This is a genomic window from Streptomyces canus (genome assembly GCF_030815415.1).
In the GTDB taxonomy this organism is placed as follows: Bacteria; Actinomycetota; Actinomycetes; order Streptomycetales; family Streptomycetaceae; genus Streptomyces; species Streptomyces canus_F.
Window position 1 is genome coordinate 10348969 of record NZ_JAUSWW010000001.1, and the last position, 55579, is coordinate 10404547.

General features: G+C 69.1%; 53 protein-coding genes and 4 pseudogenes (2 of these 57 running past the window's edge). 28 read left to right on the top strand and 29 right to left on the bottom strand.

Translation table 11 applies throughout. The annotated features are described in order from the left end of the window. On the bottom strand, nt 1-258 hold the 5' portion of the coding sequence (aceE, locus tag QF037_RS48475) for a pyruvate dehydrogenase (acetyl-transferring), homodimeric type (protein ID WP_307036688.1). It extends 2430 nt beyond the left edge of the window; the window shows 258 of its 2688 coding nt (coding positions 1-258); the start codon lies at nt 256-258; its stop codon lies beyond the left edge, outside the window. Nucleotides 259-344: 86 nt separating this feature from the next. After that, the gene (locus tag QF037_RS48480) at nt 345-530 is read right to left on the bottom strand and encodes a hypothetical protein (protein WP_307037853.1); all 186 of its coding nucleotides are present in this window, start codon (nt 528-530) and stop codon (nt 345-347) included. On the opposite strand from QF037_RS48480, the pseudogene QF037_RS48485 reads away from it, so the two are divergent. Next, a pseudogene (locus QF037_RS48485) lies at nt 477-608 on the top strand (RNA-guided endonuclease TnpB family protein); the annotation flags it as partial. The gene QF037_RS48480 and the pseudogene QF037_RS48485 overlap by 54 nt on opposite strands. A gap of 228 nt (nt 609-836) precedes the next feature. On the opposite strand, the gene QF037_RS48490 reads toward QF037_RS48485, so the two are convergent. Both QF037_RS48490 and QF037_RS48495 read right to left on the bottom strand, forming a co-directional pair. Continuing rightward, on the bottom strand, nt 837-1319 hold the full coding sequence (locus tag QF037_RS48490) for a cupin domain-containing protein (RefSeq protein ID WP_307036689.1): 483 nt from the start codon (nt 1317-1319) through the stop codon (nt 837-839). 122 nt (nt 1320-1441) lie between these two features. Further along, the gene (locus tag QF037_RS48495; RefSeq protein ID WP_307036691.1) at nt 1442-2389 is read right to left on the bottom strand and encodes an alpha/beta fold hydrolase; all 948 of its coding nucleotides are present in this window, start codon (nt 2387-2389) and stop codon (nt 1442-1444) included. Between the two features lie 424 nt (nt 2390-2813). On the opposite strand from QF037_RS48495, the gene QF037_RS48500 reads away from it, so the two are divergent. The 3 genes from QF037_RS48500 to QF037_RS48510 all read left to right on the top strand — a co-directional run bounded on the left by QF037_RS48500 (nt 2814) and on the right by QF037_RS48510 (nt 5429). Continuing rightward, the gene (locus QF037_RS48500) at nt 2814-3590 is read left to right on the top strand and encodes a DUF427 domain-containing protein (RefSeq protein ID WP_307036693.1); all 777 of its coding nucleotides are present in this window, start codon (nt 2814-2816) and stop codon (nt 3588-3590) included. 120 nt (nt 3591-3710) lie between these two features. After that, complete coding sequence (locus QF037_RS48505; protein WP_307036695.1) at nt 3711-4661, top strand: alpha/beta hydrolase; 951 nt, start codon at nt 3711-3713, stop codon at nt 4659-4661. A gap of 48 nt (nt 4662-4709) precedes the next feature. Next, entirely contained in the window at nt 4710-5429 is a 720-nt protein-coding gene (locus tag QF037_RS48510) for an alpha/beta fold hydrolase (protein WP_307036697.1), read from the top strand. 91 nt (nt 5430-5520) lie between these two features. On the opposite strand, the gene QF037_RS48515 is transcribed toward QF037_RS48510, so the two are convergent. Both QF037_RS48515 and QF037_RS48520 read right to left on the bottom strand, forming a co-directional pair. Beyond that, nucleotides 5521-5853 carry an OsmC family protein gene (locus QF037_RS48515; RefSeq protein ID WP_307037791.1) on the bottom strand — a complete coding sequence of 111 codons (333 nt, stop codon included), beginning with the start codon at nt 5851-5853 and terminating at the stop codon, nt 5521-5523. A 220-nt stretch (nt 5854-6073) separates the two neighbouring features. Beyond that, entirely contained in the window at nt 6074-6811 is a 738-nt protein-coding gene (locus tag QF037_RS48520; protein ID WP_307036699.1) for an SDR family NAD(P)-dependent oxidoreductase, read from the bottom strand. A 171-nt stretch (nt 6812-6982) separates the two neighbouring features. Here QF037_RS48520 and QF037_RS48525 point away from each other — a divergent pair, with 171 nt between their 5' ends. Both QF037_RS48525 and QF037_RS48530 read left to right on the top strand, forming a co-directional pair. Then, nucleotides 6983-7639, top strand: coding sequence for a TetR/AcrR family transcriptional regulator (locus QF037_RS48525; RefSeq protein WP_307036702.1), 657 nt, complete (start codon nt 6983-6985; stop codon nt 7637-7639). 160 nt (nt 7640-7799) lie between these two features. Next, nucleotides 7800-8522 (top strand): RNA polymerase subunit sigma, encoded by a 723-nt coding sequence (locus tag QF037_RS48530; RefSeq protein ID WP_307036704.1) that lies wholly within the window; start codon nt 7800-7802, stop codon nt 8520-8522. Here the strand turns inward: QF037_RS48530 and QF037_RS48535 are convergent. The 3 genes from QF037_RS48535 to QF037_RS48545 all read right to left on the bottom strand — a co-directional run bounded on the left by QF037_RS48535 (nt 8476) and on the right by QF037_RS48545 (nt 12320). Then, on the bottom strand, nt 8476-9480 hold the full coding sequence (locus tag QF037_RS48535; RefSeq protein WP_307036706.1) for an RNA polymerase sigma-70 factor: 1005 nt from the start codon (nt 9478-9480) through the stop codon (nt 8476-8478). The two genes, QF037_RS48530 and QF037_RS48535, sit on opposite strands and share 47 nt — an antisense overlap. Before the next feature lie 244 nt (nt 9481-9724). Further along, nucleotides 9725-10471 (bottom strand): SDR family oxidoreductase, encoded by a 747-nt coding sequence (locus tag QF037_RS48540; protein ID WP_307036708.1) that lies wholly within the window; start codon nt 10469-10471, stop codon nt 9725-9727. A gap of 118 nt (nt 10472-10589) precedes the next feature. Then, nucleotides 10590-12320 (bottom strand): L-aspartate oxidase, encoded by a 1731-nt coding sequence (locus QF037_RS48545; protein ID WP_307036710.1) that lies wholly within the window; start codon nt 12318-12320, stop codon nt 10590-10592. 191 nt (nt 12321-12511) lie between these two features. On the opposite strand from QF037_RS48545, the pseudogene fdxA reads away from it, so the two are divergent. Next, a pseudogene (gene fdxA, locus QF037_RS48550) lies at nt 12512-12805 on the top strand (ferredoxin); the annotation flags it as partial. Between the two features lie 117 nt (nt 12806-12922). On the opposite strand, the gene QF037_RS48555 reads toward fdxA, so the two are convergent. Further along, complete coding sequence (locus QF037_RS48555) at nt 12923-13819, bottom strand: RNA polymerase sigma-70 factor (RefSeq protein WP_307036714.1); 897 nt, start codon at nt 13817-13819, stop codon at nt 12923-12925. 370 nt (nt 13820-14189) lie between these two features. Between QF037_RS48555 and QF037_RS48560 the strand changes: the two genes are divergently transcribed. Then, a complete protein-coding gene (locus tag QF037_RS48560; RefSeq protein WP_307037793.1) occupies nt 14190-14576 on the top strand; it encodes a cupin domain-containing protein in 387 nt (128 codons plus the stop codon). 17 nt (nt 14577-14593) lie between these two features. Further along, on the top strand, nt 14594-15211 hold the full coding sequence (locus QF037_RS48565) for a DUF5134 domain-containing protein (RefSeq protein ID WP_307036716.1): 618 nt from the start codon (nt 14594-14596) through the stop codon (nt 15209-15211). 7 nt (nt 15212-15218) lie between these two features. Here the strand turns inward: QF037_RS48565 and QF037_RS48570 are convergent, their stop codons facing one another. Further along, nucleotides 15219-15962, bottom strand: coding sequence for a transposase family protein (locus tag QF037_RS48570; protein WP_373463928.1), 744 nt, complete (start codon nt 15960-15962; stop codon nt 15219-15221). A gap of 162 nt (nt 15963-16124) precedes the next feature. On the opposite strand from QF037_RS48570, the gene QF037_RS48575 reads away from it, so the two are divergent. Beyond that, on the top strand, nt 16125-17057 hold the full coding sequence (locus QF037_RS48575; RefSeq protein ID WP_307036719.1) for a methylenetetrahydrofolate reductase: 933 nt from the start codon (nt 16125-16127) through the stop codon (nt 17055-17057). Nucleotides 17058-17311: 254 nt separating this feature from the next. Here QF037_RS48575 and QF037_RS48580 read toward each other — a convergent pair whose 3' ends face one another. Both QF037_RS48580 and QF037_RS48585 read right to left on the bottom strand, forming a co-directional pair. After that, nucleotides 17312-18706: an aldehyde dehydrogenase family protein gene (locus QF037_RS48580; RefSeq protein ID WP_307036721.1), complete on the bottom strand. Its 1395-nt coding sequence runs from the start codon at nt 18704-18706 to the stop codon at nt 17312-17314. Then, nucleotides 18706-19806: a phenazine antibiotic biosynthesis protein gene (locus QF037_RS48585; RefSeq protein ID WP_307036723.1), complete on the bottom strand. Its 1101-nt coding sequence runs from the start codon at nt 19804-19806 to the stop codon at nt 18706-18708. The genes QF037_RS48580 and QF037_RS48585 overlap by 1 nt, the downstream gene beginning before the upstream one ends. A 224-nt stretch (nt 19807-20030) precedes the next feature. On the opposite strand from QF037_RS48585, the gene QF037_RS48590 reads away from it, so the two are divergent. From QF037_RS48590 to QF037_RS48600, 3 genes are all read left to right on the top strand, one after another. After that, the gene (locus QF037_RS48590; RefSeq protein WP_307036725.1) at nt 20031-20654 is read left to right on the top strand and encodes a GNAT family N-acetyltransferase; all 624 of its coding nucleotides are present in this window, start codon (nt 20031-20033) and stop codon (nt 20652-20654) included. Between the two features lie 117 nt (nt 20655-20771). After that, nucleotides 20772-21776 (top strand): ketol-acid reductoisomerase, encoded by a 1005-nt coding sequence (gene ilvC, locus QF037_RS48595; protein WP_307036727.1) that lies wholly within the window; start codon nt 20772-20774, stop codon nt 21774-21776. 409 nt (nt 21777-22185) lie between these two features. Then, nucleotides 22186-22620: a VOC family protein gene (locus tag QF037_RS48600; RefSeq protein WP_307037795.1), complete on the top strand. Its 435-nt coding sequence runs from the start codon at nt 22186-22188 to the stop codon at nt 22618-22620. 16 nt (nt 22621-22636) lie between these two features. Here the strand turns inward: QF037_RS48600 and QF037_RS48605 are convergent, their stop codons facing one another. After that, the gene (locus QF037_RS48605) at nt 22637-22870 is read right to left on the bottom strand and encodes a hypothetical protein (RefSeq protein ID WP_307036729.1); all 234 of its coding nucleotides are present in this window, start codon (nt 22868-22870) and stop codon (nt 22637-22639) included. A 135-nt stretch (nt 22871-23005) separates the two neighbouring features. After that, entirely contained in the window at nt 23006-23263 is a 258-nt protein-coding gene (locus QF037_RS48610) for a hypothetical protein (RefSeq protein WP_307036731.1), read from the bottom strand. Nucleotides 23264-23687: 424 nt separating this feature from the next. Between QF037_RS48610 and QF037_RS48615 the strand changes: the two genes are divergently transcribed. After that, nucleotides 23688-24815 (top strand): PP2C family protein-serine/threonine phosphatase, encoded by a 1128-nt coding sequence (locus tag QF037_RS48615; RefSeq protein ID WP_307036734.1) that lies wholly within the window; start codon nt 23688-23690, stop codon nt 24813-24815. Between the two features lie 116 nt (nt 24816-24931). Here the strand turns inward: QF037_RS48615 and QF037_RS48620 are convergent, their stop codons facing one another. The 5 genes and pseudogenes from QF037_RS48620 to QF037_RS51320 form a co-directional block, all read right to left on the bottom strand. Beyond that, on the bottom strand, nt 24932-26464 hold the full coding sequence (locus QF037_RS48620) for an MFS transporter (protein ID WP_307036737.1): 1533 nt from the start codon (nt 26462-26464) through the stop codon (nt 24932-24934). 333 nt (nt 26465-26797) lie between these two features. Next, nucleotides 26798-27268, bottom strand: coding sequence for a carboxymuconolactone decarboxylase family protein (locus QF037_RS48625; protein ID WP_307036739.1), 471 nt, complete (start codon nt 27266-27268; stop codon nt 26798-26800). A gap of 75 nt (nt 27269-27343) precedes the next feature. Then, nucleotides 27344-28087: an SDR family oxidoreductase gene (locus tag QF037_RS48630; RefSeq protein WP_307037797.1), complete on the bottom strand. Its 744-nt coding sequence runs from the start codon at nt 28085-28087 to the stop codon at nt 27344-27346. A gap of 315 nt (nt 28088-28402) precedes the next feature. Next, nucleotides 28403-28687 (bottom strand): annotated as a pseudogene (locus QF037_RS48635) (succinate dehydrogenase); the annotation flags it as partial. Further along, nucleotides 28644-28823: pseudogene (locus tag QF037_RS51320) on the bottom strand (succinate dehydrogenase); the annotation flags it as partial. The pseudogenes QF037_RS51320 and QF037_RS48635, both read right to left, overlap by 44 nt. A gap of 217 nt (nt 28824-29040) precedes the next feature. Between QF037_RS51320 and QF037_RS48640 the strand changes: the two are divergent. Next, nucleotides 29041-31821 (top strand): helix-turn-helix transcriptional regulator, encoded by a 2781-nt coding sequence (locus QF037_RS48640; RefSeq protein WP_307036740.1) that lies wholly within the window; start codon nt 29041-29043, stop codon nt 31819-31821. Nucleotides 31822-32484: 663 nt separating this feature from the next. Next, nucleotides 32485-34692, top strand: a complete 2208-nt coding sequence (locus tag QF037_RS48645) for an FtsX-like permease family protein (protein ID WP_307036742.1) — start codon at nt 32485-32487, stop codon at nt 34690-34692. A gap of 283 nt (nt 34693-34975) precedes the next feature. Here the strand turns inward: QF037_RS48645 and QF037_RS48650 are convergent, their stop codons facing one another. Beyond that, nucleotides 34976-35845 (bottom strand): esterase/lipase family protein, encoded by an 870-nt coding sequence (locus tag QF037_RS48650; protein ID WP_307036744.1) that lies wholly within the window; start codon nt 35843-35845, stop codon nt 34976-34978. A gap of 235 nt (nt 35846-36080) precedes the next feature. On the opposite strand from QF037_RS48650, the gene QF037_RS48655 reads away from it, so the two are divergent. Genes QF037_RS48655 through QF037_RS48665 form a run of 3 tightly spaced genes read left to right on the top strand, consistent with a single transcriptional unit; the run spans nt 36081 to nt 37028 of the window. Next, nucleotides 36081-36416, top strand: coding sequence for a type II toxin-antitoxin system RelE/ParE family toxin (locus tag QF037_RS48655; protein WP_307036746.1), 336 nt, complete (start codon nt 36081-36083; stop codon nt 36414-36416). Beyond that, complete coding sequence (locus tag QF037_RS48660) at nt 36413-36736, top strand: helix-turn-helix domain-containing protein (RefSeq protein WP_307036748.1); 324 nt, start codon at nt 36413-36415, stop codon at nt 36734-36736. Before QF037_RS48655 ends, QF037_RS48660 begins: the two co-directional genes overlap by 4 nt. Beyond that, nucleotides 36699-37028 (top strand): transposase, encoded by a 330-nt coding sequence (locus QF037_RS48665; protein ID WP_373463929.1) that lies wholly within the window; start codon nt 36699-36701, stop codon nt 37026-37028. Before QF037_RS48660 ends, QF037_RS48665 begins: the two co-directional genes overlap by 38 nt. Nucleotides 37029-37061: 33 nt before the next feature. Here the strand turns inward: QF037_RS48665 and QF037_RS48670 are convergent, their stop codons facing one another. The 3 genes from QF037_RS48670 to QF037_RS48680 all read right to left on the bottom strand — a co-directional run bounded on the left by QF037_RS48670 (nt 37062) and on the right by QF037_RS48680 (nt 40852). Continuing rightward, nucleotides 37062-38258 (bottom strand): IS110 family transposase, encoded by a 1197-nt coding sequence (locus QF037_RS48670; protein WP_307037799.1) that lies wholly within the window; start codon nt 38256-38258, stop codon nt 37062-37064. Nucleotides 38259-38695: 437 nt separating this feature from the next. Continuing rightward, complete coding sequence (locus QF037_RS48675) at nt 38696-40240, bottom strand: MDR family MFS transporter (RefSeq protein ID WP_307036749.1); 1545 nt, start codon at nt 40238-40240, stop codon at nt 38696-38698. 15 nt (nt 40241-40255) lie between these two features. Continuing rightward, nucleotides 40256-40852 (bottom strand): NADPH-dependent FMN reductase, encoded by a 597-nt coding sequence (locus QF037_RS48680; RefSeq protein ID WP_307036751.1) that lies wholly within the window; start codon nt 40850-40852, stop codon nt 40256-40258. Between the two features lie 114 nt (nt 40853-40966). Here QF037_RS48680 and QF037_RS48685 point away from each other — a divergent pair, with 114 nt between their 5' ends. After that, nucleotides 40967-41698: a TetR/AcrR family transcriptional regulator gene (locus tag QF037_RS48685; RefSeq protein WP_307036753.1), complete on the top strand. Its 732-nt coding sequence runs from the start codon at nt 40967-40969 to the stop codon at nt 41696-41698. Between the two features lie 359 nt (nt 41699-42057). Here the strand turns inward: QF037_RS48685 and QF037_RS48690 are convergent, their stop codons facing one another. Further along, on the bottom strand, nt 42058-42711 hold the full coding sequence (locus QF037_RS48690) for a TetR/AcrR family transcriptional regulator (protein WP_307036755.1): 654 nt from the start codon (nt 42709-42711) through the stop codon (nt 42058-42060). Between the two features lie 73 nt (nt 42712-42784). Between QF037_RS48690 and QF037_RS48695 the strand changes: the two genes are divergently transcribed. The 3 genes from QF037_RS48695 (at nt 42785) to QF037_RS48705 (ending at nt 45143) form a co-directional block, all read left to right on the top strand. Further along, entirely contained in the window at nt 42785-43207 is a 423-nt protein-coding gene (locus QF037_RS48695; protein ID WP_307036757.1) for a Dabb family protein, read from the top strand. Between the two features lie 938 nt (nt 43208-44145). Further along, the gene (locus tag QF037_RS48700) at nt 44146-44355 is read left to right on the top strand and encodes a DUF6243 family protein (RefSeq protein WP_307036759.1); all 210 of its coding nucleotides are present in this window, start codon (nt 44146-44148) and stop codon (nt 44353-44355) included. Between the two features lie 299 nt (nt 44356-44654). Next, on the top strand, nt 44655-45143 hold the full coding sequence (locus QF037_RS48705) for a GNAT family N-acetyltransferase (RefSeq protein ID WP_307036761.1): 489 nt from the start codon (nt 44655-44657) through the stop codon (nt 45141-45143). On the opposite strand, the gene QF037_RS51325 is transcribed toward QF037_RS48705, so the two are convergent. Beyond that, nucleotides 45041-45286 (bottom strand): glycosyltransferase, encoded by a 246-nt coding sequence (locus QF037_RS51325; protein WP_373463930.1) that lies wholly within the window; start codon nt 45284-45286, stop codon nt 45041-45043. The genes QF037_RS48705 and QF037_RS51325 overlap by 103 nt on opposite strands. Nucleotides 45287-45472: 186 nt before the next feature. Between QF037_RS51325 and QF037_RS48715 the strand changes: the two genes are divergently transcribed. From QF037_RS48715 to QF037_RS51335, 3 genes are read left to right on the top strand one after another with little or no spacing between them, the layout of a single operon-like run. Next, a complete protein-coding gene (locus QF037_RS48715) occupies nt 45473-47095 on the top strand; it encodes an IS1182 family transposase (protein WP_307036763.1) in 1623 nt (540 codons plus the stop codon). 37 nt (nt 47096-47132) lie between these two features. Continuing rightward, nucleotides 47133-47423: a polymorphic toxin type 33 domain-containing protein gene (locus QF037_RS51330; protein ID WP_373463931.1), complete on the top strand. Its 291-nt coding sequence runs from the start codon at nt 47133-47135 to the stop codon at nt 47421-47423. Nucleotides 47424-47443: 20 nt separating this feature from the next. Beyond that, nucleotides 47444-47842 (top strand): DUF4279 domain-containing protein, encoded by a 399-nt coding sequence (locus QF037_RS51335; RefSeq protein WP_373464002.1) that lies wholly within the window; start codon nt 47444-47446, stop codon nt 47840-47842. Nucleotides 47843-48198: 356 nt separating this feature from the next. Here QF037_RS51335 and QF037_RS48720 read toward each other — a convergent pair whose 3' ends face one another. The 3 genes from QF037_RS48720 to QF037_RS48730 are packed head-to-tail and all read right to left on the bottom strand — an operon-like array spanning nt 48199 to nt 53536. Continuing rightward, a complete protein-coding gene (locus tag QF037_RS48720; protein WP_307036765.1) occupies nt 48199-49467 on the bottom strand; it encodes a hypothetical protein in 1269 nt (422 codons plus the stop codon). After that, nucleotides 49467-50954: a hypothetical protein gene (locus QF037_RS48725; RefSeq protein ID WP_307036767.1), complete on the bottom strand. Its 1488-nt coding sequence runs from the start codon at nt 50952-50954 to the stop codon at nt 49467-49469. Before QF037_RS48725 ends, QF037_RS48720 begins: the two co-directional genes overlap by 1 nt. Beyond that, the gene (locus QF037_RS48730) at nt 50951-53536 is read right to left on the bottom strand and encodes a hypothetical protein (protein WP_307036769.1); all 2586 of its coding nucleotides are present in this window, start codon (nt 53534-53536) and stop codon (nt 50951-50953) included. Before QF037_RS48730 ends, QF037_RS48725 begins: the two co-directional genes overlap by 4 nt. A gap of 711 nt (nt 53537-54247) precedes the next feature. Between QF037_RS48730 and QF037_RS48735 the strand changes: the two genes are divergently transcribed. After that, nucleotides 54248-54382: a hypothetical protein gene (locus QF037_RS48735; protein ID WP_307036771.1), complete on the top strand. Its 135-nt coding sequence runs from the start codon at nt 54248-54250 to the stop codon at nt 54380-54382. A 289-nt stretch (nt 54383-54671) separates the two neighbouring features. Then, nucleotides 54672-55579: the start of an FxSxx-COOH system tetratricopeptide repeat protein gene (gene fxsT, locus QF037_RS48740; RefSeq protein ID WP_307036773.1), read on the top strand. The gene runs 1549 nt beyond the window's last position; the window shows 908 of its 2457 coding nt (coding positions 1-908); the start codon lies at nt 54672-54674; its stop codon lies beyond the right edge, outside the window.

The following is a 55579-nucleotide window of genomic DNA, read 5'->3' on the forward strand; positions in this document are numbered from 1 at the left end:
GCCGTCGAACCCCGGCTGCGCGGCCGCCGGGACGGTGTTGACGTAGTCCGTGGTGAGCAGCCCCGGCACGGACAGGCCGGCGCGGGCCGCGTACTCGTGCACGCGACGGATCAGGTACACCGCTCGATCGGGTCCGGCGTTGCGTATGACGGCGTCGAGGGAGGCCTGCCATTCGGCGGTCTCCTCGCGGTCGCGGTCGGGAAGCTGGTCGAGCTCACTGCTCGACGGGGAGGCGGTGGGCCGGGACGGGTCACTCATGGGCGGCCTTCCTCAAGGCATGGGCGGGGGAGACGGGAGAGCGGTGGTGGATGCCGCGGGCCGTCGGACGGTGTGGCGCGGGTGGATCAGCGGTCTTTGAGCCACTGGGCCATCGTGTGACGGCCCAGATGGGCGTCCGGTCCGGGCAGGAGGGTCCGCTCCTCGATCAGGGCACCGAAGAACGGCGTCTGTGCGTCGCCGATCACGGGAGTCATGCGGTCCTGGCCGCCGGGCTGGCGGCGTCTGCCTATGGAGACGGTGTAAGACCTCAACGGGAGTCCTCCCGGACGGGGCAGTCGTCGGTGAAGCAGGAACCCCAGCGGGCGACCGCTGGAATCCCCCGCCTTTAGGCGGGGAAGAAGTCAAGCGGTCTCCTTGGCGGGGGCGGGAAGACCGGGCGTGCTGAGAGGTCGGCGGCGAGGTCGGATGCGCCCGCGCGCCCTGCCTTGTTGACCGGGCGAAAGATGTTGTTGTGACAAGCTGCCCGGTACCTGAACCTGGGTCGTCCCGGCGGCGGGTGTCCCGCGACCACGACCGCGGGGAGGACGCGGGCGCCGCGGGACACCGGAGGGGCGGGCCTACTCCACGAAGTAGGAGTCGTGCCGGTCGAAGAACGCGGAGCGCTCTTCCTCCGAGGCGTGCGCCAGCGTCGACACCTGCTCGAAGTACTCCTCGCGCGGGGCGCCCGGTGTGAACAGCAGGAGCATGTCCGCCGGTGCGTCGGAGTCGTTACGGAAGGCGTGCAGCCCGCCTTGCGGCACGTGCACGAAGTCGCCCTTGCGGGCGTCCACCCAGCGCACACCGTCGAAGATGCGCACGGTGCCGTCCAGGATGTAGAACGACTCCGAGATCCGCTTGTGGTAGTGCGTCTTCGGGCCGCCGGCCCGCGGCCTCATCTCGACGCGGTACAGCCCGAACTCGCCGCCGGTGGCCAGATAGTGGGTGGCGTCCTTGCCCGGCCCGCTCTCGCCGAGGTCGGGTGGGGTGTCGGCGGGCCGGAACACGGCGCTGACCTCGCCGTCGTCTCCGAAGTACTTCTGTTCCGGGTAGGGGTACGACATGGTGGATTCCTTTCCTGAGGCGGTCTGGCGGCCGCGTGCCTGCCCGCACTCGATGTGACCGGTGGGCACGGTCCGATGTGACGTCGGCGCGGCGCCGGGCCGCGGTGCCACGCGGTCGGGTGTCAGCGGGTGAGGCAGTCGTGGCGGGGATGTCCCCGTCGCAGGGCCCGTACGTCCCGTACCGCCGCGGCGAATGCCTCGGGGCGTTCCTGCGGCAGGTTGTGGCCGGCGTCCGCGACCTGAAGGTGCAGGCGGGGGCCGGTGAAGTGGTGAGCGGTCGATGACCCGTCGGTCGCGGGGAAGTTGCCGTCGGCGGTGCCGTCCAGCGTGACCGTGGGGACGGTGATCGGAGGGAGGCCGGCGAGACGGGCTTCCAGATCGGCGTACGTGTCCGCGCCCGGTGCCAGGCCGAGCCGGTGCCGGTAGGAATGGATGACGACGTCGACGTAGTCCGGGTTGGTGAAGGCCTCGGCGGCCCGCTCCAGTTCGGCTTCGCCGAAGGCCCACACGGGGGAGTTGCGTTTCCAGATGACCCGGGCGACGCCCCGTGGATCAGCTGCCAGTCCGGTGCGGCCGCGCTCGGTGAGGAAGTAGTAGAAATACCAGAAACCCGCCTCCAGTTCGGGGGAGATGGGGTTCATGGCGGCGCCGATGTCCTGGATCAGGTAGCCGTTGACGCAGACCAGACCGAGGACGCGCTCGGGCCACAGCGCCGCGGCGACCGTGGCCGCGCGACCGCCCCAGTCGTAGCCGGCGAGGTAGGCCCGCTCGATGCCGAGGGCGTCCAGGAGCGCGGTGAGGTCGGCCCCCAGCGCCGCCTGCTGGCCGGAACGGGGAAGAGAGTCGGACAGGAATCTGGTGGGGCCGTGCCCTCGCAGGTGGGGGACGATGACGCGGAATCCGCCTTCCGCCAGCAGGGGGGCCACATCCACGTAACTGTGGATGTCGTAGGGGAAACCGTGCAGAAGGACGACGGTGTCACCGTCGGGGGAGCCCGTCTCGTAATAGGCGACTTCGAGCACGTCGGTCGTGACGCGTCGCAGCGGGGCGAGCAGGGGCAGGGCTGACATGCGAATCCTCCGACGAAGGAGCGGTGGGGGAGGGGAGCCGCGGTTCCGGTCGGGCGCGGCTGGGGTACCGGGTGTCGTGGCCGGGCGCCTTGCCGGGCCCGGTCGCCGCCGGGTCCGGCCCTGGGAGACAGTGTGCACAGTGTGCATGAGAGGGTTGTCTTGTTAGTGTCAAGAGTGTTGGCGTCATAATGGGTACGAGTGTGCACGGCGTGATCTCCTTTCCACGGGGGACTGTCTCCCCGCACAGACCGGCCTCCGCCACCTGCTGTGACAGCGAAATAAGCCCTGCTCAGCGCTGTGCGCGTCAGCGCCGGACGGACCCCGCGGTCCGTGACGGCCCGAGGACGCGGGCGTCCCGGGCGCACACCCCCTCCGTGTCCGGTCCGAACGGACGCGGAACATCCGACCGACTTAGGTGATGATCTTGGAAACCGAAAGTGTTCTGCATCCCGGCTTCCTCGTGCCCGTCGGGCACGTGGAGCCGGTGCCCCGCCGTATCAGGGGCGTGATCGGCGGTCGCACCGTCTTCGACACGCGGCGCGCCCTGTACGTCTGGGAGTGGCAGGCCTATCCGCAGTTCAGCATCCCGGTGCGAGACCTCGTCGACGGCGTCCTCGACGACGAAGGGGTCGCCGAGGAGCACGGTGCGGGCACGGCGCACCGGCACACTCTGTCCGTGGGCGGGGACTCGCGTCCCGGTGCGGCCTGGGTGTGGGGGAAAGACGCCCCGGCGCCGCTCCAGGGCACGGTGCGCTTCGAGTGGCCGGCCATCGACTACTGGTTCGAGGAGGACGAGCCCGTCTTCGTCCACCCCAGGAGCCCGTACTCGCGTGTGGACGCCGTGCGTTCCTCCAGCAGCGTCCGCGTGGAGCTGGAGGGCGTGGTCCTGGCGGAGGCGCCGGCGTGCGTCAAACTCTTCGAGACTGGCCTGCCGACGCGCTACTACCTCGACCGCGCGCACGTCGACTGGACCCAACTACGGCGGACCGACACGGTGACCCGCTGCCCGTACAAGGGAACGACGAGCGGCTACTGGTCGTTTGACGGTCCCACTGCCGTCCACGAGGACATCGCCTGGGCGTACGACTTCCCGACCATCCACGCCAACCGCATCGCGGGCCTGACGGCCTTCTACAACGAGCACGTCGACCTCTTCGTGGACGGCGAGCCGCTGCCGAAGCCCGGCACACTCCGTTCCTAGCCCCCGCGCCGGGGCCCGGGCCGTGTTCGACGGCCCGGGGCCTTTGGTGTCACACATCTGCTCCGGGCCCGGTCCCATGGTGTGAAAAGTCCTCCTTAATCGCCAGAGAAGGAACACACCATGAATGACATCGTTCTCGAGCCCGCCGCGCAGGACTTCGCCGACGCGACCGCCAAGCCGCCGCTGCTGTACGAGCTCGGGGTCGAGGGCGCGCGCAAGCTGCTCGACGACGTGCAGGCGCAGCCCATCGAGAGGCCCGACGTGGACGAGAAGTGGGTCACCGTTCCGGCGTCGGTCGGCGATGTGCGGGTGCGTATCCTCAAGCCCGTCGGCAGCACCGGCCCCCTGCCCGTCATCCTCTACGTGCACGGCGGCGGCTGGATCCTCGGCAACGCCGGCACGCACGACCGGTTCGTGCGCGAGCTGACCGTCGGGGTGAAGGCGGCCCTGGTGTTCGTGGAGTACGACCGCTCCCCGGAGGCCAGGTACCCGGTCGCCATCGAGCAGGCCTACGCGACCGCCCGGTGGATCACCACCGAGGGCGCCGGCGAAGGGCTCGACGTCTCGCGCCTGGCCGTCGCCGGTGACTCGGTCGGCGGCAACATGGCCGCCGCCCTGACCCACATGGCCAAGCAGCGGGGCGACGTGGCCTTCGTGCACCAGTCGCTGTACTACCCCGTCACCGACGCGGCCCAGGACACCGACAGCTACCGGACCTTCGCACACGGCCCGCATCTGACGGCCAAGGCCATGGAATGGTTCTGGAACGCCTACACCACCGACCCCGCCGAGCGCGCCCAGATCACCGCCTCGCCGTTGCGGGCGACGCTGGAAGACCTCCGGGACCTGCCGCCGGCGCTCGTCGTCGTCGACGAGAACGACGTGCTGCGCGACGAGGGCGAGGCCTACGCCCGGAAGCTCATCCAGGCCGGTGTGCCGACGAACAGCATCCGCTACAACGCCTCCCTGCACGACTTCATGATGCTGAACACGGTCCGCAGTACCCAGGCGTCGACCGCCGCGGTCGAACAGGCCATCCACGTGCTGCGCAAGGCTCTCGGAACCGACTGACACCGCACACCCGACCACATTCCCCGGCACGTCGAAAGGCCATTCTTCATGAGTGCACACAAGCCCACCATCGTCCTCGTACACGGCGCGTTCGCCGACGCCTCCAGTTGGAACGGCGTCGTGGACAAGCTGCTCGCGCACGACTATCCGGTGATCGCCGTCGCCAACCCGCTGCGCGGACTGACCAGCGACGCCGAGTACGTCCGGCAGATCGTGAAGTCCGTCGAGGGCCCCGTCGTCCTCGTCGGCCATTCCTACGGCGGGTCCGTCATCAGCAACGCGGCCAAGGGGCTGCCCGAGGTCAAGGCGCTCGTCTTCGTCGCGGCGTTCCTGCCGGAGGAGGGCGAGAGCGCCGTCACCCTGTCGGGCAAGTTCCCCGGCAGCACGCTCGGCGACACGCTCCGGCCCGTGCCGGTGACGCTGCCCGACGGCAGCCAGGTCATGGACCTGTACATCGAACAGGCCAAGTTCCACGAGCAGTTCGCCGCCGACGTCCCCGAGGAGACCACGGCCGTCATGGCGGCGACTCAGCGGCCGGTGGTCGAAGCCGCGCTGGCGGAGGGTGCGTCCGCGCCCGCGTGGCGGGACATTGCCTCCTGGGTGCTGGTGGCGGACGGGGACCGGAACATCCCCCCGCAGGTACAGAGCTACATGGCCGAGCGTGCCGGGGCGACCGTCATGAAGGTCTCCGCCTCCCACGCGGTCAGCGTCTCGCGCCCCGGTGACGTCGCCCGTCTGATCAACGAGGCGGCGCAGGCGACCGCCTGAGCGTTTGGGCCCGCGCCTGACGAACGCGGGGTGCGGGGTCCGGCTGTGAAGCCGGACCCCGCACCCCGCGTTCTTGTGTGGGCCTGACGCGTCACGGCAGCGGTGCGGGCTCCGCGAGCAGCGTGGGCACGGTGATGATCGTGACGTCCTTGGTCAGCAGCCGATGGACGGGACAGCGTCCCGCGACCGCGAGGAGCTGGTCCCGCTGCGCGGGGGTCAACTCCCCGACCAGCCCGATGTTCTTGACCACCTGCCCCTGTGCGCCGAAGCGGACCGCGACGTCCACCCGGTCCAGCGGCCATTCGTGGCGCTGCGCGTAGGCCCGCACCGCCATGGAGGTGCACGCTCCGAGCGCGGCCAGGAGGAGTTCGCCCGGCGTGGGGCCGGTGTCGGTGCCGACGGGCTCCGGCTCGTCGGCTGTCAGGCGGTGTGTAACCGATCGCCACGGAGCGCGCGAGCTGTTTTCCTTCGGCCACGGTAACGATGCGCGTGTTCATGCTTGCCTCTCGCCTTGGTACGGGCAGAGGCACGACCTGTGCCTCCCGAAGCTCAGACCGTGCGGGGCGCCCGACTGTGACGGCCGACGTGCCCGTACCCGGCTGCAAGCGGGGGGTACGGGGCGGCGGTTGCCGCCCCGCGGGTGATCAGCGGGTCTGGTCGGTGGGGCGTACGAGGATCTCGTTGACCGCGACGTGGTCGGGCTGTGTGACGGCGTAGACCACCGCGGCCGCGATGTCCTCCGGCTGAAGGGTCCGCATCGACTCGGCCATGGTCTTGACCGCGGCACGCCTGGTGGGGTCGGTGATGTGGTCGGCCAACTCGGTCGAGACGAAGCCCGGCTCCACGAGGACGACACGGACCCCCTGCTCGGTCACCTCTTGGCGCAGCGCCTCGGCGAAGGCGTTGACGCCGAACTTGGTGGCGGAGTAGACCGCGGCGCCGGCCGAGGAGATACGGCCCGAGGTGGAGGAGATCTGGACCACCGCGCCGCGGGAGCGCAGCAGGTGGGGCAGCGCGGCGTGCACCGTGTACATGGAGCCCAGCAGGTTGGTCTCCACCATGCGGGTCCATTCCGCGGGGTCCGCGTCCAGGACGGCGCCGGTGAGCATGATGCCGGCGTTGTTCACGACGATGTCGAGGGTGCCGAAGCGTTCGACGGTCCGCTCGACGGCCTTGCGTACCGACTCGGGGTCGCTGACGTCCATGTTCAGGACGAGCATCTCCCCGGGCGCTTCCTGCGCCAGTGCTTCGAGCCGGTCGGTCCTGCGGCCACCGATGGCCACGGTGGCCCCCGCCTTGGACAGCGCCAGTGCGGTCGCCCTGCCGATGCCGGACGAGGCGCCGGTGACGAGGACGACCTTGGGGTCGAGAACGGAAGTCATGTCATCTCCGAAAGAGGTGGTGGGGTGGGGCGGGCAGGCCATGTCGTGTGCGAGGACAGGACACGGCGGCCCGAGAAGGTGACCAAGGGGTCATGTTGTGCCAGGGTAACACTGAGAGTGACCTGTGAGTCATGTTCGGTGTTAATGTTGTGACACGTAGTGGGAGGCGTCATGACTGGGAGAACAGCGGCAGTGCAGGCCAGGGCCGACAGCGTGCGCAATCGGTGGCTGCTCCTGCGAGCGGCCACTGAGGCCTTCGCCGAATGCGGGGTGGAGGTGTCGATGCACACGATCGCGCAGCGGGCCGGCGTCGCCAAGGGCACGGTGTTCCGGCACTTCCCGACGAAGGACGACCTTCTCGCGGCGATCATGATACAGCTGCTCGACCGGCTGCTCGAGACGGCGGACCGGCTCCTGCGCGCCGACGACGCCGGCCATGCGCTGAAGGACTTCATGGCACACGGAATCAGCCTGCTCGCCGCCGACCGCGCGTTCTGCGACGTCATCGGCCGGCCCTCGCTGCAGCACGCGGACGTACGCGAGGCGATCGACCGGCTCTGCGACACGGTCGAGGACCTCACCGCCCGGGCCAGAGAACAAGGAGCCGTCCGCGGTGACATCACCGGAACCGACATCGTGCTGCTCCTCGGCGGCATCCACCAGACGGCCCAGCCGCTCTTGGACCGCGAACCGCGGGCGTGGGAACGCTTCCTGGAGATCGCGTTCGACGGACTGCGGGCCCGTGACCGCGCGACCCTGCCCCATCCGCCCCCTGCCCGGCTGCGGATGGCGGACCCGTCGGGAGTCTCTGCACCGACGGGGAAGTGACACTAAGTGGCACATCATCGATGTGTTGTGAAATCATGCCGCAGCTTCTGTCTCGATCAGGCCGGCCGACCAGCCGGGCACGGACGGGGGCGGGTAACGTCTGAGTCATGCCGTCGCGGCGGCTGCGGCTCCGGACTCTCGTCGGCGTGGGGGTCGCTCCATGGATCATGTCGTTGGCGCGGTACCGCTCGCCGAGTCGCTCGACGAACGGCGGCACCTGCTGGACGTCGCCTGCCGCGCGCTCGGCAGCCGCGTCGCGGCCGAACGCGTCGTCGACGAGGCCTACCGGCGGTGGTACCGCCTCACCGATCCGGAGCGGGTCCGGATGCCGTCCCCCCGCGTCTGGCTCACCCAGGTCGTGGACGAGGCGTGTCTGACGCGACCGGCGCCGGTCCGGCCCGGCGGGCAGGAGCGGGAGATCCAGGCCCTGCGGGCGTTGTGCGGTGAGGACGTGGAACCGGTCGAGCGGGCCCGGTTGAGTGTGGGTGCGCGGCGTGTGCGGTCCGTGTCGGCGCGTCGCGAGCATGAGATCACCGTTGCCGTGCGGCAGGCGTGCAGCGATCAGGACGGCCCCCGACTGCGGTCGCTGCTGGCCCCCGACGCGACGGCCTTCTTCGACAGCGGCGGCAAGATCCGGGCGCTGACCCGGCCCGTCCGCGGCGACGAGCAGGTCGCCCGCAGCCTGCTGGTCCTGCTGGCCGGACAGCGGCGCGTGACCCTGTGCACCGGATCGGTCAACGGGCGCACCGGCCTCGTCGCCCGGTGCGACGACCAGGTCGCCGCGGTGCTGACCCTCGACATCGCGCACTCGCGGGTCCTGCAGGTCTGGGCGGTTCTCAACCCCGACAAGCTGCGTAGCTGGAACCGTTCCCTTCCCGGGTGAGCTCACGTGCCACGGCGTCCCCAGGACGCGCGGGCGGGGGCGCGCAGCCGGCGCGGGATCCGAGGAAGGCGGCGATCTTGTCTGGGGTGAACACCCACAGAACCCGGTGGATCCCCCGCCGTGTGGCGGCGATGGTCATGAAGGTGGCGGGCTGGCCGTCCCGGTACAGCAGGACCCCGGCGCGCCCGTTGGCCTGCACGGGTGCGATCTCGACCGTCGGCCAGAAACGGGACGAGGCGGTCGACAGGTTCGCCACCCGGGCACGACCAACCACGGGCACGCGGGCCGCGCCGCGCAGCCCGTTGCCGTCGGACAAACTGACCGCGTCGGGCGTCAGGAGCGCTTCCAGCGAGGCGACGTCCCCTTCCTGGGCGGCCGCGACGAAAGCATCGAGCAGCCTGCGGTGCTCCTGGACGTCGACACTGTCCCGCTCGTCGTCGGTGAGGTGTTTGCGCGCCCTGCTCACGATCTTCCTGGCGTTGACCGGGGTGAGGCGCAGGATGGCCGCGATCTCCGGGTAGCCGTACTCGAAGGCCTCCCTCAGCACGTACGCGGCCCGCTCGGTGGGTGTCAGCTTCTGCAGGACGAGGAGCAGGGCGAGTTCCAGGGCCTCGGCGCGTTCGGCGCCGGCCACCGGGTCGATGCTGGTGTCGATGGGTTCGGGCAGCCAGGGCCCGATGTAGGTCTCGCGGCGCACGCGGGCGGACTGCGCCACGTTGATGGCCAGCCTCGTCGTGGTGCTCGACAGGAACGCCGCGGGGCTGACCACCGCCGAACGGTCGGTCCGCTGCCAGCGCAGCCACGCCTCCTGCACGACGTCCTCGGCTTCCGTCGCGCTGCCCAGGACGCGATAGGCGATACCGAAGAGCCGGGGCCGCAGTTCCACGAAGGTGGTGACGGCCTCGGCGAGGTTCCTGTCCGCGGGGGGTGCCTCTGTGGGGGATGCCTCTGGATACATGTCCCTCTGACTCCATTCCTCCGGGGCCCGGGTTGTCGGAATGCGGCCACGAGGCGCTCACAGACCCGGCGATCGTCTCCCCCTCAACGACCGAGGGACCAAGGACGCTGTGACAGTGCCTTTGACGCTTTCTCATCGGGGCGGATGCGGAATCGGCCCTGGGCGCCGGCTGATCTACGGCGCCGTACAAGAAATAGGCCTGTCGTTCCACGGTGTGTGGAACGACAGGCCCATGAAGACGCGCCTACTGCTGCTGGGCGAGCCAGTCGACGAAACGGGTCTCGCCGATGCGGGCGTCCTGGCCGGGAAGCAGCGTGGTCTCCTGCAACTCGGCGCCGAAGTACGGCGCGTGCACGTCGGCGACGACCGTGCGAGGGTCGTTCTTGGCGGCCAGACCCTTGCGGATCAGCTCGTCCAGCTGGAAGGTGTCGGGACCGGCCACCTCGACCACACCGTTGACCGGAGTCCCCACGGCGGTGCGGCCCACGGTGGCGGCGACGTCGTCCGAATAGACGGGCTGGATCTTCACCGGGGCCAGCTTGACGGTGTCACCCTCGGTCGCCGACTCGGCGATGCCCTTCATGAACTCGAAGAACTGCGTGGCGTGCACGATCGACCACGGGATCCCGGAGGCCTTGATCAGTTCCTCCTGCGCCTGCTTGGCACGGAAGTAGCCGCTGTCCTGGAGTCGTTCCGTACCCACCACCGACAGGGCGACGTGGTGGGTGACACCGGCGTTCGCCTCCGCCTTGAGGAGGTTGGTGGTGGAGGTGCGGAAGAACTCCATGACGGCGTCGTCCGCGAAGGAGGGAGAGTTGGAGACGTCGATCACGACGGCCGCGCCCTCCAGCACCTCGGCCAGGCCCTCGCCCGTCAGCGTGTTGACGCCGGTGTTCGGGGCGGCCGCCACCGCCTCGTGGCCGTGTTCGTTGAGCTTGCTGACGACCTTCGAGCCGATCAGTCCGGTGCCGCCGATCACTACGACCTTCATGGGGACGTTCCTTTCACTCATTCTCATCTGCTGCCTGCACGAGGTATGACCGGGAATTGATCGGAGCTGTGACACCTTTCTTGAAATGCCGGAAATCTTCTCCCGGGCAGGGTGATTCCTATTCGACGAGCTTTCCGTCCGCCGAGACGTCCTCCATCAGGGCCGCGATCTCGTCGGGGACAGGGCTGATGGGCTCGCGGGTGATGCCGTCGGTCGGGGACCAGACGAGGTTCACCTGCAGCACGGGATCCATGTCGGGGTAGTCGCTGCGGTTGTGGCATCCGCGCGTCTCGCGCCGCTCCAGCGCCGCTTCCAGTGTGGCTCTCGCCGCCAGTGCCGAGGACTTGAGGTCGAAGGCGTGGGCGAGGTCCTGGAAGCCCGCGATGTCCGGATGGACGCCGACGTTCTCCATGCGCTTCTCGATGGCGTCCAGCTCCGCCAGCCCGGTGCGCAGCCCCTCCTCGTCGCGGACCACGCCCGCGTACTCGGTCATGGTGTTGCGGATCGCGCGCTGCAGGGCGCGCACGTTCTCAGGTCCGTCCGCGGCGAGCAGGTCGTCGACCTCCGCACGCGCCTGGGCCACTGCGGCGGCCGAGCGCGGCTGCGCGGTCAGGGACTCCGAGTAGGCGGCGGCCGCCTGTCCGGTAATGCGGCCGTACACGAGCAGCTCGATGAGGCTGTTGCCGCCGAGCCGGTTGGCGCCGTGCAGTCCGCTGGAGGCCTCACCGATGGCGTACAGGCCCCGCACGTCCGTGCTGTGGTCATCGGGGCGGACCCACACACCGCCCATCGAGTAGTGCGCGGTGGGCGCGACCTCGATGGGATCCCGGGTGATGTCCAGCATCTGCAGGTCCAGCAGTGTCTGGTAGACGCGGGGAAGCCGGTTCATGATGGTCTGCCGGGGCAGGTGGGAGACGTCGAGCCACACCCCGCCGTTGGGCGTGCCGCGGCCTTCCTTGATCTCGGTGTAGGAGGCGAGGGCGACCCGATCGCGTGTGGACAGCTCCATGCGTACCGGGTCGTAGCGGTTCATGTACCGCTCGCCGAGCGCGTTGCGCAGGGTGCCGCCTTCGCCTCGGGCTGCCTCGCTCACCAGGGTCCCGGCCGCATTCTCCGGCTCGATGATGCCGGAGGGGTGGAACTGGACGAGTTCCGGGTCGCGCAGCCGGGCTCCGGCCTCCGCGGCCAGCCGGAAGGAGTCACCGGTGTTCTCGTCGCGCCGTGAGGAGGTACGCCGCCAGATCCGGGTGTGGCCGCCGGCCGCGAGGATGACGGCGTCCGCGTGCACGAGGTAGCGCCTGCCGTCGGCAAGACCGAAGCCGTAGGCGCCGAAGACGGCGCCGTCGTGGACCAGGAGACGGGTGATGTAGACGTTGTCGAGTACCGGTATGTCGAGCTGGTTCGCGCGTCGGATGAGCGTGCGCTGGATTTCCAGGCCCGTGTAGTCGCCCGCGAAGGCGGTGCGGCGGAACTTGTGGGCGCCGAAGAAGCGCTGGGAGATCCGGCCGTCCTCCTCCCGGGCGAAGGCCATGCCGTAGCGTTCCAGGTCGTCGATGCCGAGGGCGGCTCCCCGGGTGACGATCTCGGCGGTGCGGGGGTCGCCGAGGAGGTAGCTCTCCTTGAGGGTGTCGGCGGCGTGCTGCTGCCAGGTGTCCTCGGAGTCCATCGTGGCCAGGGCCGCATTGATCCCGCCGGCGGCGAGAGAGGTGTGGGTGTCCTCCTTGGGGCGCTTGCCGACTGCGAGGACATCGACGCCGGCCTCGGCCAGCTCGATGGCCGCGCGCAGGCCCGCTCCGCCGGTGCCGATCACCAGCACTGTGGTGGAAAGACGTTGTTCGGTGGCAACCACGATTGCTCCCATCGCTCGGGGTGGTCACCTGCTACGACCAGGTGGAGTGGCGATTTGTGACACCGCCGCCCTGGCCCGGGCCCGTGTCGGTGTAACACCGCGGCGGCCGGGCCGGTCATAGCGCACACCGGCGGGGCGCACGAAGGCCGTGCGATCCGCAACCGCCGGCCGGCGAAGGGGAGGTGGGGACGATGACCTACGTCATCGCGGAGCCGTGCGTCGACGTCAAGGACCGGGCGTGTGTGATCGAGTGCCCAGTCGACTGCATCTACGAGGGCGAGCGCACGCTGTACATCAACCCCTGGGAGTGCGTCGACTGCCACGCCTGCGAGCCGGTCTGCCCGGTTGAGGCCGTCTTCCACGAGGACGACCTGCCGGCACAGTGGGCGCAGTACCGGTCCGTGAACTCCGAGTACTTCCGCGACGCGCCGAGGGAGGGCACCGGGCGGGCCGACCATCGTGTGGTCGCGGCCCTGCCCCCGCAGCACGCGGTCAAGAACGACCTGTCCGGATTCGCCGCCCGCAAGGAGGAGGCCGTCGACGCCGACCTGTGGTTCCCGTGGTGAACCGCCCGGGCCCGGTGCGTGCGGCGGACCGGCGGGTCAGGCCCCCAGGGACAGGACGTAGGGGTTCAGCTTGGCCGGGTTCATCACCCACATGATGCGCTCGATGCCGGCCTCGGAGGCGTCCACGCACAACAGGGCCACCGGGGCGTTGTCCCGTGCGACGAGCACGGCGGGCCGGCCGTTGGCCTCGACGAACCGGGTCTCGGCATCCGGCCAGAACCGCGGGGCGAAGGCAGCCAGGTAACGCGAGACGTGATCGCGGCCGATGACGGGGATCCTGGACGCGCCGCGGATGCCGCCGCCGTCCGAATAGCTGACGACGTCCGCGGTCAGCAGGTCCTCCAGGGTGGAGAGATCTCCCGTGCGCGCGGCGGAGAGGAAGCCTTCGAGCAGACTCCGGTGGGCCGCGGGGCTGACGCGCTCCTTACGCTCGGCGCCCAGGTGCTTGCGCGCCCGGCTGACCAGCTGCCGAGCGTTCGCGTCGCTGGTCTCCAGGATGTCGGCGACCCGCTGGTAGGGGTAGTCGAACGCCTCCCGCAGCACGTAGGCGGCGCGTTCGATCGGGTTGAGCTTCTCCATCAACAACAGCACCGCCAGCTCGACCGCCTCGGCGCGTTCCGCCCCCAGGTGCGGGTCCTGGGCAGTGTCGACCGGCTCGGGGAGCCAAGGCCCGACGTAGGACTCCCGGCGTACCCGCGCGGACTGGGCCAGGTTGATCGCGAGCCGGGTGGTGACCGTGCTCAGGAAGGCGGCTGGTTCATGGATCTGCGCGCGGTCGGTGTTCTGCCATCGCAGCCAGGCGTCCTGGACGATGTCCTCGGCCTCGACGGCACTGCCGAGGATGCGGTACGCGATGCCGAACAACCGGGGTCTGGCCGAGAGGAAGTCGTCGAGACCGCGGTCGAACGTGTCGGGGTGGGCGCCAGCGCGCATGGGTCGTCCCTTCTGGCTTTGCGCCCTACATGCTACGCGCGAGGGGGAAGGGGACGCGCTGCGGGCCGCATCTGCTCACGCTATCTCTTTCGCGATTCCCGGTCACACGGTGGCAATCGTCGCGCCCGATCCGCCAGATTTGCCCGCCGGGCCGCTGCCCGGCCCATGCTCCGGAAGTCCGAGGTCGACGTGGTGAAAGGACTGTGCGAGGAGGCCGGTTGTCACATATGCGCCCGGTCCCCGGTCACCAGTGACGAACGATGTTCACGCCTACGGAAGGTGCAACACAGTGTCGGACAACACGACAGCACACGACCACTCCGCCCACGGCCACCACGGGCACGGAGACAAGGAAGGGGCCGCCGGCTGGATGACGGCGGCGAAGCTGCTCCAGGACGCCGCACCGATCACCGTCCCGGAGGGGGCGTCGGCGATGACCATTCTCGTCGAGTGGGAGCCGGGCGACCCGGGCACGCCCCCGCACCGGCACTCCGGCCCCGCCTTCGGCTACGTCGTCGAGGGCGCGGTCCGCTTCGAGCTCGAGGGCGAGCCCGAGCGCGTGGTGAAGGCGGGTGGCACCTTCTGGGAGCCCGGCGGAGACGCCATCCACTACCAGGACGGCAACGCGCTTTCCGACGCGCGGACCCGGTTCGTGGTGACCATGATGTGCGCGCCGGGCAAGCCCATGCTGGAACTGGTCGACGAGAACGAACTGGCGGAGCGCGCCCCCCTGCGGGCACCGCGTCCCACCACCTGACCGGGCACGGACCCGGCATGGGCACGCCCGTCTTCCTGGTGCACTGCCTGCTGACGCTGCTGTTTGTGGCGGTGCTCCTGCATGGAATGGCCCCGGGCGTCGGGTCCCCCAGGACCGGGTTCGGCGCCCGGGTGGACCAACTGTTAGCCGCCGCCATGGCCGTGTCCATGGCGGCGATGCCCTGGATCGACCTCCGCGCGGGGCCCGCTGCCGTCGCCGGCGGTGTCTTCACCGCCGGCGCGGTGTGGTTTGTCCTACCTGTCGGCCGCCGGGAGGCCAGCAGGAGGGCGGCAATGACCCACCGGCTGCACGCGGCCGGTATGGCCGCGATGGCCTGGATGCTGCGCGTGCCGCACACCGGGACCGGACCGGCGCACGCACACCTCGATTCGGCTGCGCACTCCACCGGGCCCGGTGCTCTGGACGCTGGTGACCCCCTCGGCGGCTCCGTGATCACGCTGTCGCTGGCGTCCTGTCTGCTGGCGTATGCGCTGTGGTCGCTGACCCGCCCCATGCCCTCACTGCGCTCGGCCGTGAGCGCGGCCCGCCGTGCCGCGGCGGCGACGCCGTCACAGCACGTGAGCGAAGGGGCAATGGCGCTCGGGACGGCCGTGATGCTGGTCTTGCCCCACTGAGGGTTTCTCATCCTGAGCGCCAGGCGATCTCGATGGCGTGAACGGCGGCGACCGTGCGGCCGATTCGGTTGGTGCTGCAGCGTGCTTTGCGGAGGATTCGCCATTGCTTGAGGCGGGCGAAGGCGCGTTCTCCCGGGGCCCGCAGCCGAGTGTGGTGGCGGTTGAACTGGGCGTACTTCTCGGGCAGGTCGCGGCCGTAGTACGGGGTGCGGATAGTGGCACCAGCTCCGCGGTAGGCGCGGTCGGCGAAGACGAGGAGCTGACGGGACAGGCATGCCTGGATCACACCGTGCGCGCGGGCCGCGGTCAGGTCGTGCGTGCGGCCGGGCAGTGCCCGCGAGAACCACAGCGGCCTGCCGTCCGGGGCAGCCACGACCTGCACGTTCATCCCGTGACGGCGGTGCTTCATCGAGTAGTACGGCTCATCCGCCGCGATGCGGTCCGTGGCGATCAGGGTGCCGTCGAGGATGACGAACCCCTCTGGTGGCAGCTCGCACAGAGCCTCGTGCAGGCTCGGAGCGCGCTCGGCGAGGATCTCGACAGTCTCAGTCACGTACCGACCGGCGGTGGCGGTGGAGACGCCGAACCCCGCGGCGACCTGGGCCAGGGTCTCGTTCTTGCGCAGGTGCACCAGGACGAGCAGGGCCTGCCTGAAGCAGCCCAGCTTGCGCCAGTGGGAGCTCACCTCACACCTTCGGGCGTAGATGAGCCAGGAAACGTGCTCAACGACCTCGTGAGGGACGTCGAGCATGGCACGATACGGGACCAACAGGGCTCCTATGTCGAGACGTTGGCGAGTGAGATCACCAGCGCAACGACCAGGAGCCCTGCCGCGTTACGGACCCCGACCGCCAGTCGCCACCACCCGCGAACCACAAGATCAGAAGCGTTCGTGGGATGAAATAATGCACGAATGGCTTCCCCCGAGACCGTGACAGCCGCCGAGCTCATGGACCGCACCCGTGACGGCGTCCTGCTCTTCGGCCTGACCCCGCCACGGCAGACCACCACCCCCGAGCAGGCCGACGCCGTCGCCGCCGCGGCCCTGACCCGGCTCCGGTCGGTGCCGGTCGACGGGCTCATCCTCTACGACGTGGACGCCGAGGCCGACCGGACCGAGGCCCCGCGACCGTTCCCGTTCATGCCGATGATGGACCCGGCCCACTTCCTCGACGGCCACCTCGCCGACTGGGCCGGCCCGGTGATCGTCTACCGCGCCGTGGGCAAGTACACCGGCGACCAGCTGGACCGCTGGTGGTCGCAAGCCGACCGCGACCGGGTGCTGACCGTCTTGGTCGGCGCGGCCTCCCGGCACCAGGTGGTCCGGACGAGCCTTCCCGAGGCCTACCGCCGGCATGCCGGGTTCTCCCTCCCGCCGCGGATGGGCGGCGTGGTCATCGCCGAACGGCACGCCGCCTCGGGGACGGAGCACGCACGCATGCTGCGTAAGCAGGACGCCGGCTGCGAGTTCTTCGTCTCCCAGGTCTGCTACGACCTGGACCACACCCGCAACATGCTCTCCGACTACACCCACGGCTGCCGCGACCAGGGCCTGGACCCGAAGCCGGTAGTGCTGACCCTGGCCCCGTGCGGGTCGGTGAAGACCCTGGAGTTCATGACCTGGCTCGGCATCGAGGTCCCGCGATGGCTCCAGGCCGAGATCACCCGCGGCGACCCCCTCGCCGCGTCGTACGAGCAGTGCCTCCTCAACGCCCGGGCCCTGATCGCGTACTGCCGCCGCCTCGGCCTGCCTTTCGGGATCAACGTCGAGAGCCTCACCAACCGCAAACTGGAGATCGACACCTCCATCGACCTCGTCCGGGAGATCCGCGACCTGCTGGGCTGAATCATCGTCAGGTCGGCAAGCGGTCGCCGCCGTTCACGCCATCGAGATCGCCTGGCGCTCAGGATGAGAAACGCTCACTGAGTGCGGGGAAGAAAAACGGGCCCGCGCCCGGCACGGCGAAGACGCGGAGGCGCGCGGTCATGCGCTGAGTGTGACCGCGGACCACCGCGCCGGACGGCCGGAGCGACGGCCGTCGCCCTCCCGAGGGGCGGGCGCCGCTCACGGCAGGCCCGCGCCGAGGAGGCGAGCGCCGTTCAGACCGGGCCCTCGTACACCGCCTTGCTCCGCATCAGGAAATCGGAGAGATAGCTGTCGTGGGGGACGCCCGGCGACATCCAGTGGGTCGGCTGGTCGCCGAAGTACACGTTGGCGATGCTGGGTTCCGCGACCAGGGCCTCCCACAGGTCCCGGTCCCGGGTCAGTGCCGACAGCACCAGCGTGTTGCGCAGCGGCGCCATGCCGTCCGCGCGGGTCCAGGGGGCGATCCACACGCAGGGGAAGGGCAGTTCGGTGCGCAGTTGAGGGGCGCTGGCGCTCGCGGTCTGGTGCACGGCGGGGCGCAGCACGGCGCTGCCGTCTCGGAGGTCGTCGGCGATCCCGCCGCTGCCGAGCCAGGCGTGCGTCCCGGCCGCCACGGTTTTCAGATACGCGCTGAGGGCCCGCGCCCGCTCCTTCGGACACACCGGCAGACGGGCCCGCTCGTCTTGCGGGGGAAGGCTGGGCAGGACGGCCAGACGTGCCGCGAGGGCTTCGGCGAGCGGGGCCGGGTCGCCCTCGACGAGGATGGCGGTGGCGTTGACGCACGCGGTGCCGCTCTCGCCGGCGACGGACGCGACGAGGGCGTCCAGATGGTCACGCCAGTCGGTGTCCGCGGTGATGAGGATCTTCGACCGTCCCGGCCCCTGCGGCAGGATCCTCGCGTCGTGCGCGTACTTGGTCACCACGTCGTCGCCGCCGTAGACCACGGCCCGGTCCGCGCCGTGGACGAGCGTGTCGGCGGTCGCGTGGTCGGTGGGCAGCAGCATGAGCTGGTCGTCCCGGATTCCCGCCTGACGCAGTGCCGCGACGAGCCGGTAGGGGGTAAAGGGCTCGCGCCGGGACGGGCGCACGGCGACGCGGTAACCCAGCGCCAGTGCCTCCAGCCAGACACGGTGTACGCCGGGATGGTTGCCGGACGCGTTGACGGCGAACACGTCGCCCTGACGCGCCCACACCGTGTGCGTCTCATGCAGGACGTGGTCGCTGAGGTCGCGGGCGGCGCCGCGCGGCCTTCCACGGTCGGCGGACGAGGCGGCGTGCCGAACGAAGTGCGCCGTGCCCCGGGTCGCGGCGCGCACCACGGCGAGCGGTGTGCCCGAGGTCCGGCTGACGTGACGTTCGTATTCCCGGACGCTCAAGCCCCCCACGGTGCCCGCGGCGAAGGCCTCCCCGGCGGTGGCGAACACCGTCTCCAGGTCGGCCGCGGCGATCGGCGGCGCTTGGCGCAGGGCGTCGATCGCCCGAGCCACGTACAGCGGCGGAACCAGACTCAGCCGCGCGATCGGTGCGCCGGCCACGTCGGTCACCGTGCTCGGCACACGTGTGCGGTACGTGCCCCGCGGGCCCAGGGCGTCGAGGTGCAGCGGCTCGGTGGTCGGTACGGGGGCCATCAGTAGACACCCTCGATGACCGTCTCACCCTCGACGGCGGGAACCGGCGCGACGTCGGCGACGGCGTCCCCGGCGTGGCCGTCAGCCGGGCGGATGCGCAACGCGGTGTCCCGCTCCCTGTTGTTGGGGATCAGCATGGACTTGCTGACGTGGCTCACCACCACCTGGCCCCGCTCGCCCTCCGCCACCTGTTGCCCGGTGTCGGGATCCACGATGCGCATGAAGACATATGGCGAGGCGGGGTCGAACACACACGGCTCCGACGCCGAGAGACCGACCCGCTCCAAAAGCGCGGTGAGCATCATGGTGTTGCCGTACATGCCGATCAGCGGCACGTCGGGAAACACCTCGGTCCGCAACAGGTCCCGGGTGTCGGGATCCATGTGGGTGCCGCCCCAGATGATCGCCTGGGCTCTGCCGTTGATGACCTCCACGAGGTCGCTGTCCCGGGCGAGGCGCTCCAGCATCGGGGTGGTGGCCGCTATGACACCGATATCCTGGCCGAGCAGGATGCGCCGACACTGGTCCACGAGATGGTCGGTGTAGGCGTCGACCTCGTCGCGACGGCCCGCGGCGATGAGCTTCTTGACCCAGCGGGGATCCATGTCGACCCCCAGCCCGGGGCTGCCGAGACTTGCCGCGGCCCGTTGCAGCACATCGCCCACGAGGTGCGGGCCGGTCGGCGCCACGGTCAGCCACAGCGCGCCGACCGGCAGTGCGTGGTCCCGGAGCCGGCGGGTCACCTGCTCGCTGCCGTGCCGCGCCCAGTCGTCCATCTGCACGACCCGCTTGGGTGCCCCGGTCGTGCCGCCGCTCTCGAACACGTGCAGTGGTCGGGCCTGCGGACCGTAGCCGCGGGGGACGAGATCGGACACCTGCACATCGCGCAGCTCGTCCGTCAGATCGGGAAAGAGCGCCAGGTCCGCCACGCCCTTGACGTCGTGGCGGGGGTCGAAAGCGAGCCGGTCGACCCGTTCCAGCCAGTACCGGGACCCCGTCTCGGGAGCGAAGTGCCACTGCATGGCCGCCCTGACGTGGTCGTCGGGGTCCACCCCGTCGAAGGGTCCGGCGTCCAGAACTGTGAATGAGCCGATCGGCATGGAACCGCCTTTCTCGAAGTCGCTGAGGGCGGACGCGCGAGAGCCGCGCGTTTCGGGCGGTCCCGCGGGCCCGACCCGCTCTCGCAGAGAAGACCGAGGGGTGCAGGCGTATGTGACAGCCCCTCGGGAAATGGCACCGGCGCACGTCACAACGGCCTGCGTCTCGCGGTCTGTTGAGTGGGCCAAAGCCGGCTGGCGGTGTGCCGAGGGCGAGGGAGAGGGACATGCGACAGGGACTGCGGATCGTGCGCGTCGACCAGGACGACGAACCCCGTGTGGCCGCTCTGCACCGCCGGTGCTCCGCCGCCGCCCGGTGGCATCGCTACCACCGGGCCATGGGCGACCCCGATACCTACCTGGGGCCGCTGCTGTCCCGATCCCACTCGGTGCACCTGGCGGTGCAGGACTCGCGGGAGCGGCTCGTCGCGATAGGGCATCTGCTGTCGGACGGCGGTGACGCCGAGGCAGCGCTGCTGGTGGAGGACACCTGGCAGAACAGGGGGCTGGGCACCCGGCTCCTGGAAGAACTCGGCCGGTTCGCCATGGTGTTGGGCGTACCTGAGGTCTACGGAGTCATCCACCCCGACGACGCCCGCATGGCGGCCGTGCTGCACCGCACCGGCGTTCCGCTGCGCACGGTCCTGGAGACGGGCGGTGTGACGACGGTCCGGGCCCGGACGCAGGACATTGGTCGCGCCCTCGCCTGCTCGCCAATGCGACGTGGGTGGTGGCAACGCGGCGCTGGAAAGCACCGTGCGTTGGGGTCGTCGGCACGCCCGTGGGCCCCTGAAGCTGGAGTTCAGCGGGTTTTCCGGCGCTCCTTCGAGGATGCGTCGCCTACTTGCTGAACTCGCACAGTGCAATACGTGTGACAACATTGAATGAGATAGTGTTTCGGTTGTCGCTCGACCTCGGGTGTTTCTCCCCGCGGTTCGATGCGGGCGGCTACGAGCGAGGGGATTGCCATGGCCGAGCTGTTTTATGACACCGATGCCGACCTGTCCATCATCCAGGGCCGCAAGGTCGCGGTCATCGGTTACGGGAGCCAGGGTCACGCCCACGCGCTGTCGCTGCGTGACTCGGGTGTGGACGTGCGCGTGGGGCTCCACGAGGGTTCCAAGTCCTGGGCGAAGGCCGAGGAGAAGTGCCTGCGTGTGGTGACGGTGACGGAAGCCGCTGCCGAGGCCGACGTGATCATGATTCTCGTCCCGGACCCGCTGCAGGGTGAGATCTACAAGCAGCACATCGCCCCGAACCTGAAGGACGGCGACGCACTGTTCTTCGGGCATGGGTTCAACATCCGCTTCGGCTTCATTGATCCGCCGGCGAACGTGGACGTATGCATGGTCGCCCCCAAGGGTCCGGGCCACCTGGTGCGTCGCCAGTACGAGGAGGGCCGCGGCGTTCCGTGTCTGGTGGCGGTCGAGCAGGACGCAACAGGAAGCGCCTTCGCGCTGGCCCTGTCGTACGCCAAGGGCATCGGTGGCACCCGTGCGGGTGTCATCAGGACGACCTTCACCGAGGAGACCGAGACCGACCTGTTCGGTGAGCAGGCCGTGCTCGCTGGTGGCGTGTCAGCCCTGGTCAAGGCAGGCTTCGAGACGCTGACCGAGGCGGGCTACCAGCCGGAGATCGCCTACTTCGAGTGCCTGCACGAGCTGAAGCTGATCGTCGACCTCATGTACGAGGGCGGCCTGGAGAAGATGCGCTGGTCGATCTCCGAGACCGCCGAGTGGGGCGACTACGTCACCGGCCCGAGAATCATTACCGACGCCACCAAGGCCGAGATGAAGAAGGTTCTCGCCGAGATCCAGGACGGCTCATTCGCCGAGAACTGGATGGCCGAGTACCACGGCGGTCTGAAGAAGTACGCCGAGTACAAGCGGCAGGACTCCGAACTGCTGCTAGAGACCACCGGCAAGCAGCTGCGCAAGCTGATGAGTTGGGTCAACGACGGGGACCACTCATGATCGTGCGGGCCGGCACGGGCGGGAACCGGGTGACAATCTCATGACGGTGCTGCATGTCACCCTGCTCGGCGGGCTCCGCGAGATAGCCGCCGTACCACTGCCCGCGGCGGAGGCCGCGCACAGCACACGGTCGCTGCGCCGCTTTGCCCTGGAACTCCACGTGCCGCACGAACGGCAGCCGGCACTGGATGCCGAACTGCAGGCCGCCGCCGCGCCGGATGGGACGTACCTGCAAGGCACCGACGCGATGTGGCGCGTGGTGCAGGGCTGGACCGTCGTGGCCCACGGTCTGCGGGCCGGGATCCACCGGTATCGGGTGGAGATCGAGGAGGTGGACGACACCGGCGCTATGGGCGAGGGCGCGTCAGCCGAGGCGGGCAAGCCGCCCGCCGGCGAGAGCGCCGACGTCATGCAGCTCAAGCTGGCCGTCCTGGTACTGCCCGTCTCGGACGTCGACCGGGCGAAGTCGTTTTACGAGGCCGTCGGGTTCCGACTGGATGCCGACCATGCCATCGACGCCTCCTATCGCGTGGTGCACATGACGCCCCCGGGATCGGCGTGCTCGATCCTGTTCGGGACCGGAGTCACCGCGGCCGCCCCAGGCTCGGTGCGGGGCCTGCACCTCGTCGTCTCCGACATCGAGCAGGCCTGCCGGGAACTCGACGCGAGGGGCGTGGTGACCGGCGGAATCTTCCATGACACGAGCGGTGTGTTCCACCGCAGCACCGATGAGAAGCGGGTCGAGGGACCCGACCCGCAGCGTCGTGACTATCACTCCTATGCCGAGTTCAGCGACCCGGACGGCAACGAATGGGTGCTTCAGGAGGTGCCGGCGCGGGCCTGAGAGGCTCGTGCAGTGTTCAACCGCGAGGCAGGGCGTCCTCCGGAGATCCGGAGCGACGCTCACCTGCGCCGTGTGGAGTCGCGGTGCCGCGCAGGGTCTGGAGGGACTCGGCAATGGACGCGATACGTGTGTTCACGACGTGAACGGCCTCACGGAGCTGGCGCAGCCGCCCCTCGAGAGCCGTCGCCTCGGCCGTGAGCGACGCCGCGACCGTGGCGGGGTCCGCCTGGTAATCAACGCCTTGGGACATCTTCCCGGTCCTCCTCGGATCGTGTGGGACACCAATCCCCGTACTGACCGGACAGGGGGCGCGCTTGTGACAGCCGGAGGCGTCCACAGCGGGGCGGGTGTCCCGGCGCGGGGCCGCTGCTGACACGTCCTGGGTTCAGCAGGCCTCCAGGGCGAAGTCGCCCAGGATGTGCTGTCGCATTCGCCGCACCTCGGTGCGATCGAGTTCCACGGGCAGCTGGCCCCGGGCGTCCCGCTCGGAGGCACTGTTGGCCCGGCGCACCGCTGCGCACACGGCTTCGGCGCTGTCCGACGCCTCGCCGACGACGTAGTACAGCCAGACGATCCGGGAGTCGGCCGACCGGCACGGCAGCCCGACCAACCAGGTGCGGGAGTCTCTGCGGGTGCTGAACATGACGTCTCCTCTCCGTTCTCTGGCGGCGGCGATGGCGGCACAAGTGGGTGGGGCTCCGCGAGGAGTTCCGCCCTTTCTTCATTGACTGGACAGCGCCCCGGTTCGTGACAGCGAATCGGCCTGTTGCCGCTGTCCCCCTCAACTGCCGCGGCGCGGCTCGTGGATGGAGATCTTGGTGTCACAGATACGTGTGTGCGCCTGTCTCTTGAGCGAACAGATCGGGCCAGGCAGGAGAAAAAGGGTGTGCGTTCCGCGAGCCGCCGACACTCGTGCCTGGAGCCGCCATCGCCTCTCGCCGCACGAAAGACCAGACATGAGCATCCCCATTCCGAGGCCGGACGTTGCGGCCGTCGATCGCTGTGGAGGACATCGGGCTCGCGAGGCCCGTCCCCGTGGGGACTTCTCCTTCTGCCGCGACCTCCGCGTGGTTCTGTGGTCCCAGGACGAACAGGACGCGGTCCACGTCCGGCGGCTGCTTCCGAACCGGCTGGCCGATGCGCTGGTTTGGCACACGAGCGTCGAGGAAGGATGCCGCCCGTCCGGCACCCACGGCCCGCTGTGCGTGCTGGTGGGCAGCACACCGGCCGGCCGGACCCTGGCCGACGTCGTCACCCGGGTACGCCGCCACGCCCCCGACGCGGCCGTGCTCGTTCTCGAGGGCACGCATGCGTCCCACGCCTTCCGCTCCGTCGCCGGCTCGGTGCAGGGCAGGGCCGATCATCGCCGCAGCGCTCCCGACGAGTTCTGCCGGAAGATCTGGGTCGCTCTGCAACGTGCCGTCGCGGGTCGCACCGTGGCGGGCGAGGAGGTCGCCCGGGACAACGCCGTGCTGGAACGGGGCCTGTTGCCCGACCTGACGCTGCGGGCAGAGGGCTTCACGACCGCCTTCCACTACGCGCCGGGTCGCGCGCACACGTTGCTGGGCGGTGACTTCTGCGATGTGGTCCGCGGCGACGACGGCAGCGCCCACGTGGTCATGGGAGACGTATCCGGGCACGGTGCCGCCGCAGCCGCCCTCGGTGTCCACCTGCGCCTGGCCTGGCCCACGGCCGTGCTGTGCGGGCAGAGCCAGCTGGAGCAACTCCATCTGCTCGAACGCATCCTGACCGAGGAGCGAGCGGAGGAAGAGACCTACGCGACCGTGGTGTCCCTGGTCCTGTCGCCCCACCGCCGCACCCTGCGGACGGTCACCGCCGGCCATCCGGGCTTTTTGCACCGGCACAAGGGAGAGGTCCGTTGGGTGGAGCCGCCGCCGGGTCTCCCGCTGGGCCTCTTCCCCGGGCAAGGGGACTGGCGTGAGAGCGAGATGGCGATGCCGGACGGGGACGGCATCGTGCTGTTCACCGACGGACTCTACGAAGGTCGTACGGGCGGCGGGCGGTTGGGGGAGGAGGGCTTGCTGAGGCTGGCCGGTCGGCTCGCGCATCTGGAGGCGCAGACGTTCGTCGACGCCCTGGTACGCAGCGTGTCGCTGCTGGCCGCTCCGTTCGGCGGGCTACGGGACGACGTGGCGGTGCTTCATCTGTGCTGCGACGAAGGGGGCGGGGCTTGATGTTGTGCCGACCCGCAGGGCCGGCCCAAGCCTACGGACGAAGCCGGTTCCCGCCGGGGGACGTGGCGGGAACCGGCTGGTACATGCGCCCCGGCCGGGGCATCTCGGCGCTCGGCCTAGTCGAGAGCCCGGTGATGGGCGAAGCGCGACACCAGCGGCGGCTCCATCAGCCAGCCGTGCGCCCGGCCGTGCCGTGCGTTGGAGGTGTCGGCGGTCTCGCGCAGCAGAGCAAACGCCATCGCCGCGCCTATGGCCAGCAGGCCCGCGCACAGGGGCATGGCCCGGTTGAAGGCCGTGTCGAAGGACTCGGGGGAGCGGTAGGCGTCCGGGCTCATGCCCACCAGTAGCGGCAGTGCGGCCACGGAGACCAGCCCGGCTGCGCGTGCGGCCGCGTTGTTGATCCCGCTGGCCAGGCCCGCGTCGGCGGCCTCGACCGAGGCCAGTAGCGTCACGCTCAGCGGAGCGACCATGATGACCATGCCCGTGCCCATCACCAACAGGGCGGGCAGAACGTCGGCGAAGTAGGAGGAGTGTGCGCCCACCCGCGCCGTCATCAGCATGCCCGCCCCGCACACCACGGGGCCGGCGGTGAGCGGGATGCGCGGTCCCAGGCGCTGGGCGAGCGTCCCGGAACGGGCGGAGAACAGCAGCATCAGCACCGTGCTCGGCAACATGGCGGCGCCCGCCGCCAGTGCCGAGTAGCCGGCGACGAGCTGCAGTTGCAGGGCGGTCAGGAAGAAGAACCCGCCCAGCCCGGCGTAGACGCACAGGGTGATCAGGTTGATGGCCGTGAACGTCCGCGACGAGAAGATCGACAGGGGCATCATCGGGTCGCTGCTGCGCCGCTCCACCAGCAGGAACGCGGTCCCGGCAGCGATGCTGCCCGCGGCCGCGGCAAGGGCGACGGGGCCGCCAGAACGGGCTTCGGTCAGCGCGTAGGTGGCCAGAGCGAGCGTCAGCGCGCCCAGTGCCGCACCGGCGAGGTCGAAGCCCCGCCGGGAGGGGGTGTGGGCACCGGCCGCGACGGTGGGCTGCTGGGGCCTGCCGACGGACTCCGGGACGTGGCGCAGTGCCAGGGGCACGCACAGCAGCGCCGGAGGGATTGTCAGCAGGAAGGTCCAGCGCCAGCCGGGGCCGTCGACGAGCCATCCGCCGAGGAACGGCCCGAGTGCCGCCCCGATGCCGCCGAAACCGGACCACAGGCCTATGGCGCGCGGTCGGTCGTCCGGGTGGAAGGAGGCTTCGATGATCGCCAGTGAGCCGGGGGTGAGCAGCGCGCCGCCGACGCCTTGGAGAGCGCGGGCGGCTATGAGCGTGGTCGTGTCGGGAGCCAGCCCGCACAGCAGGGACGCTGCGGCGAACCAGATGATGCCCAGGACGAAGATGCGGCGTCGGCCGAAGCGGTCGCCCAGGGAGCCGCCCAGCAGGATGAGTCCCGCCAGGGTCAGCATGTAGGCGTTTACGGTCCACTGGAGTGCGGTGAGGTCGGCGTCGAAGTCGTCGCCGATGTGTGGCAGCGCGACGTTGGTGACGGTCGAGCCGAGCAGCACCACGCTGGAGCCGAGCACGGTGGCCAGAAGGGTCCATCGGCCACGGGCGCTGGCGATGCGCAGGAAGGCCGGGTTGCCCGGGGCGGGGGAGGGGTGCATGTCGTCTCCTTGGGACTGTGGGCCAGGAGGCGGCCGGTGCGTTCGTGCCGGGCAGCGGGTGCGGCGGGTCGGGTTTCTCGTGGACGCACGGGTGCGGTGCGTGGGTGGTGCGTCGCGTATGGCCCGGGGGGCGGTGGTTCAGGGGTGGCGCGTCCCGTGGGCCCGGGGTGCGGTGGTTCGCGGCTGGGCCTTCGCGTGGGACCCCGGGGGTGGTGTGGTTTGCGGTGTGGCGTCGTGTGGACGCGGGGGTGTCCGAGGGTCCGTCTCCCGCTCGGTGGGCCGGGGCGAGCGGGAGACGGACGGTGGGCGTCCGGCGGGGCCGGAGCGGGCGGGTCAGCCGAACATGCCCGGCTTGTAGTTGCCGGCGGGCTGCTGGTTGATGACGTTGATGCGGTTGTAGGCGTTGATGATCGCGATCAACGAGATCAGCGCGGCGAGCTGGTCCTCGTCGTAGTGCTTGGCGGCGTTGGCCCAGGCCTCGTCCGACACCCCGCCCGCGGCGTCGGCGATGCGGCTGCCCTGCTCGGTGATCTCCAGCGCCGCGCGCTCGGCGTCGGTGAAGATGGTGGCCTCGCGCCAGGCGGCGACCAGGTGCAGCCGCTGCTGGTCCTCACCTGCGGCGACGGCGTCCTTGGTGTGCATGTCGGTGCAGAACCCGCAGCCGTTGATCTGGCTGGCCCGGATCTTCACCAGTTCCTGGGTGGCGACGGGCAGGGCCGAGTGCACAGCGGCCGCGGCCGAGTTGAGGTGCTTCATGACCTTGGCCGCGAGAGCGTTGCCGAAGTAGTTGATGCGCGCGTCCATGTAGGGATCCTGTGAGTCGAGTGATGGGAGGTGAACTGACGTGTTGTTGCTGCGATTTCGGGGCCGTGGGCGCCGTTACTGCTTGCTGCTCCAGTCGGCGAAGTGCGTCTCGCCGAGCTGTGCGTCGGGGCCGGGCAGCAGGTCGGACTCCTTGAGAGCGGCGCCCCAGTAGAGGCCCTTCGGGTCCGTCACGACGGTGCGGGGGTCGTTGTGGGCCGCGAGGCCCTGGCGGATGAAGTCCTCCAGGGTGAAGGTGTCGGGGCCGGCGACCTCGACGATTCCGTTGACCGGAGTGCCGACCGCCGTGCGGCCGACGGCCGCGGCTACGTCGCCCGAGAAGATGGGCTGGATCTTGATGGGGGCGACGGACACCGTGTCACCGGTGGTCGCCGAGTCCGCGAGGGTCTTGGCGAACTCGAAGAACTGCGTGGCGTGGACGATCGAGAACGGCACTCCGGAGTCCCGGATCATGTCCTCCTGGACCTGCTTGGCCTGGAAGTAGCCGGCCTGCTGGAGGCGGTCGGTGCCCACGACGGACAGAGCCACGTGGTGCGTGACGCCGGCGGCGGCCTCCGCGGCGAGCAGGTTGGTGGTGGAGGCGCGGAAGAACTCCATCACCGCGTCGTCTTCAAAGGAGGGGGAGTTGGAGACGTCGACGACGACGGAGGCGTCCTTCAGGACGTCGGCCAGGCCTTCGCCGGTGACCGTGTTCACTCCGGTGTTCGGGGAGGCTGGCACCGCCTCGTGACCGTGTTCGTTGAGCTTGGAGACGACCTTGGAACCGATGAGTCCGGTTCCGCCGATCACTACGACCTTCATGGACTTTCCCTTCACTGATCTCGCACGGTGCCCGGTGGGTCTGCGAAGACCTCGTCCAGGGCACCGGCCGCGATGGCTCGTACCCTCCTGACCGGTCGGCCCCGGAATCTGTGACAAGGCGGCGCACAAAGATTTCGCGCCGCTGTCGATCAGCCCTCGGACGGCGGGTCCGGCATCGTCGGACGCGTCGCGCCACGGCTCGGTGATTCCGGTCGGGGCGGGCCACAACGGTGTGCGGCGCACACCGTTCGTCGCGGACCACACCATGGCGTCCGTCAGGGCGGGCGCGACGCCGGGGCGGCCGGACCGGTGGTGGCAGCCCCGGGGCCCGAGCCGCTCCCCAGCGCATCGGAGGGTCGCCCGGGCGGCGAGCACGGCGGATCTGAGGTCGTAGGCGTGCGCCAGGTCCGAGAAGCCGCCGACGTCGATGTGCACGCCGATGTCCGCCGTCCGGGTCTCGACCTCGTCGAGTGCGGTCAATCCCGCGACGAGACCGGCCTCGTCCCGGACCACGCCGCGACGTGTCAGCCGAGTGCCGCTCCCTGGTGTCGCCAAGGCGGGCAGGGGCGGGCGCCCACTCGGCGTCGTCCCACGCCGCACTGGCTGGGGCGTCTTCGCGGGCCCGTTGGGTGACCACGACGACCGCGACACCGGCCTCGATGGCCGCTCGGAGGCCTGACGCACCGCTTCCCACCACGGGGACAGACGTGGTGAGCTGGTGTCCGAGCGAAGACATGGGTCTTCCTACGACAGCGAACGGACGGGATCATTGGTTGGGATCGACCGGACAGACCCCCGATTTGTGACAACCTCAGCGTGTTTGCGGGCGTGGAAGTAGTCACACGGTCTGTCCGCACCGCGGGGGAGGGGCCGTGGGTATCGTGACAAGGATTCTTCTGAACACCGCTGTGGGAGCACTGTTCTCCCCGGATCCCGCCGAGGAGCCGAGTCGCATGATCGCCAGCCCGCTTCCCGCTCTGGTCGGCCGGCAGCGTGAGTGCACGGCGCTCGACAACCTGTTGGCCGGCCTTCGGGCCGGTGGCTCCCGCGTCATGGTCGTCCGGGGTGAGGCGGGCATCGGCAAGTCGGTGCTGCTGGAGTACATGGCTGCGCAGGCGTCCCGGGTGCAGGTGACCTGGGCGCGCGGTGTCGAGGCCGACATGGAGCTCCCTTACGCGAGCCTGCACCAGGTGTGCGCGCCGTTCCTGGACGGTGTCGAAGAACTGCCGCAACCCCAACGTGACGCCCTGCGCGTGGCATTCGGGACGGCGGTCGGAGATCCGCCCGACCGTTTCCTGGTCGGCCTCGCCGTTCTGACCCTGCTCACCCGCGCCTCGGAGACCCGGCTGGTGCTGGTGCTGGTGGACGACGCTCAGTGGCTGGATCAAGTGTCGTTGCAGACACTTGAGTTCGTGGCCCGGCGACTACTCGCGGAGCCGGTCGCCATGGTGTTCGCGGTCCGCGACCCCGAGGGGCAGTCCGCGCTTGCGGGCCTGCCGGCGCTGCAACTCAGGGGACTTGACGCCGCTTCGGCCGGTGAGCTCCTGGAGGGAGCTTTGGGGGGACGGTTGGAGGAGCGGGTCCGGGACCGGTTCGTGGCCGAAACACACGGCAACCCGCTGGCGCTGCTGGAATTCTCCCGCGGCCGCAGCGCCGCCGAACTGGCCTACGGTGTCGACGCGTCGAGTGCCCCGGTCGTCCAAGGGCCGGTGGCCGGCCGAGTCGAGCGTGATTTCGCCGGGCGGCTCGGTGCGCTGCCGACCGCGACCCGCACCCTGCTGCTGATCGCTGCGGCGGAACCGGTGGGCGACGTGCGCCTATTGATCCACGCGGCCGCTTCCCTCGGTATCACTCCGGACTCCGCACCGGCCAAGGCAGCCGGCCTGATCGAGTTCGGCGAGCCCGTACGGTTCCGGCACCCGCTGGTCCGCTCGGCGGTCTACCACGGAGCCGAGCCGGAGGATCGACGTGCGGTGCACCGGGCCCTGGCCGAGGCCACGGACCCCGTCCTGGACCCTGACCGGCGCGCCTGGCATGCCGCGCAGGCGGCCGACGGGCCGGACGAGGAGGTCGCCGCAGGACTGGAACAGGCCGCCGACCGCGCCCGGCAGCGCGGGGGCATCGCGGCCGAGGCGGTTCTGCTGGAACGCGCGGTGGAGGTGACGCCTGATCCCTGGCCGCGAGGGCGCCGGGCCCTTGCGGCGGCCGAGGCGCACCTCTCGGCCGCCGCGCCGGAACGGGCCACGGAATTGGCCGCGGTGGCCGACCTGTATCCCCTCAGCGTCCTGGACCAGGCCCGCCTGGCACGTCTGCGGGCCAGAATCCTGTTCGCCCGCAGTCGCAGTGACGAGGCGGCACCACTGCTCCTGAACGCGGCGGCACAGTTCACCGCGGCCGGATCTCCGCTGGCGCGGGAGACGTACCTGGAGGCGATCAGTGCGACCATCTTCGCCGGCCGGGTCCATGGTCCGACAGGCGCCCGCGCCGCGGCGATCGCGGCCCGCGCGTCCGGGGCGCCCTCCTCGGGCTCCAAGGCAGCGGACGCTCTCTTGGACGGTGTGGCGGCCCTGCTCGCGGACGGCTCGGAGACGGCCGTCCCGGCTCTGCGCGAGGCACTCGACCTGCTCGAGCACGAAGAGCTCCGCACCCGGGAGGCGGCCGTACGGTGGCTGCTGCTGGCCCCGGTCGCGCTTGAGTCGTTCATCCACTGGGCCTGGGACCTGCATGCCTGGGACACACTCTCGACTCGCGCAGTGCGTCTGGCCCGCGACATCGGAGCACTTGGCAGTCTGCCGCCGGCTCTGATCTACGCGGGCGGGGTGCACATCCACTACGGCGACTTCGCCGAGGCCGACCGGATGATCGACGAGGCCGACGCGATCGCCACCGCGACCGGCCACGCCCCGCACAAATACGCCACGCTCGTGCTGGCCGCGTGGCGGGGTGAGGCGGATGTCGCCGCCGGCATCATCGATGAAGCCAGAGAGCGCGCCGTGCAGCGGGGCGAAGTATCCCTGCTCGGTGCCATGGGCTACATCCAGGGCGTGCTCTTCAACGGACTGGCCCGCTACGAAGAGGCGATCGAGGCCGCCCGCACCGGTATCGAGCACGACGGGTTCAACTTCACTGGTCTGTCGCTGGTCGAACATGTGGAGGCCGCGACGCGTTGCGGTGAACTCGACCAGGCCCGCGCCTCGTTGGCCCGCCTTACCGAACTCACCCGCGCCGCCGACTCCGGGTGGGCGCGAGGTGCGAGCGCACGCAGTGAGGCGTTGCTGGCCGACGGTGAGGCGGCCGACCGCCTGTACCGCACAGCGATCGAGGAATTCGGCCGCGGCGGCGTTGTCGTGGAGGTGGCACGCACCCACCTGCTGTACGGCGAGTGGCTGCGGCGCGCACAGCGCCGCGCGCAGGCCCGCGAGCATCTCCGCACGGCCCACGACATGTTCGTCGCGATGCCGGCTCACGCGTTCGCCGAACGGGCCCGCCGTGAGCTGATCGCCACCGGCGAGCAGGTGACCGCGCGAGAGGCCACACCGGCGAACGCTCTCACCCCGCAGGAGTCGCAGGTCGCAGCCCTCGCCGCCGACGGCATGACGAACGCGCGGATCGGCGCGGAGCTGTTCATCAGCCCCCATACCGTGGAATGGCACCTGCGGAAGGTCTACGTGAAGCTCGGCATCAGCTCCCGCCGAGCCCTGCCGGACGTCCTCGACAGCGCACGGGCACGGTGAGTTGGAACCGACAGCCATCACGAATCCGGGGGCCGCGCACCTATGGGTGACGGCATACAGTGCCTAGATCCGGTGCACCCGGTCCGGCCGCACCAGGTCGGTCAGTGCCTCGCGCAGGCGGAACGAGGTCGTCGGCCTCGCCCCACCTCGTCATGGGCGACGGGGAAGGGCAGCGCGGGCGGCCGCTGGTCCCAGCTGCCGATCCTGTCCCGATCATGACGGCGCGCCAGGAACCCGTGCCCCGGTCCACGCGTGTACACGAGACGGGGGTGGGTGATCCTCGCTGTCCCGGCCGGAGGTCTCTTGTGGACTGGAATTGCTGGTGCGATGAGGTGTCGTCGGACGGGAGTCGTCCGCCCCATCAGTAAGAGTGTGACACGCTGTACGACAATGCATTGGTACCGTGTACTCGACTATACGCACAGCGTATAGTCGACCTGGGCATCGCAGATGGCTTTCACCCCCTTCCGCTGCCCATCCCTGCGCCGCGAGACGGCACCCTGTCCCCAGTCGTACGAGAGGAACATTGTGAGCCCGCCTGCACGTCGGCACCTCGGAGGTCTCCGCGCACTCGCCCTCGGCGCTCGACTCGCACTCTTCGGCGGGCGGAACAGTGCGATCCGTACCTCCTTTACAGCGGTCGGAGTGGGGTTGGGTGTGGCAATGTTGCTGTTCGCCGCGTCGGTGCCGACCGCCAGACATCACCGGGACCAGCGGATCCACCACCGCATCGATGTCAACCTCAGCGACCGCGCCATCACGCGCTCGGATCACACTGTTCTTATCAGGGACATCGACACCGTGTTCCGGGGCGAGAAGATCAGAGGGCGCATGGTGCAGCCGGAGGGGCCTGCGGCACCGCTGCCGCCCGGAGTCCAGCGCTACCCGCGCCCCGGTGAGATGGTCGTATCTCCGGCACTGCACAAACTGCTGGCTGCACCGGGAAACGGCCTGCTGCGCGAGCGCCTCGGCCATCCCATCGTGGGTGAGATCGGCGATGCAGGTCTGCTCGACCCGGGTGAGTACGTCTTCTATCTGGTCGCGAACCACATGGCGGCCGATGCAGGGCAAACGCGACGGCTCGACCACTTCGGTAAGGCCTACGCGAAGAAGCCCCTTTCTCCCGAACTCGTCCTCCTCTGCATTGCAGGAATCGTCGTACTGCTCCTCCCCGTCGGTGCCTTCATCGCCGCGGCCGTACGATTCGGTGGTGAGCGACGGGACCGGCGGCTGGCCGCCCTGCGCTTGGTCGGTGCGAACCGCGGGACGACCGCCACCATCGCAGCAGGCGAAGTCGCGCTCAGCACACTGGCAGGTATCGCCCTGGGGGCGATCCTATTTATCACGGGACGTCAGTTCGCGGGCACGGTTCAGATAGAGGGGCTCGGTGTCTTCACCGAAGATCTCACGCCACAGCCCCTGCTGGCGGCGCTCGTGGTCGTCGCCGTACTCACGCTCTCCCTCGGCATCACACAACTGTCGATGCACAAGGTGGCCGTAGAGCCCCTTGGAGTCGTCCGGAAGTCCGGCAGCACCTCGCGACGCCTGTGGTGGCGAATAGCACTTCCCCTGCTCGGACTGATTTTGCTGCGGATCTCCGTACGCAGCCCTGCCGACCTACACGGCACCTCCGGTGTTGCCCTGGTGGTCATCGGCATGCTCTCGCTGCTCGTCGGAGTCACCGCGGTGCTGCCCTGGGCCGTGGAACGCCTCACCCGGCTGTTTGCCGGCTTCGGCCCGCTGCCTTGGCAACTAGCCCTACGCGGCCTGCAGTTGAACGGCGACTCCGCCACCCGCTCGGTCAACGGAATCGCGGTTGCCGTGGCAGGGGCCGTGGCCCTCCAGACCCTCCTCACCGGACTCTCCCAGAACCCGGTGGACAGCACCGCCCGAGGGGCACACGGCCCCTCCGCCTCCACACGCGTCGCTATCGCCCGCCTCGACGACGGCGGGACGCCAGGGGCGAAGTACGCCCCGGTACTCGCCACGACTCCTGGCGTCCAACGGGCGATTGAGTTCAAGGAGGTGTCGGTGAGCCCCCTGAACGGTGGGTTCCCTCAGGCCGTCCTCATCGCCGACTGCGCTCATTTGCGCCTGCTGGCACAGTTGCCTTCCTGTTCGGACGGGGACGCCTTTCTCACCGCTCCTCCGTCCACGGACACCATGCCCGACATGACCACATGGGCGGCCGGCATGAAACTGCGCATGGACATGTATGGCCCCCGCTGGACAGTGCCGGACATCACCGCAACCGTCCGTGCGACCCCCGCCTATCCGGCAGCGGTTTCCTCTGAACGGACCCTGCTGGCCACGCCCCGGGCGGCCGGGCACACCGCCATCGCACACGCCGTCAGCACGGTCGGCCTCACCTATGCGACCGGGTTCAAAGACGTGCAGGATCACATCCGCACCGCAGCAGCACGGCTCGACCCGGCCTTCAGCGTCGACTTTCCTGGAAAGTCCCAGGGCGACCCTGCCCTCGACGGAGTCAGGCGGGCTCTGCTGGCCGGGGTAACCGCCGTGCTGGTACTGATCGCAGCGAGCATGCTGCTGGGTGCGCTCGAACATGTCCGCGAGCGCGCACGGGTCCTGTCCGTACTCGTCGCGTTCGGCACGCCCCGTCGTACGCTCGCCACATCTGTCCTCTTGCAGTCCGTACTCCCCGTCGGACTCGGTTTGCTCGTGGCGGAGTCGATTGGGACGGCCCTCGGCAGCACGCTGCTCGATCTCGCCGGAAGGCCTGTGACGCACAACTGGAGCACCCTAGTGGCCATAGCCGGCATCGGGGCGGCCGCCTCCCTCGGTGCCGCCCTGTTGACCCTGCCGGCATTGTGGCGTTCGACGCGACCGCAGGGACTACGTCACGAGTGAATCGCTCCCCCGATCGGGCGAGGCAAAAGCCAAGTTCAGGTGCGTATTCGAACCGGACAGGAGCTATCGGTAGCAAACGGGGTGAAACGCAAGATCAGCTGCGTCGCCACCGAAGAGACATACCGCCTATTCTGCCTGTACACGCCGATTCCCGGCAAGCACTAACTACCGCAAACCGCCGCATAGATTACACGAACGTCCTCTCAGGCAACGGCGGGCGCCGCCGGGATGGTCCCGACGGCGACCGAGTCAGTGGTGGCGGGGTGTCAGTGGTGACGGCGTGTCACCATTTTGTGTAGTGGAACAGCGCGGAGGTCGTCCAGGGGGCAGGAGAGCCGGCCGTCTTCCAACCGGTCGCCGCGGAGGGCGAGTTGCGGTACTTCAGCTTGTGCAGCCCCGTCCGGACCGACTTGAGGGCCGCGTGGTCGTCTGTGCCCGGGAGGTTGTCGTAGCGGACCCAGTGCTTGAAGCCGCCCGCGGTCGCCGACGACTCCGAGACGATGGCGTCGCTGTCACTGCCGATCGCCGTCCAGTCGGTGGGCTGCGTGGACTGCGGGTTGTTCTTCAGCCACTTGATGAGCGACGAGTTCTTCCGCATGTCCTTGGTCTGCTGGTACGAGTGCCCCCAGCCCCAGTTGGTCCCCGCGTGCGGCGTCCCCAGCGTCACCACGTCCTCGACGAACAGCTTCTTCGGGAACCCGGCTTCCTTCTTGGCGACGCCGGTCAGCGCGGCGCGGATGATGAGGCCGCCCATGGAGTGTCCCACGAGGTCGACGGACTTCCCCTTCGCCGTGTAGTCCTTGTAGATCTTGTTCGCGAGCTTCTTCCCCAGGTCCTTCAGCCCGGTGTCCCGATCCCCACTGGCGATCCGGAAGTCACAGTTCCAGTCACCTTTGTAGAAGGCGACCCCCCGCACCTTCCCCTTCCACCGGTAGTCCTTGAGGTCCTTGCGGATGTCCTTGAAGTAGTCGTTGCAGTCGAACTTCGCCTCCCACACCGGGTCGTACCCGTGCACCAACAGCACGTCCTCGTTGCTGCTGTTGTTCCCCTTCGGCGTGGTCGCCGCTGCCGCCGGCAGGGCCGTAGCCACGACACCGAGCCCCGCGAACACCGCCGTGGCAGCCGTCGCCACAACCCTCGCCCTGATCCCCATCACACGCTCTCCGTTTCCCCGTTGACCTTGTCACTCCGCCCTGCCCTCGGCAGGACGATCACCAGCATGGGGAGGGCCGGGCGCAAGGGGTACCTATAACTCTTCGGGGTACGAAACGGGGTTCTTCGGGATCCGCGCGCGTCGGTGGCTACGGCGTGGCTGCGGGAAAAGAACGCGCGCTCGACCTATCCGAGGTCCGCGCGAGCTTGCGCTATGCCATTAGGTCGAGCCCGAGGTGCGGAACTGGCTGGACGTACTTCCGCTGCGCCTCTACCGGCGGGTGGAGGACAAGACGGACCGTCTCCTGGACGAGCCGACAACGCTCGGTGAGCCGTACTCTCGTCACCTGGGCGGCAAGCTGCGTGAACTGCGCTTCGAGTTGGACGGCGAAGCTGTACGCATCCCGTACTGGCTCGCCCCAGGACAGCGGATCGTTCTGCTGACGGTGTTCCGCAAGACGAAGATGCGCGAGGCGGCAGAGGTCGAACGTGCACATCAGGCCCAGAAGGTCTGCGAGACCGAGCACGGCCGGGTCGAGCACATCGACGATCGGCGTAGGGAGAGCCGATGAATCACAGCACGTGGAGAACGCGCCGGACCCGGCAGCTTGCGGGAGAGGCGGTCGAGTACGACCAGGAGTACGTCGACGCGCGGCTGGCCGGCGACTTGGGTCAGGCCGTCTCCGACCGCCGGATCGAACTCGACCTGTCCCAGGCGGAGTTGACCGAACGAGCCGGGATGACTCAGCCGCAGGTGTCCCGGATGAAGGGCGGCGACACCGTCCCCACCCTCCCGCTGCTGCGCCGCCTGGCGAAGGCCCTGGGCGGCACGCTGAACCTGGCCATCGACGAGGGTGACTCCAGGGTCGCGTTCACTCTGCACGCGGCCTGAAGCCTGGTTACAACCGCGCGATGAAACTCGCGAACGCGGTCGGGGTGAGGAGCAGGGCGGGGCACTCTCCCCACGCACCCTCCAGTCCGGAAACAAGAACACCTCCGGCCCCACCGGCAAGGGCAACCCCTGGCTCCGCGGCACCCTCGGCGAAGCAGCGATCTCCGCCGCACGGGCCGACACCTTCCTCGGCGCCCGCTACCGCAGGATCATCAAACGCCGCGGCCACATGAAAGCCCTGGTCGCCGTCGCCCGCTCCATCCTGGTGTCCGTCTGGCACCCTGACCGTTGAGTTTTCCGGTCAGAGAACTTCCCAATGACGTTGTCAAGCCGCTGCCGTGACTGGTGGTGTGGCTTGGTAGCACGCTCCGTCGCGAATCATGGCCCACAGGACGTTGGCCCGGCGACGGGCGAGCGCCAGCAGCGCCTGCTTGTGCCCCTTGCCCTCGGCCCGCTTGCGCTCGTAAAACTGCTTCGAGGCCGGACAGTTCCGCAGGCTGGCGAAGGCCCAGAGGTAGAAGGCGCGGAGCAGGCCGCGGTGGTAGCGGCGTGGACGGTGGAGGTTGCCGCTGACGCGTCCGGAGTCGCGGGGGACGGGTGCGAGGCCGGCGTAGCCGGCCAGGCGGTCGGCCGTGCCGAAGGTATCCATGTCGCCACCGGTCGCAGCGAGGAACTCCGCGCTCAGCATGGTGCCCATGCCGGGCAGGCTCTGGATCACCTCGGCGTGCGGGTGCTCGAGAAACCGGGCCTCGATCAGGGCTTCGAGCTCGGCGATCTCCTCATCGAGGGCCATCACCCCCTTCGCCAGACGGGCCACCATGATGGCCGCGAGTTTCTGGCCGGGCAGTGCGGTGAACTGGGCCTCGGCGGCCTCCACGACGGTCCGGGCCAGGGCCGCGCTGTTGCGGACCTTGCGGTTCTTCAGCCACGTCGCGATCCGGGAAGCACCAGCGCGACGGATCGCGGCCGGGGTCTGGTAACCGGTCAACAACAGGACCGGCCCCTTCTTCGTCAAGTCCAATGCGCGTTCCAACGCAGGGAAGATTTCCAGGAGTTGGGCGCGCAGCCGGTTAATCTGCCGGGTCCGGTCGCAGACCAAATCGGTGCGGCGGGTAACCAGAGTGCGCAGGTCGACCGATATTTCGTCGCCGGGCCTCAGGACACCGAGGTCGGTGCGCATGCGCGCCTGGTCGGCGATGACGAAGGCGTCCTTCGCGTCGGTCTTGGCCTGGCCTCGGTAGCCGGCCGAGGCGCGGTGGATGGCTAGGCCGGTGATGTAGGTGATGCGCTGGTCGTGGCTGACCAGCAGACCGAGCAGGAGCGCGGCCCCGCCGTGGTTGATGTCCACCGCCCACAGCACATCCCGCGACAGCTCCAGTACGTCAGCGATGAGCTGGAGCAGTTCAGCCTCGTCGTTCGGAATCCGACGCGACAGCAGTCGCTTGCCCTGGGCGTCGATCACCACGCAGTGGTGATGTTCCTTGCCGATGTCCACTCCGGCCCAGATCTCGGGCACAGCCACCTCCGTCAGCTCGTCGTACACCAACCCAGCAGACGACCTCGCCGACGTTGTCCTACAAAGCGATCGCGTCGCGTCTCCCAATTAGCGGTCGAGTCGTCGCGGGGTTCCGGGCGGCCAAGTTCTCTGAGCCATCCAGCGGCGACTCCATGACAGCCATACCCGGAACCCCTGGGCCCCGCCGATCTTACGAATGACCAGCTCAGACCCACATCAAGAAAGGTAGGACTCCGTGATCCACAAGAGCCGTGCTCGTCTCATGCCCGGGCGATGCGCCTGCGCAGGCTGATGCCGAGGTCGTCGACGCTCAGGTAGAGGGAGTTGTCCTTGACCCTGGTGATGCGCAGTTGGCGGTCTGGCTGCAGACGCATTCGATGTCGAACCTGCGACACCCGCTTCAGGAGGGAGCCGTTTCTTGCTCCTGTCTGCGGGGGCGACCCTCAGGAAGAGTTTGTGCCCCGCAGCGGGACCTCCCGGATCAGCCAGGACACCGCGAACGTCACGACGCACAGTGCGGCCGTACCGAGCGCGACACCGTGCAGTCCGTCGACGACGCCGGCCCGGAACGCGTCCTGGACCGGGCCCGGCAGGTCCCGCAGCAGCGCGGGAGTGAGCTCCTCGTCGGTCAGTCGCTGTCCGTCGGCGCCGAGCCGGTCCGTGACGGCGGCGGTGAGACGGTTCGTATAGACGGAACCGAGGACTGCGACGCCGAGCGAGCCACCGATGGTTCGCAGCAGTGTCTGGGTGCCGCTGGCCGCGCCCATGTCGCGCGGTTCGGCGCTGTTCATCGTGATCAGCATCGTCGGCTGCATCAAGCAGCCGATCCCCACGCCGAGCACGAACGTCAGACCGGAGGCCAGACCCGCGGTCGTGCCGGTGCGGAGCGTCAGGAGGGCCAGGGCACCTACCGTGGCCAACGCGCCGCCCGCGATCGGGTAGGGGCGGTAGCGGCCGCCGTCGCTCACGCGCCGCCCGATGGCGAGTTGCGCGCCGATCATGCCGAGCATCAGCGGGATGAGCAGCAGACCGCTCTCCGTGGACGACATGTCCTGCACGAACTGCATGTACTGCGGCAGATAGCTCGCCGCCGCCAGCATGGCCGCACCCGTGACGAAGCTCAGGACCTGCGCCACCGTGAAGTTGCGGTCGTGGAACAGCCGGGGTGGGATCACCGGCTCCGGGGCGCGCCGCTCCACGCGCACGAAGGCGGCGAGTGTCGCGACGAACACCAGGCCGAGCCCGATGATCTGCGGTGATGTCCAGGCGTACGTCGTCCCTGCCCAGCTCGCGAGCAGTGTCAGGGCGAGGATCGCGACGGTCAGCAGCCCCGCGCCGGCCAGGTCGATCCGCGCCCTGACGCGTTCGCCGCGCAGTCGCACCCCGAAGCCGACGAGGGTGAGTGCCATGACGCCGACCGGCACATTGACGTAGAACACCCATCGCCAGTCCCACTGGTCGGTGAGGAAGCCGCCGACCAGCGGCCCGCCGATCGTCGCGGCAGGTAGTAGTACCCCGATGAGCGACTGGGCCCGCCCGGCCTCCGCGGGAGCGAGCAGCGTGCCGATGAGTGAGAGGGCTCCCACAAACAGGCCGCCCGCGCCGAGGCCCTGCAGCGCCCGGACGGTGATCAACTGCCCCATGTCCTGCGCGATTCCGCACAGTACGGAGCCGACGAGGAAGACCGTGATGGACGCGAGGTAGCTGCCCTTGCGGCCGTACAGATCGCCGAGCTTGCCCCATATCGGTGTGGAGACGGCCATGGTGAGCAGATACGCGGTGAGCACCCAGGACAGCTGGTCGAGACCGCCCAGGTCGCCGACGATGGTGGGCAGGGCGGTGCCGACAACGGTGCCGTCGAGCGTGGCGAGCACGATGCCGAGCAGCAGGCCGAGGATGACGAGTCGGGAAGGTGGGGCATCGGTCTCGTCGGGTGTGGTGACTCCGGGTTGCTTCTCGTTCCTACCTTGCTTCTGGAAGTCCGTCACGGTTCCGGGGCCGGCTCAGGCGACGTACGAGTGAAGAGCCTTGGCGGTACGCAAGGCGTGGCCCCACCAGGCCAGTTGATCGAGCAGTGCCTTCGCGGCGGTGTCGGCGGCCGGGTCCTTGACGGCGCCGGACTCGTCGAATCGGCTCCAGGCTTCGTGGAAGCTGACCGTGTTGCGGATAGTCGTGGCATTCAGCTCGGCCATGACGACCCGGAGATGCTCCACCGCGCGCAGACCGCCCGACAGACCCCCGTACGAGACGAACGCGACCGGCTTGCCGTGCCACTGCTCGTTGTGCCAGTCGATGGCGTTCTTGAGGGGTGCCGGATAGCTGTGGTTGTACTCGGGCGTGACGAACACGAACGCATCGGCGGCGGCGAGCCGCGGCGTCATGAGGGCAAGCGCCTCCTCGGTACCGGGCGGCGGCTGCTGGCCGAAGGCCGGGAACACCGTCGGCAGCGGGATCTCCGCGAGGTCGACGACATCGGCGCTCATGTCGTGGCGCTGCTCGAGGTGGCGGCTGAGCCACTTCGTCACGACGGGCCCGAAGCGGCCCTCGCGGGTGGAGCCGACGAGTACGGCTACGCGGAGTGGCGCGGTGGTGGCAGGCATGGCGGATCCCCTGGTTGTGTACGTCGTATCTTGATAAGTACAACGTACACATTGATGTGTACGCCGTCTACCAGGGATACGCTGTACGCGACATCGATGAAGAGGAGCTGTGCCATGGCGGCGCGGAAGCAGGACGAGAGCAAGGTCGTGGAGCCCTCTCTCTGGGAGCGCATGGAGCGGCCCGCCTCAGCACCCCGGGCCTCGCTGAGCCTGGAGCGGATCGCCGCCGTCGCGGTCGAGATCGCCGACGAGGAAGGCGCCGCCGCCGTCACCATGCGCCGTCTCGCCACGAAGCTCGGCGTCGCCCCCATGGCGGCCTATCGGCATGTGGCAGGCAAGGACGACCTCTGGGCGCTCATGGTCGACCGGGTCTCCCGGCAGCTGGCCGCGCCGGACGACGCGGCCAGCTGGCGGGAGGTGCTGCGCTCCTTCGCCCTGCAGACACGGGAGTTGATGTTGGCGCACCCATGGATGGGATCCATTCCGCTGATCTCGCTCACGCCGTCGCGGATGGCCGTGGCCGAACGGCAGTTGGCTGCGCTCGCCGCGTGCGACCTGGACGCCGACTCGATGATGGCCGCCTTCCGCACCGTCAACTCCTATGTGCACGGCTCGACCCAGGCCGAGATCGTCCTGCGTGAGTATCAGGAGCGGCACGGCTGGGTCGGCGGTGACGAGACCCGTCAGGCGCTCGCTCCGCAGATGAACTACCTGATGAGCACGGGCCGTTACCCGACCTACGAGCGTTACGGCGCGGAGGCGGCGTGCAAGGATGACCACACTTGGGCGTTCGAGTTCGGCCTCGACTGCGTGCTTGACGGCATCTCGGAGCGCCTCGGCATCTGACACCACGGCCGCCCCCGTCGACGCCGACCGGGCCCGCACCGCACTCGCCGACGCCGGATTCCCCCGAGCCGTCGTCCAGATCTCCGGCGAGAACGAGCTCACCGTCCGTATCCACCATCTTGACGTCGCTGGTCGTGGGGCTGGTGTGAGTCGTTGATCGTGCGCTCGTGCTGGTCACGGGCGGCTGTCGATGCTCAAGATCGTCTGTCGTTTCGGTGGTTGCGGATCCGCCGGTACCGCGGCGTGAAAGAGACGCCTGTCCCTACGATCCGTGCGGGCGGTGCACGCAGGATCTTCGGCATGGCAGCCCCTCCCTGCCCACCTCGTACCCGAACTGCAGCAACACGCCGAGAGACCGCTCAGTCGCTCCCGTACGCGCGCAGGAAGGCGTCCACGGCCGCATCCGCCATGCCGCGCAGCTCGGCGGCGGGGACGCGACGGGTACCCAGCCGGGAGCGGGACTCCAAGGGGCCGGTGAGCAGGGCGAAGAAGTGTTCGGCGGCCTGCTCCGGGTCGCATGGGCGCAGGCGGCCGGCGAGCGAGAGGCGGGCCAGCCGGTCGGCGAGTGCCGCATGGGGGCGGTGCGCGGTGCGCTCCTGCACGGTCTCGATCAGGTCGGGGAATCGCGCCATCTGGGCGTAGGTCAACCAGCGCAGCGCACGGGCGCGTTCGCCGCAGCAGACCAGCAGCAGCCGCTGGGCCAGGTCCGCAAACGCCACACGCACGTCATCGTCCGGGGCCCGATCGCGCAGCCGCTCGACGACCGCAAGGTTCTCCACCATCAGGGTGTCGGCCGCTGCATCGATGGTGTGACGGAAGAGGGACTCCTTGTCGTTCAGGTGGCTGTAGACGGTCGGCTTGGCCACGCCTGCCTCCTGCGCGATCTCCTGGACGCATGCCTGCTCGTATCCACGCCGCGCGAAGACGGCGAACGCAGCGTCCAGGATCGCCTGCCGCTTGTCGACACGCTCGCGCGAGACGTCACCGGCCCCGCTTGACGCTACTGAACCCATGGGTTCATTTCAAGCATCTACCGGTAAGGAAGAATTTATGAACCAGCGAGTTCAATCGAAGGAGCGGGAAGCCATGATTGTTCACACGCTGCGCTTCGCCTTCAAGGACGGGGCGACCGAGGAGCAGAAAGCCCAGGTGCTCGCGCTGATGCGGCGAACCGGGTCCGTCGAGTCGGTGTCGTTCGCAACAGTCGGGCAGAACCTGGGCGATCCCGCCGAGGGCCTCACCCACGCCTACTGCGTGGGCATCGAGAACCTCGCGGCCCTCGAGCGATACATGCACGACCCGGTTCACCTGGCGGGAGATCCCGAGATCATCCCGCACCTGGCCAAGATCTCCATCGGCCCCGACCTCTCCGACGACATGGCCCCGGAGTTGGCCGGCGAGATCATGGCGCTGCACGAGAAGAAGGCCGCCATGTATCCGGAGTGGGCCGCCCAGCTCGAACCGCTCCTTGAGATACAGATCGCCTCGGGGCCGCCCGATCGTTCATGACCGGACCGGCCGCCCCCCGCGGATCCGACGGTCATGGGCCGCCGGCCGCGTGGGAGAGCCAACAGCCCGTTTCAGTGCAGCCCGCGTGAGCGCGCCTTCCACAGGGGCCTGGCCACCTGACGCGGCAAGGCCGCCGCTATCCCCGTGGCTGCATTCCACCTCGTCTAGCATGGGACCTACCTACGCGCGCTTGCTGCGTCAAGTGCCGTTCGTCGGGACCGCGTTCCGGAGGGTCGGCCGACTGACCCAACAGCCCGCGACTTGGTGCCCCTTTCGAAGGTCGTTGGCCGCGCTTCATCAGTCGCTTCGGCTTCCCCCGCGTTCCCTCGATCCTCGCCGTCACCGCTGGCAGGCCGATCCTCGGCGCGATCTGCTTCGCGTGCATCGGTGACGACGCGTCCGCCGCAATCTCTACGGTGTCCCGGTGGACATCTGGCAGCACCGGCCGCGGCCGAGCAGATCACCGGCATGTCACGCTCGGCTATCGCGGCCTCCGCGGCCACCTGGTCCCTGATCTTCGTCACAAACGTTCATGATCACGGCGGGCGGTCCTCTGCCTGCGGCGCCCCGGCAATCGCCCTGACCGGCACGGACAGGCTGACAATCAAGATCTACAGCTGCCGGGTCAGAGCCCTGTGAGGGAGGGTGTCCGTGGGGTTCGTGGCAGGGACGGGACAGGAATGGCGCTGCAGAACCCCTGCTGGCTTCGGAAGGAAAGGGCTGACTCTGGGCGCTCGCCGAAGGCCCGGCCGACGCCGGGGATGCGGAAAACCTGGTGTGCGGGGCCGACGGAACCGGGTACCGTCTTGGTCATGTTCTTCCAGACGCCGATTTACGAGTGAGAGCGTGATGGGCCCCTGCTGACGTCCTTCGACGTCGCCGCGCCCGTCCCCCACCGATGAATCCGTAGATCACTGCACATCATTCCGGGAGAGCCCGTGAGCAAGAACATCAACAACCCCGTGGGCATGGGCGGCGGCCAGCGCAAGAAGCTGTCCCGCGCCGAACGGCAGAACAATGGTCCGCACCGCAACCTCGACCGCCAGAGTGCCGCCGACCAGAAGGCGGAGCTGGTGCGCAGGATGCGCGAGAAGGCAGGCACAGCCGAGGGCGCCGGACAGCCGAGCGACGACAGCGCACAGAGCTGACGTACTGCCGCCGCAGGGCGGCACCTCATGGGGCAGCAGGGCCCGGACCGTGACGCGCGGTCCGGGCCCTGCTGCCCTACCGGGCGCGGCCGGTCCCGAGCAGCCGCCGACCACGCCGTCTCTTTCTCCGCATCGGTTCGGGCGTCCAGTTGCTGCTGGCGAGCGGCCGATTCGGGGGCAGGGACGGGGCGATCGGGAGCCAAGCCTGGGCGAGCGGTTCCCGGGAGCGGTACAGGAACGCCTGCCCGAGCAGCCGACCCGCCGCAGGAAGGCACTCGCCGGTGCGAAATACTCGTGCGATGAGTTCACGCACTTCCCCGATCAGCCAGCCGATCATGATACGGAGGGCCGTTGCGCGGGATGCCAAACGGCTCACGCGGCTCGTGCGTGGCTCAGGCGCCTACGAGGGTAAGTACGCGGCCGCAGTGGCGGGCTACCGGGTCGGTCCTGATTACATCGAGGCCCACCGCGTCTTTGTGGCCGTCGGCGGCGACGAGCATGGAGGCCGGGTCCTCGGGTTCTACTCGCTTGTCCTCGCGCCACCGGAGCTCGATTTGATGTTCGTCGCCGACGAAGTGCAAGGACGGGGTATTGGACGGCTGCTCGTGGCGCACATGCAGTCCGAGGCCCGTGCTGCCGGGCTCGACCGTCTCAAGGTCGTGTCGCACCGTCCGGCCGAGGACTTCTACCATCGCGTGGGTGCGGTGCGGACCGGGACCGCGTTGGCGAACCCGCCCGCTGTGCCGTGGGACCGTCCCGAATTCGAGTTTCGCATTTCTTCGGAATGACGTGGTGTGCCGGTTGGCGGGGCACCGGCTGTGCCTGCACCGTTGTGCGCCAGGTGCCGGGCGTTGTGGGCCTGCTCGTTACCGGCCGACGTGGCGAGCGGGATGAGGGCGGCTGGTTTGCCAGCGCGGAGAGCTCTGGCCATGTGTCACTCCGTATTCACCTTGAACACAGCTGATGCCACGCCATTGAGCGACTCTGTCGGGGATCTTGGAGTTTCCCGGCGGGGTGGCTTGATCACCGGGCACGCTCAGAGCGGTCTTCTGCTCGCTGCTCTCGTTGAGGTGCTCGATGTCATGTAGGCCCCCGTTCTGCAGTGGAGGTTCCTCCGTTGACCGCGCGGGTGACGCGGGCGAGCAACCCGCAGGGCACTACGGCGATGTGGGTGCGCGACCGACTCGACGGGCTGTGGTGCGACGAGGACTTCACAGCCTGGTATCCCCGTGACGGTCGCCCCGGACTTTCGCCCGCGCAGCTGGCCACCGTCTGCGTGCTGCAGTTCCTGCTCAACCTGTCCGACCGGCAGGCCGCCGAGGCCGTGCGCTGCCGCCTCGATTTCAAGTACGCCCTGGGCCTGGAGCTGGACGATCCCGGCTCCCATCACAGTGTGCTGGGCGACTTCCGTGACCGGCTCGCCCGGGGTGACCGTGCCGACCAACTCCTTGACCTGGCGTTGGCGCGACTTGCGGCGGCCGGGCTGGTCAAGCAGCGAGGCCGACAGCGCACCGACTCCACCCACGTCCTCGCCGCGGCCCGTGATCTGACGCGCCTGGAACTGGTCCTCGAAGCGGTCCGGGCCGCCCTGGAGGAACTCGCCCGTGACGCTCCCGAGTTACTCGATCCCCTGGTCACCGCCGAATGGGCCGAACGCTACGGGCGACCGGTGCGCCTGTGCTCCCAGCCCAGCCACCCGATCGCGCGGCTGACCGAGGCCGGCGCCGATGCCCACGCGCTGCTCGCCCTGGCCCGGGCTCCCGACCGGGCCACCGGTCCCGCACGAGAGGTGCTGCGACAGATCCTGGTGCAACAGTTCATCGTCGACGAGCGCGGCCGGCTGCGGCCGCGCGCCGACAAGGACGGCTTCCCGCCGGGCGGGCGACAGATCCGCTCGCCCTATGACCTGGACACCCGCTTTGCGCTGCGCGGGAACACCCGGTGGAGCGGCTACCTGTTGCATGTGACGGAAACCTGCGATTTCGACCGCCCCAATGTGATCACTGACGTGGCCACCACCGTGCCGACCCGGGACACCGCGGCCGTGCCTGGCATCCACACCCGCCTAAACAAGCGATGTCTGCTGCCCGCCGAGCACCTCTTGGACGGCGGTTACCTCTCGGTGGCCCTGCTCGACCAGTCCGACCGCACCTACGGCGTCACCCTCATCGGACCGGTCAAGGCGAGCGGACAGTGGCAGCACAAAGAGCAGACCGGCTTCGCCCGCGACGACTTCACCATCGACTTCGCGAACCGGCAGGTCACCTGCCCACGCGGCCAGACCGCCAAGAGCTGGGTGGAGGCTCCGGCTCAGGCCCCCTACATCTCCGCCCGCTTTCGCCCCCGCCACTGCGACCCCTGCCCGACCCGGTCGTTATGCGCCCGCGGCCGTGCTGCCCGCACGGTCTACTTCCTTCCCCAACAGCTGCATGAACTCCAGGCGCGTAGCCGCGCCGACCAGCAGGACCCCGCCTGGCGTCAGCTCTACGCCGTGCGCTCCGGAGTCGAGGGCACCATCGCCGAGTTGGCCCTCGGCCACCGGGCGCGCCGCTGCCGTTTCCACGGCCTGCCCAAGACTCACGTCCAGCACGTTCTGACCGCGATCGCTGTGAACATCGAACGCCTTGCCGAACAAGATCCCCAGAACGCCATCCACCGCCCTCGCCGACCGACAGCGTTTCAGCAATACCTTGTGTCGCACGGCTTTCCCCGCCCCTTGTGGTGGCGCCAAGGAAAGTGATCCCCCACGCAAGATCCCCGACAGAGTCGCTCACTATGTGCTTGCCGGGTCCACTCCAGTCCTCGTCCGCAACTCCAGTCCGACTAACCCCGCAGAGAACGCCGACCCTTCGGCGCTCAAGAAGATGAGCGACTCGCAACTGAAGAAGTTGGTGGGTGACGCCCACGAATTTAAGGGCGACGTCGTCGGGAGAACTGCAGCTGTGTCACACTTTGATACCTACGTAGACAAGGGCTTCGGGTACATCTTCCTCATACCGAAGAAGGGCGGGACCCCAATCCCCACCTACCTTCACAAGAGTGGCTCCTATTACATGCCGGACTGTTGACCGAAAAATGGGAAGTTGAGATGCGAAGCGCAAGGCTCGTAATTGCAAGTCCGTCACTGAGTGTTGATGAAATTTCCTCACTCATGGGATGTGAGCCTGACGCTTACCGGAGAAAGGGGGAAGTGCGACAAGGAGCTAGAATTCCCATTCCCGCGGCTGACAGTACATGGGAACTGCGGGAATCGGTTGACGGCGGCACAGCAATCGAGTGCGCCCTCGATGCGCTAATGAATAGAATCTTCCCGCTCGAAAATGAACTCCATAGATTGTCCCAGACGGACTGTGTGTTGAAGCTCTGTCTGGTGCAGTGGATTTCAAAAGAAAACGAGGTTGGGCCTGGGTTTTCACTTGGATTGGAGGGAATTGCATTCTTGGCTAAAATCGGGGCGTTCCTAGACGTCGATCAATATGTCGAATAAATAGTCAAAGAAAGGAATTCCTGTACCAGCCGCACAGGAATTCCTTGCCCCTGTTCACCCGGATCACCGACGGCAGCCCTCCAGCCGGCCCATACGGCGCACGCCGGTCGATCGCACACCGCAGCGCCGCCAGCACCGCATCCCGGATGGGCTCATGCGGTGTGACAGCCACCCCGACGATCACTTTGGTTGTACAGTCGGTGAACCAGGCAACGGCGTGGGGGCCAAGTGCAGGCGAAGGGCTCGCCGTGGATGCGCATTTACGTGATGACCGGTCCGCAGGAGAGCCGGGTCGGCTGGAGAAAGTACCTGGCCTAACCAGGCAAGTACTGCCACACGGCACCAGAAGCTGGGCGTCACTTGACGGTGTCGGCCACCGCGTCTATAAGGACAGCCACCAACTCGCCGACTTCGGCAACCGACAAGTTGAGATTGAGCTGCTGGACCTCCAGGCCGGCGGCGCGCAGCCGGACGATGTCCGCCGCGCTCACTTTTCCGCCCTCCGCGTTGAAGACGTACCGGTGGCTGGGCTTTCCCGGTCCCATCGGGACAAGGGCGTAGGCCTCGTCGCCGAAGGTCAGCTTCGGTAGCCGGCCAGGCGTCGTCTCGCGCAGCGCGTCGTTCTGCACCTGCTGGAGCGCCGTCACCTGCTTTTCGACCTTGTACTGGGCGGCCAGGAAGAGCTTGGCCTGTTTCGTACGCGGATTCACCAGCAGGATCGCCTCGTCCCACGACTCGGCGCCGTCGATGTAGAGGTCGCCGACGACCCGCCGAACCTCCCACTCGCGGCCCAGCGCTCGAGCCTCCAACTCGGCGACCTCGCGCCAGCTGTCCATCTGTACCTTCCAGCCCGACCACCTTGGCACGTAGGCCTCGCCGAGCAGCCCCTTGACCTTGCTGGTGCTGCCGCCCAGTACTCTCTTCGCGTGGCGCAACGCTTGCTCGGCCGCGCGAACGGCGGTCGTCTTTCCGGTCTTGCGCGCGCTCTCCAGCGCCGCCTCGGCGGCCCGCACCTGCCGGGCCCGCTCGGCGATGCCCACCGCGTATCTCCGTAGGTGCCCGAAGATCGGCTCCCAACTGTCCGCCCACTCGCCGCCGAGAACCTTGAGCACCTTGCGGCGGCCGCTGAGCAGCAGCTGCTGGGCCGCGGTGAGCTGTGCCGGATCGAGGGCCGCGACCGCGCGGAGCCGGTCGAGGAAGGCACGTTGCATCATCGCAGCGCCCAGGTCGATGTCCTGGGACACCCGGGCGGCCCGCGTGGCGAGCGGGCCGAAGTCGGCGACGAGCTCGGCGGGGTCGGCGAGCACGGCCAACCGGCGCTGGGCCGTCTCGCGGCGCAGCAGGTCGAAGTCCGGCCCGGTCAGGCCGGTCAGATGCTGGGCTAGGGTGTCGTCGGCCTTCGCGAAGAGGCCCCGGGTGGCGGTGTCGGCATGCTTCTCGGCACGGCGGGCGGCCAGGAGATATCGCTCGACCGCGGTCACCACGACCGGGTCGTGCTTCGCGTGGGCGATGACCTGGATGTACGCGTTCGCGGTGCCGCCAAGCTGCACGATCCGTCGAAGCGACTTGGCGCTCAGCTCCGCGATCTCGCGGGCCTGCTGCCGGGCCGGCACCTGCGCGGCCATTACTCGTCCCGCGCGATCTTGGTGTCGAAGGGCAGCGACGTGAAGACGTTGATGGCTATGTCCACGGCGTCCATCAGGGCGCCCGTGTAGTCCGGTGGCACGCCGAGTCGCTCCGACGGCCGCAGAAAGGCATCCTCGCCCAGCTGCTGCCGGGCGGCCGCGAATGCCTTGACGACGACGGTGGCGAGGTCGACGGCGACCTGGGCGACGGTTACGGCCGCAGCGATCGGTTCGGCGCCGCCGAGGGCGAAGGCGAGCTGGGCATAACCCAGCCATTCCGAGGCGACGACAAGATCAGCGGCGGGCTTCTCCTCCCGTACGCGATCCCGCGCGACCCGGGTCACGAAGTCGCTCTCGTCGGCGTCCAGCGTGTGCAGCGCGTCGTCGATCAGCGGCGCGAAGGTCCACACGATCGCCGGATCGGCGTCGAGTTTCCGGCTCAGCTCGGCCCCAGCCTGGTAGCCGGTCCGCAGTCGGCCCAGGACCGTATTGCGCAGGTCGGTGGAGCGGCTCGCGGCGGTGGGGTCGGCCACCAGCCGCCGGGCGAGGAACGGTACGTCGGTGTTCCACAGCCGGAACAGCAAAGGGCGGCGCGCGGCCAGGCCGGCGACCAGGTGGGTGAGCGACTCGCGGCGGTCGCCAGTGCGCTGCCTGGCTGCGGTCAGCTCGAGCGAGTCGGGAATCGCGGCCAGGTCGCGGCCCAGCTGCCGGATCTGCTCCTCGGTGAGGTACGGCTGGTAGGTGCCACCGTGGGCGCGATCGTCGGCGAGCATCGCGAGCTTGGTCCGGTCCCAGTCCTGCTGGATGCGCCGCTGAGCCGCGACCAGCCCATTCAGCGCGGCCCGTTCGCCAGCGATCGCGACGAGATCGGCCACGAGACCGCCGGTTTCCGGGCCGGTCAGCCGGTTCGGGCCGCTGCCGGCCAGAACGGCGACGGCCGCGAACGGGTCGGCGAGCAACAGATAGCGGCGGGCCTCCGCGAGGATCTGCTCGCGGGAACTCGCCAGCCGCTGCCGTGCCCGGGCCAGCGCGGTGGCCTGGACCGTGGCTTCGGCGGCGACGCGGCGCCCGGGCAAGCGATCGAGGTACGTCTCGTACGCTGTCAGCAGGCGGTCGCGATGCGGCGTGGTGGCGTCCTCGTCGCCTCGGAGTGGGACCCGGGCCTGCAGGCCACCGAACGTCGTGACCGTGGTGCCCTTGAGCGCTCTTTGGAACTCCTGAAGGCCACGGTTCCCCGAGGTCACGTACGCGAGATCGGCGGTCTCCGCGACAGTGGCGGTCAGGTCGGCCGTGTCCATCCGGAAGGTCAGGGTGATCGCCGGGAACGGCTCGGCGCGGTCGCCGTCGGCAGGCAGCTCGAGCAGAACGTCCTGCACGGGGCCGCCGGCTGACACGTCGGCGGCCATAGGGGTCGTGTCGAGCACCGCGTCGTCCACCGGCCGATCACCGGCGTCGGATGGCGCGAGGACGTGGGCGACGACGGTCACGGCTTCTTGAAGTTCATCTGACCGAAGATGAGGCTCTTCGGACCGGCGTTCAGACGGCCGGGGTGCTTGGCTGGATCGAGCATGCGCCCCTGTACCTTGACCGTGACCTCCTTCCCACGCAGATCCGCCGGGATCTGCTGGGTGCCGCCGGTGAGGAATGTGCTCGGCTCGGCTGAGTTGTTCTGGTCGGCCTCGTAGTTGACGTCGAAGGTGGTCGGGGCCGTCGGCGTGCCACCGATGTCGACCCGCAGCTCCCCAAAGACGTCGCCACTCACCACGCCGGGGCTGAGCAGGACCGAGAAGTCCACCTCGGTGGCCCAGTCCGGCACCGTCACCTGCCATCGGGCGGCCGAGGGCCAGTCAACCCACGCTTTCTGGCCGGTTGCCAGCGACTGCGAGGGGTCCTGGCGGGCCGTGCCGGTCCACAGAGCCGACCTGAGGCCGGCGCCGGTCGTGGCACCACCGCCGCAGTCGAACGTCGGTAGCGCCGGATCGGGCTGGAGCGACAGCAGCGGCGTCGGCACCACCACGGTCCATGAGTCGCCGTACGGCGTCGCGTTGTTTAGATCGTCCTGCTGGTCCCGCAGCTCGGTGTGCACCGCCAGATAGAGCGGGTCGTCGATGTCCGGCACCGGCCCGCCGTTCCACGGCTCGCGGGTGTAGAGATAGTGCTGCACCGCGCCCTCGAAGCCGGGGCGCACCGCCACCAGCACCCGCGCCGCGCCGGCCTGGAGGAAGCGCGCGAACAGCGGATCGATCTCGTCGTAGTACTTCTGGGAGCCGTACCACTTAGCGGGCAGCTTTCCCCAGAAGTACGGATAGAAGACATAGCTGATCTGCTGCCACTCGAAGGCCTGCTCGAGGAACTGCACCGTGCGGCCGTCGGACACCGCCTCCGGCACATCGATGGCCGACATCGTAATCGGCGAATCGGTGACCGTAACGTCCTCCCGGGTCGACGTGGTGGTCACGGTTACCGTGGTGCCCGGCTCCGGCGTTGTCTGGGTGACGGTCTGGGTCGACGTGGTGACCAGGGCCTCGACGGGAATCACCTCGTCGCGGGTCCGCATCGCGTCGAACTTGATGTCGTCGGTCTTCGCGGCGTCGAACTGCAAGGCGATCATACTGAGGCAGCTCTTGCGCAGCTCGGTCCGGATCAGGTCCTGGTTGATCCGCTGGTTGCGCCCCTTGATCGTCACGCCCTGGCTGATTTCGAACCCTTGGAGCTTGGACTCGTATTCGCCCAGCGCGTCCAAGTACTCACGGTGCGCCTCGGTCCAGGCGTCCATGATCGCCTGATAAACCGAGAGCTGCCACGCGCGGTAGTGCTTCGCGGTGCGCTGGATCTTCAGCGCGATGCTGAGGCCCGCCGCCTTGATCCTGAACGCGAACACGACCGCGTTGACGCTGCCTATCAGCGGCGGGACGAAGGTCAGCGTGGTCACCGGGAACGCCATGTGGACGATGTTGCCAGTGTCGGTCGCCCGTGCCGTCTGGCCGCCGATCGACACCCGCATCCCGTGCTCGTTCTTGTCTATCCCATCCCAGTCGCCGTCGATCGTCGCGCTTGTCACCGCATAGCCGTCCGGCACCGAGAACTGCCGCTCGTGCGCCGACGCGCCCTCGCGGCTGAGGCCGGTGAGTGGGATCGCGACCGCGATCGTGTCCTCCGCGGGCGGCTCCGGGTCGAGCCCGCTGAGGTTGTAGATATGCCCGTACGTGCTGACCGTTGCCGCGCTAATCGTGGCGATGTCGAGGTTGGGCCGGGACGGCTCCTGCGGGATGTCCGGCCGCCGCTGGAGCTGCCGCTCGTGCTCGAACACGGAGAGCACGAATGCGGCCGGCTCGGGGATGACGAACTCGAACATGAGCCGCTTGCCGTAGTTGTAGACCTGCGCCCGGTACACCTTGTCGACCCAGCGGTACACCCCGGACAGGTTGCCCCCCGAGTCGTTGGTGAGCTCGAACCGGTTCAGTTCCTCGGTCCGGGTCAGCCGCTGGGTCGTCCGCTCCTCCCGGACGCTCGTCTGGATCCGGGAGAGCGAGCGGTCAACGACGTCCTTGGCGAAGTTGTTCGCCCCGCGGCGCGAGTCGGCACTCGATGTGGAATAGCTGACGCCCGCGTTCGCCGAGTACTCCACCACTCCGTACCGGCCGCTGACTTGCCCGGACAGCTGGGCGGACAGATCACTCTGGATGGTCGCCTCGGTCTCGCTCTTCAGCTCGAACCGCTGCGTGGAGGAGGTCTCGCGCTCCTCGAGGCTGGTGGTGTCCTCGACGACCGAGACCAGCTCATCGGTCTGGTCGATCCGGTTCAGCCGCCGCACCCGCGACTCGCCGTCGAGCACGTTCTCGATGTGCGCGACCTCGCCCAGCTCGTACCGGCAGAGGAACTGCTTGACCACCAGCAGGTCGCCGATGCCGACCGGCTTGATTGGGTTGAACGGGTGGTAGTACGCGACCAGCCCGGTGATCAGCCGATGGATGGTCGGCGTCGCCGCCAGGACAGTGGCCAGCTCCTGGGGCTCGCGGGGCCCGGGTGGGGTTAAGAACCGCAGCAGCGCGAGCATCCGCAGGCCCACGGATCAGGTGCTCCAGGTTGAGCGGCAGCTGCCGCTTTGCCACCAGGGCTGGGTAGAGCAGGTCGAAGATAGCATCGAGGTCCTGCGTCAGGCTGGGCTCATCAGCCTCGGCCGGGCGCTCCGCGTACGCCGTCCAGGAGCCGGGGAGCGACCAGGCGGCGTCAATAGCGGTCCGGATGTCGGCGACCGGTGTCGCAGCGGAGATCCGGTCCAGCACAACGGCAAGCGCATCCACGTGTGCCAGACCCGTCTCCGTGGTCACCGAGGCGTCGACGGCCAGCACTCCCGCGATCTTCTGGTTAGCCTCGATGACCTTCTGCGGTGACGTGGCGCCCGTGCCATGGTCCACGATGAGCTGGTAGATCCGGGTCGCGCCCGGGCTCTTCGCGTAGTTGACGGCGTCGGTGGCGAGATCGGGCACCTGGCCCTCGAGATACGCTGGACCGAGCCGCGCGTCACGGATAACCCGCAGGCTCTGCCGGTTGACGCTGCCCGCAGCACGGATCGTCACGAACTTGAACAGATCAACTGTCGCATCTGCCATTTGGGCAGTATCACGCTCGGCGCGGGCCGCCGTAATGCCAGGATGAGACATCTTTGAGGTGTCTGGAGAACCATCCCACTTCAACTGCGCCGCCCACCCTGCAGGCAACGCTGGATCGTTGACCGGCACGGCGCGCATCGGTTCGGGCAGCGACCAGGCGGGTGGCGGTGAGGACATGGCCGACCTCCTTCACCACCGGACCTGCGTCCCTGCACGCCGTACGCCAGACGGCCGAGAAGTGTCCCCGTCCGGTCAGCGGCGTCTCCCGCTCCACCATCAACCGGCTTCTGCCCACCGACTGACCGGGACGCAAACCCCGGCCCCGGCCCGCTGCCTGCGAGCGATGCGGCCAGCCCGTCACCGGCCCACCTGCGCCTTGGGCCACGCGGACACGGCTGACGCCGGGACCGTCCGCGCTGCCTGGCAGTACCGCACGTCCTACCGCACAACTCCGCGTCGACGGCGTGCCACGCAGGCCCACCCGGGCCCTGCCCGACGGTCTTGTACGGATGCTAGTGAACGGGGGGCCGGTCAAGGGCCGCTGGCCATAGCCTGGTTGATGACGTACAGCGGCACGGCACGGGGGCACGGATGGCTGATACGGGGGCGTCTGACGGTACGTCGGACCGGGTGTGGTTCATCAGTCATGCGGGGGCGGATCGTGCGTGGGCGGAGTGGGTCGGCTGGCAGCTCCTGGACGCCGGCCACCAGGTCGAGCTGGATTACTGGGACTGGGGTACCGGCGACAACTTCGTCCTGAAGATGAACGACGCCCTCGAGCGGGGCCGGCTGCTGGCCTTGTTCTCGCCCGCGTATTTCGAGCCGGAGCGGTTCACGACCCCGGAGTGGACCGCGGTGGTGGCGATGCGGGAGAAGATCACGCCCGTGCGCATTGACCGGGTGGATCCGCCAGCGATCCTGCGCCCGCTACTCAGCCGCGACCTGTTCGGCCTGAGCCCAGCCGAGGCTCGTCGGGTGTTGTTGGAGGCGGTCGACGGCCCGTCCCGGCCGGATACGGAGCCGCCCTTCCCTGGCACCCACGGCATGCTGCGACAGGTCGGCGCCAGCAGCCCCCGCCTGCCCGGAAGCCTGCCCCGGGTACAGAACCTGCCCGCCCGCAACGCGGCCTTCACCGGCCGCGACAGCCTCCTGGTCCACCTGCGCCAAGCACTCGCGTCCGACCAGCGGGTCGCGGTCCAGGCCCTGCACGGTAGGGGCGGGGTGGGCAAGACCCAGCTGGCGATCGAGTACGCGTACCGGTTCGCCGGCGAGTACGAGCTCGTCTGGTGGATCGCGGCGGAAGACCCGGCCCTGATCCCCGACCAGCTCGCTGTGCTCGCTGCCCGGATCAACGCCGCGCCCGCTGGCACGGCCCCCGCCGAGGCGGTCGAGCTGCTGCTGGGCGAACTGGGAACGATGTCACGCTGGCTGCTGGTCTTCGACAACGCCGAAGACCCCACCGCCCTGGCCCCGTTCCTGCCCGGCGGCACCGGGCACGT

Excerpts from the sequence above, each read along its gene's own strand:
- QF037_RS48490 (WP_307036689.1), bottom strand. The coding sequence starts at position 1,319 with ATGTCGTACCCCTACCCGGAACAGAAGTACTTCGGAGACGACGGCGAG.
- QF037_RS48495 (WP_307036691.1), bottom strand. The coding sequence starts at position 2,389 with ATGTCAGCCCTGCCCCTGCTCGCCCCGCTGCGACGCGTCACGACCGAC.
- QF037_RS48505 (WP_307036695.1), top strand. The coding sequence starts at position 3,711 with ATGAATGACATCGTTCTCGAGCCCGCCGCGCAGGACTTCGCCGACGCG.
- QF037_RS48510 (WP_307036697.1), top strand. The coding sequence starts at position 4,710 with ATGAGTGCACACAAGCCCACCATCGTCCTCGTACACGGCGCGTTCGCC.
- QF037_RS48520 (WP_307036699.1), bottom strand. The coding sequence starts at position 6,811 with ATGACTTCCGTTCTCGACCCCAAGGTCGTCCTCGTCACCGGCGCCTCG.
- QF037_RS48525 (WP_307036702.1), top strand. The coding sequence starts at position 6,983 with ATGACTGGGAGAACAGCGGCAGTGCAGGCCAGGGCCGACAGCGTGCGC.
- QF037_RS48530 (WP_307036704.1), top strand. The coding sequence starts at position 7,800 with ATGGATCATGTCGTTGGCGCGGTACCGCTCGCCGAGTCGCTCGACGAA.
- QF037_RS48535 (WP_307036706.1), bottom strand. The coding sequence starts at position 9,480 with ATGTATCCAGAGGCATCCCCCACAGAGGCACCCCCCGCGGACAGGAAC.
- QF037_RS48540 (WP_307036708.1), bottom strand. The coding sequence starts at position 10,471 with ATGAAGGTCGTAGTGATCGGCGGCACCGGACTGATCGGCTCGAAGGTC.
- QF037_RS48555 (WP_307036714.1), bottom strand. The coding sequence starts at position 13,819 with ATGCGCGCTGGCGCCCACCCCGACACGTTCGACCGCGGTCTCGACGAC.
- QF037_RS48560 (WP_307037793.1), top strand. The coding sequence starts at position 14,190 with ATGACGGCGGCGAAGCTGCTCCAGGACGCCGCACCGATCACCGTCCCG.
- QF037_RS48565 (WP_307036716.1), top strand. The coding sequence starts at position 14,594 with ATGGGCACGCCCGTCTTCCTGGTGCACTGCCTGCTGACGCTGCTGTTT.
- QF037_RS48570 (WP_373463928.1), bottom strand. The coding sequence starts at position 15,962 with ATGCTCGACGTCCCTCACGAGGTCGTTGAGCACGTTTCCTGGCTCATC.
- QF037_RS48575 (WP_307036719.1), top strand. The coding sequence starts at position 16,125 with ATGGCTTCCCCCGAGACCGTGACAGCCGCCGAGCTCATGGACCGCACC.
- QF037_RS48580 (WP_307036721.1), bottom strand. The coding sequence starts at position 18,706 with ATGGCCCCCGTACCGACCACCGAGCCGCTGCACCTCGACGCCCTGGGC.
- QF037_RS48585 (WP_307036723.1), bottom strand. The coding sequence starts at position 19,806 with ATGCCGATCGGCTCATTCACAGTTCTGGACGCCGGACCCTTCGACGGG.
- QF037_RS48590 (WP_307036725.1), top strand. The coding sequence starts at position 20,031 with ATGCGACAGGGACTGCGGATCGTGCGCGTCGACCAGGACGACGAACCC.
- ilvC (WP_307036727.1), top strand. The coding sequence starts at position 20,772 with ATGGCCGAGCTGTTTTATGACACCGATGCCGACCTGTCCATCATCCAG.
- QF037_RS48600 (WP_307037795.1), top strand. The coding sequence starts at position 22,186 with ATGCAGCTCAAGCTGGCCGTCCTGGTACTGCCCGTCTCGGACGTCGAC.
- QF037_RS48605 (WP_307036729.1), bottom strand. The coding sequence starts at position 22,870 with ATGTCCCAAGGCGTTGATTACCAGGCGGACCCCGCCACGGTCGCGGCG.
- QF037_RS48610 (WP_307036731.1), bottom strand. The coding sequence starts at position 23,263 with ATGTTCAGCACCCGCAGAGACTCCCGCACCTGGTTGGTCGGGCTGCCG.
- QF037_RS48620 (WP_307036737.1), bottom strand. The coding sequence starts at position 26,464 with ATGCACCCCTCCCCCGCCCCGGGCAACCCGGCCTTCCTGCGCATCGCC.
- QF037_RS48625 (WP_307036739.1), bottom strand. The coding sequence starts at position 27,268 with ATGGACGCGCGCATCAACTACTTCGGCAACGCTCTCGCGGCCAAGGTC.
- QF037_RS48630 (WP_307037797.1), bottom strand. The coding sequence starts at position 28,087 with ATGAAGGTCGTAGTGATCGGCGGAACCGGACTCATCGGTTCCAAGGTC.
- QF037_RS48640 (WP_307036740.1), top strand. The coding sequence starts at position 29,041 with ATGATCGCCAGCCCGCTTCCCGCTCTGGTCGGCCGGCAGCGTGAGTGC.
- QF037_RS48645 (WP_307036742.1), top strand. The coding sequence starts at position 32,485 with ATGTTGCTGTTCGCCGCGTCGGTGCCGACCGCCAGACATCACCGGGAC.
- QF037_RS48650 (WP_307036744.1), bottom strand. The coding sequence starts at position 35,845 with ATGGGGATCAGGGCGAGGGTTGTGGCGACGGCTGCCACGGCGGTGTTC.
- QF037_RS48660 (WP_307036748.1), top strand. The coding sequence starts at position 36,413 with ATGAATCACAGCACGTGGAGAACGCGCCGGACCCGGCAGCTTGCGGGA.
- QF037_RS48680 (WP_307036751.1), bottom strand. The coding sequence starts at position 40,852 with ATGCCTGCCACCACCGCGCCACTCCGCGTAGCCGTACTCGTCGGCTCC.
- QF037_RS48685 (WP_307036753.1), top strand. The coding sequence starts at position 40,967 with ATGGCGGCGCGGAAGCAGGACGAGAGCAAGGTCGTGGAGCCCTCTCTC.
- QF037_RS48690 (WP_307036755.1), bottom strand. The coding sequence starts at position 42,711 with ATGGGTTCAGTAGCGTCAAGCGGGGCCGGTGACGTCTCGCGCGAGCGT.
- QF037_RS48695 (WP_307036757.1), top strand. The coding sequence starts at position 42,785 with ATGATTGTTCACACGCTGCGCTTCGCCTTCAAGGACGGGGCGACCGAG.
- QF037_RS48705 (WP_307036761.1), top strand. The coding sequence starts at position 44,655 with ATGAGTTCACGCACTTCCCCGATCAGCCAGCCGATCATGATACGGAGG.
- QF037_RS51325 (WP_373463930.1), bottom strand. The coding sequence starts at position 45,286 with ATGGCCAGAGCTCTCCGCGCTGGCAAACCAGCCGCCCTCATCCCGCTC.
- QF037_RS51335 (WP_373464002.1), top strand. The coding sequence starts at position 47,444 with ATGCGAAGCGCAAGGCTCGTAATTGCAAGTCCGTCACTGAGTGTTGAT.
- QF037_RS48720 (WP_307036765.1), bottom strand. The coding sequence starts at position 49,467 with ATGGCCGCGCAGGTGCCGGCCCGGCAGCAGGCCCGCGAGATCGCGGAG.